This window comes from Dysgonomonas massiliensis, from assembly GCF_900240225.1.
Classification (GTDB): Bacteria; Bacteroidota; Bacteroidia; order Bacteroidales; family Dysgonomonadaceae; genus Dysgonomonas; species Dysgonomonas massiliensis.
On sequence record NZ_OEPV01000015.1, the window covers coordinates 1 to 57,671 of the forward strand.

The 57,671-nt window shown below is 37.8% G+C and carries 46 protein-coding genes and 1 tRNA gene (1 of these 47 running past the window's edge); 30 read left to right on the forward strand and 17 right to left on the reverse strand.

What is annotated here, in order from left to right:
• Positions 1 to 51: 51 nt before the first annotated feature.
• From C1A06_RS14035 to carB, 4 genes are all read left to right on the forward strand, one after another.
• A tRNA-Ile gene (locus tag C1A06_RS14035) sits at positions 52 to 125 on the forward strand.
• Between the two features lie 152 nt (positions 126 to 277).
• Entirely contained in the window at positions 278 to 916 is a 639-nt protein-coding gene (locus C1A06_RS14040; RefSeq protein ID WP_101690776.1) for a hypothetical protein, read from the forward strand.
• A 247-nt stretch (positions 917 to 1,163) separates the two neighbouring features.
• On the forward strand, positions 1,164 to 2,234 hold the full coding sequence (gene carA, locus C1A06_RS14045) for a glutamine-hydrolyzing carbamoyl-phosphate synthase small subunit (RefSeq protein ID WP_101690777.1): 1,071 nt from the start codon (positions 1,164 to 1,166) through the stop codon (positions 2,232 to 2,234).
• Positions 2,235 to 2,259: 25 nt separating this feature from the next.
• Complete coding sequence (gene carB / locus C1A06_RS14050; RefSeq protein WP_101690778.1) at positions 2,260 to 5,478, forward strand: carbamoyl-phosphate synthase (glutamine-hydrolyzing) large subunit; 3,219 nt, start codon at positions 2,260 to 2,262, stop codon at positions 5,476 to 5,478.
• A 74-nt stretch (positions 5,479 to 5,552) separates the two neighbouring features.
• Here the strand turns inward: carB and C1A06_RS14055 are convergent, their stop codons facing one another.
• The 5 genes from C1A06_RS14055 to C1A06_RS14075 all read right to left on the reverse strand — a co-directional run bounded on the left by C1A06_RS14055 (position 5,553) and on the right by C1A06_RS14075 (position 13,041).
• Complete coding sequence (locus C1A06_RS14055; protein WP_101690779.1) at positions 5,553 to 8,114, reverse strand: S9 family peptidase; 2,562 nt, start codon at positions 8,112 to 8,114, stop codon at positions 5,553 to 5,555.
• 95 nt (positions 8,115 to 8,209) lie between these two features.
• Positions 8,210 to 9,550, reverse strand: a complete 1,341-nt coding sequence (gene creD, locus C1A06_RS14060) for a cell envelope integrity protein CreD (RefSeq protein ID WP_101690780.1) — start codon at positions 9,548 to 9,550, stop codon at positions 8,210 to 8,212.
• Between the two features lie 60 nt (positions 9,551 to 9,610).
• The gene (locus C1A06_RS14065; protein ID WP_101690781.1) at positions 9,611 to 9,907 is read right to left on the reverse strand and encodes a winged helix-turn-helix domain-containing protein; all 297 of its coding nucleotides are present in this window, start codon (positions 9,905 to 9,907) and stop codon (positions 9,611 to 9,613) included.
• A 2-nt stretch (positions 9,908 to 9,909) separates the two neighbouring features.
• On the reverse strand, positions 9,910 to 10,518 hold the full coding sequence (locus C1A06_RS14070) for a hypothetical protein (RefSeq protein ID WP_101690782.1): 609 nt from the start codon (positions 10,516 to 10,518) through the stop codon (positions 9,910 to 9,912).
• A gap of 75 nt (positions 10,519 to 10,593) precedes the next feature.
• Positions 10,594 to 13,041, reverse strand: a complete 2,448-nt coding sequence (locus C1A06_RS14075) for an endonuclease MutS2 (RefSeq protein ID WP_101690783.1) — start codon at positions 13,039 to 13,041, stop codon at positions 10,594 to 10,596.
• A gap of 164 nt (positions 13,042 to 13,205) precedes the next feature.
• Here C1A06_RS14075 and C1A06_RS14080 point away from each other — a divergent pair, with 164 nt between their 5' ends.
• Positions 13,206 to 15,503, forward strand: coding sequence for a TonB-dependent receptor (locus C1A06_RS14080; protein ID WP_101690784.1), 2,298 nt, complete (start codon positions 13,206 to 13,208; stop codon positions 15,501 to 15,503).
• A 29-nt stretch (positions 15,504 to 15,532) separates the two neighbouring features.
• On the forward strand, positions 15,533 to 15,892 hold the full coding sequence (crcB, locus tag C1A06_RS14085) for a fluoride efflux transporter CrcB (RefSeq protein WP_101690785.1): 360 nt from the start codon (positions 15,533 to 15,535) through the stop codon (positions 15,890 to 15,892).
• Between the two features lie 89 nt (positions 15,893 to 15,981).
• Here the strand turns inward: crcB and ppdK are convergent, their stop codons facing one another.
• The gene (gene ppdK / locus C1A06_RS14090; protein ID WP_101690786.1) at positions 15,982 to 18,723 is read right to left on the reverse strand and encodes a pyruvate, phosphate dikinase; all 2,742 of its coding nucleotides are present in this window, start codon (positions 18,721 to 18,723) and stop codon (positions 15,982 to 15,984) included.
• 289 nt (positions 18,724 to 19,012) lie between these two features.
• Between ppdK and C1A06_RS14095 the strand changes: the two genes are divergently transcribed.
• The 10 genes from C1A06_RS14095 to serB all read left to right on the forward strand — a co-directional run bounded on the left by C1A06_RS14095 (position 19,013) and on the right by serB (position 32,824).
• Positions 19,013 to 19,795, forward strand: a complete 783-nt coding sequence (locus C1A06_RS14095; protein ID WP_101690787.1) for a HipA family kinase — start codon at positions 19,013 to 19,015, stop codon at positions 19,793 to 19,795.
• A complete protein-coding gene (locus tag C1A06_RS14100) occupies positions 19,773 to 20,156 on the forward strand; it encodes a DUF3037 domain-containing protein (RefSeq protein ID WP_101690788.1) in 384 nt (127 codons plus the stop codon). Before C1A06_RS14095 ends, C1A06_RS14100 begins: the two co-directional genes overlap by 23 nt.
• Before the next feature lie 109 nt (positions 20,157 to 20,265).
• Positions 20,266 to 20,805, forward strand: coding sequence for a DUF4251 domain-containing protein (locus C1A06_RS14105; protein WP_101690789.1), 540 nt, complete (start codon positions 20,266 to 20,268; stop codon positions 20,803 to 20,805).
• A gap of 303 nt (positions 20,806 to 21,108) precedes the next feature.
• On the forward strand, positions 21,109 to 23,598 hold the full coding sequence (gene feoB, locus C1A06_RS14110) for a ferrous iron transport protein B (protein WP_101690790.1): 2,490 nt from the start codon (positions 21,109 to 21,111) through the stop codon (positions 23,596 to 23,598).
• Between the two features lie 412 nt (positions 23,599 to 24,010).
• Positions 24,011 to 27,079, forward strand: coding sequence for a SusC/RagA family TonB-linked outer membrane protein (locus tag C1A06_RS14115; protein ID WP_185116850.1), 3,069 nt, complete (start codon positions 24,011 to 24,013; stop codon positions 27,077 to 27,079).
• Positions 27,080 to 27,090: 11 nt separating this feature from the next.
• The gene (locus tag C1A06_RS14120) at positions 27,091 to 28,515 is read left to right on the forward strand and encodes a RagB/SusD family nutrient uptake outer membrane protein (protein WP_101690791.1); all 1,425 of its coding nucleotides are present in this window, start codon (positions 27,091 to 27,093) and stop codon (positions 28,513 to 28,515) included.
• Positions 28,516 to 29,140: 625 nt separating this feature from the next.
• Positions 29,141 to 29,773 (forward strand): orotate phosphoribosyltransferase, encoded by a 633-nt coding sequence (pyrE, locus tag C1A06_RS14125; RefSeq protein WP_101690792.1) that lies wholly within the window; start codon positions 29,141 to 29,143, stop codon positions 29,771 to 29,773.
• 14 nt (positions 29,774 to 29,787) lie between these two features.
• A complete protein-coding gene (locus C1A06_RS14130) occupies positions 29,788 to 30,228 on the forward strand; it encodes a polyketide cyclase (protein WP_101690793.1) in 441 nt (146 codons plus the stop codon).
• A 4-nt stretch (positions 30,229 to 30,232) separates the two neighbouring features.
• On the forward strand, positions 30,233 to 31,573 hold the full coding sequence (gene argH / locus C1A06_RS14135; RefSeq protein WP_101690794.1) for an argininosuccinate lyase: 1,341 nt from the start codon (positions 30,233 to 30,235) through the stop codon (positions 31,571 to 31,573).
• A gap of 27 nt (positions 31,574 to 31,600) precedes the next feature.
• Positions 31,601 to 32,824, forward strand: coding sequence for a phosphoserine phosphatase SerB (gene serB / locus C1A06_RS14140; RefSeq protein ID WP_101690795.1), 1,224 nt, complete (start codon positions 31,601 to 31,603; stop codon positions 32,822 to 32,824).
• Between the two features lie 74 nt (positions 32,825 to 32,898).
• Here the strand turns inward: serB and C1A06_RS14145 are convergent, their stop codons facing one another.
• Genes C1A06_RS14145 through C1A06_RS14155 form a run of 3 tightly spaced genes read right to left on the reverse strand, consistent with a single transcriptional unit; the run spans position 32,899 to position 37,511 of the window.
• Positions 32,899 to 34,302 carry a glycoside hydrolase family 57 protein gene (locus C1A06_RS14145; protein ID WP_101690796.1) on the reverse strand — a complete coding sequence of 468 codons (1,404 nt, stop codon included), beginning with the start codon at positions 34,300 to 34,302 and terminating at the stop codon, positions 32,899 to 32,901.
• Between the two features lie 9 nt (positions 34,303 to 34,311).
• Entirely contained in the window at positions 34,312 to 35,571 is a 1,260-nt protein-coding gene (locus C1A06_RS14150) for a glycosyltransferase (protein ID WP_101690797.1), read from the reverse strand.
• Entirely contained in the window at positions 35,568 to 37,511 is a 1,944-nt protein-coding gene (locus tag C1A06_RS14155) for a glycogen debranching enzyme N-terminal domain-containing protein (RefSeq protein WP_101690798.1), read from the reverse strand. The genes C1A06_RS14150 and C1A06_RS14155 overlap by 4 nt, the downstream gene beginning before the upstream one ends.
• A gap of 386 nt (positions 37,512 to 37,897) precedes the next feature.
• On the opposite strand from C1A06_RS14155, the gene lgt reads away from it, so the two are divergent.
• The 8 genes from lgt (at position 37,898) to C1A06_RS14195 (ending at position 45,624) form a co-directional block, all read left to right on the forward strand.
• Positions 37,898 to 38,749, forward strand: a complete 852-nt coding sequence (gene lgt / locus C1A06_RS14160) for a prolipoprotein diacylglyceryl transferase (RefSeq protein WP_101690799.1) — start codon at positions 37,898 to 37,900, stop codon at positions 38,747 to 38,749.
• Positions 38,750 to 38,783: 34 nt separating this feature from the next.
• Positions 38,784 to 39,989, forward strand: coding sequence for an FprA family A-type flavoprotein (locus C1A06_RS14165; RefSeq protein ID WP_101690800.1), 1,206 nt, complete (start codon positions 38,784 to 38,786; stop codon positions 39,987 to 39,989).
• A gap of 151 nt (positions 39,990 to 40,140) precedes the next feature.
• Positions 40,141 to 41,346, forward strand: coding sequence for a pyridoxal phosphate-dependent aminotransferase (locus C1A06_RS14170; RefSeq protein ID WP_101690801.1), 1,206 nt, complete (start codon positions 40,141 to 40,143; stop codon positions 41,344 to 41,346).
• Positions 41,343 to 41,924: a non-canonical purine NTP diphosphatase gene (locus tag C1A06_RS14175; RefSeq protein ID WP_101690802.1), complete on the forward strand. Its 582-nt coding sequence runs from the start codon at positions 41,343 to 41,345 to the stop codon at positions 41,922 to 41,924. Before C1A06_RS14170 ends, C1A06_RS14175 begins: the two co-directional genes overlap by 4 nt.
• A gap of 64 nt (positions 41,925 to 41,988) precedes the next feature.
• Positions 41,989 to 42,504, forward strand: coding sequence for a DUF4251 domain-containing protein (locus C1A06_RS14180; RefSeq protein WP_101690803.1), 516 nt, complete (start codon positions 41,989 to 41,991; stop codon positions 42,502 to 42,504).
• A 144-nt stretch (positions 42,505 to 42,648) separates the two neighbouring features.
• Positions 42,649 to 44,145, forward strand: a complete 1,497-nt coding sequence (locus C1A06_RS14185) for a butyryl-CoA:acetate CoA transferase (protein WP_101690804.1) — start codon at positions 42,649 to 42,651, stop codon at positions 44,143 to 44,145.
• A gap of 86 nt (positions 44,146 to 44,231) precedes the next feature.
• Positions 44,232 to 44,867, forward strand: coding sequence for a pyridoxamine 5'-phosphate oxidase (pdxH, locus tag C1A06_RS14190; protein WP_101690805.1), 636 nt, complete (start codon positions 44,232 to 44,234; stop codon positions 44,865 to 44,867).
• A gap of 76 nt (positions 44,868 to 44,943) precedes the next feature.
• Complete coding sequence (locus C1A06_RS14195) at positions 44,944 to 45,624, forward strand: RluA family pseudouridine synthase (RefSeq protein ID WP_101690806.1); 681 nt, start codon at positions 44,944 to 44,946, stop codon at positions 45,622 to 45,624.
• Here C1A06_RS14195 and C1A06_RS14200 read toward each other — a convergent pair whose 3' ends face one another.
• The 8 genes from C1A06_RS14200 to C1A06_RS14235 form a co-directional block, all read right to left on the reverse strand.
• Positions 45,625 to 46,791 (reverse strand): tetratricopeptide repeat protein, encoded by a 1,167-nt coding sequence (locus C1A06_RS14200; protein WP_101690807.1) that lies wholly within the window; start codon positions 46,789 to 46,791, stop codon positions 45,625 to 45,627. It abuts the gene before it with no gap.
• 121 nt (positions 46,792 to 46,912) lie between these two features.
• Positions 46,913 to 47,512: a manganese efflux pump MntP gene (locus C1A06_RS14205; RefSeq protein WP_101690808.1), complete on the reverse strand. Its 600-nt coding sequence runs from the start codon at positions 47,510 to 47,512 to the stop codon at positions 46,913 to 46,915.
• Positions 47,503 to 48,015 carry a nitroreductase family protein gene (locus tag C1A06_RS14210; RefSeq protein ID WP_101690809.1) on the reverse strand — a complete coding sequence of 171 codons (513 nt, stop codon included), beginning with the start codon at positions 48,013 to 48,015 and terminating at the stop codon, positions 47,503 to 47,505. Before C1A06_RS14210 ends, C1A06_RS14205 begins: the two co-directional genes overlap by 10 nt.
• A gap of 62 nt (positions 48,016 to 48,077) precedes the next feature.
• Complete coding sequence (locus tag C1A06_RS14215; RefSeq protein ID WP_101690810.1) at positions 48,078 to 49,028, reverse strand: glycosyltransferase family 2 protein; 951 nt, start codon at positions 49,026 to 49,028, stop codon at positions 48,078 to 48,080.
• 11 nt (positions 49,029 to 49,039) lie between these two features.
• On the reverse strand, positions 49,040 to 49,576 hold the full coding sequence (locus C1A06_RS14220; RefSeq protein WP_101690811.1) for a DUF4199 domain-containing protein: 537 nt from the start codon (positions 49,574 to 49,576) through the stop codon (positions 49,040 to 49,042).
• A 130-nt stretch (positions 49,577 to 49,706) separates the two neighbouring features.
• Positions 49,707 to 49,973: a 50S ribosomal protein L27 gene (gene rpmA / locus C1A06_RS14225; RefSeq protein WP_101690812.1), complete on the reverse strand. Its 267-nt coding sequence runs from the start codon at positions 49,971 to 49,973 to the stop codon at positions 49,707 to 49,709.
• Positions 49,974 to 49,994: 21 nt separating this feature from the next.
• Positions 49,995 to 50,306, reverse strand: a complete 312-nt coding sequence (rplU, locus tag C1A06_RS14230; RefSeq protein ID WP_101690813.1) for a 50S ribosomal protein L21 — start codon at positions 50,304 to 50,306, stop codon at positions 49,995 to 49,997.
• A gap of 116 nt (positions 50,307 to 50,422) precedes the next feature.
• Complete coding sequence (locus C1A06_RS14235; protein ID WP_101690814.1) at positions 50,423 to 50,980, reverse strand: hypothetical protein; 558 nt, start codon at positions 50,978 to 50,980, stop codon at positions 50,423 to 50,425.
• 137 nt (positions 50,981 to 51,117) lie between these two features.
• Between C1A06_RS14235 and C1A06_RS14240 the strand changes: the two genes are divergently transcribed.
• The 6 genes from C1A06_RS14240 to C1A06_RS14265 all read left to right on the forward strand — a co-directional run.
• The gene (locus C1A06_RS14240) at positions 51,118 to 52,071 is read left to right on the forward strand and encodes a M949_RS01915 family surface polysaccharide biosynthesis protein (protein WP_159461427.1); all 954 of its coding nucleotides are present in this window, start codon (positions 51,118 to 51,120) and stop codon (positions 52,069 to 52,071) included.
• A gap of 380 nt (positions 52,072 to 52,451) precedes the next feature.
• Complete coding sequence (locus C1A06_RS14245; RefSeq protein WP_101690816.1) at positions 52,452 to 54,629, forward strand: glutamine synthetase III family protein; 2,178 nt, start codon at positions 52,452 to 52,454, stop codon at positions 54,627 to 54,629.
• 84 nt (positions 54,630 to 54,713) lie between these two features.
• Positions 54,714 to 55,250, forward strand: a complete 537-nt coding sequence (locus C1A06_RS14250; protein WP_101690817.1) for a C40 family peptidase — start codon at positions 54,714 to 54,716, stop codon at positions 55,248 to 55,250.
• A gap of 135 nt (positions 55,251 to 55,385) precedes the next feature.
• A complete protein-coding gene (locus tag C1A06_RS14255) occupies positions 55,386 to 56,090 on the forward strand; it encodes a C40 family peptidase (RefSeq protein ID WP_101690818.1) in 705 nt (234 codons plus the stop codon).
• Positions 56,091 to 56,217: 127 nt separating this feature from the next.
• Positions 56,218 to 56,694: a methylglyoxal synthase gene (locus tag C1A06_RS14260; RefSeq protein WP_101690819.1), complete on the forward strand. Its 477-nt coding sequence runs from the start codon at positions 56,218 to 56,220 to the stop codon at positions 56,692 to 56,694.
• A 165-nt stretch (positions 56,695 to 56,859) separates the two neighbouring features.
• Positions 56,860 to 57,671 carry the 5' portion of an EamA family transporter gene (locus tag C1A06_RS14265; RefSeq protein WP_101690837.1) on the forward strand. It continues 88 nt past the right edge of the window, so 812 of the gene's 900 nt are visible here — the first part of the coding sequence; it begins with the start codon at positions 56,860 to 56,862; its stop codon lies off the right edge, out of view.

The following is a 57,671-nucleotide window of genomic DNA, read 5'->3' on the forward strand; positions in this document are numbered from 1 at the left end:
TTGAAGCTGTAGTAACTAACAGTAAAGATTTGAATAGAAAGATGTAATGCCAGTCCTATAGCTCAGTTGGTTAGAGCGCTACACTGATAATGTAGAGGTCGGCAGTTCAAATCTGCCTGGGACTACAACACAAATAGAAAGATGAAATGAATAAGATAAGAGCTGTAAATCGAAAGGTTTATAGCTCTTGTTGCATTTATACATTTGATATACTAAATCAAAATAATTTAGTATATTCGTAAAGAACATTGTAATATCAATTTAACACAACTCAATCATGAACAAGAATCTCTTATATCTATTTTCTGGAATTATTTCGGCAACGTTCCTGCTCTTCACTTCTTGTAAAGGATGCGTTAAAGACACAAGCAAAAAAATTACTGAGGTAACAATGAGTGCAGCGGAAGGCGTAGCTGAAGCAATTGATGAAAATGGTGCATCATTAGCAGAAAAGACTGCTAATGCAGCAAATAGCATCGCGTTAGGCTTAGGACGCAGTTTAGATAAACAGCTTGATCAACATGCAGAGAAGGTCGCATCTATAGGCGGACGTACATTAGTACAAACTGTCGATGGTTTATTGAATGGGCTTGATAGCGAACTAAAAGAACACTATAGCACTATCTCCTACTCAGAGAATTTAGTTGAAGGTATCAAATTGGATTATATCGCTAAATATAAAAACGCTTCGTCGTTCGATGCTTATTTTATAATAAATCAAGAAGGCACTTATACTTGTACATTCGAATTCTGTGATACTGACAATAATGTTTTCCTAAAGAAAGAAGGCATAGCCACTAAAACAGAAGACAACGATTACAAATATACACTTATAAGCTTTGCTTTGACAAAAGAAGAAATACAGAACTATGAAAAAAATTTCAAAGAGATAAAAGTATCAGCAACCAAGCAGTAAAATTATTTGCAAATAATGTAATATATAATTGCACACATATCTAATATTTTGTACTTTTGTGCCTCAGATATTCAATTCACATATATAAATGAATATTTGAAACAATGCAAAAATTGAAAGAAAAATTATATTTAAAAAACGATAAAATCTAAAGGAACAGATATAACAAATATCTCGTTCCTTTTTTATTTTAATACTTTTGTAAGATCAATTAAATAACTCATTAATAATATATAGATAATCAAAGATGCAACAAGACAAATCGATCAAACTTATTCTTGACGACGGAACTGTATTCGAAGGAAAATCTTTCGGAGCAGAAAAGCCTAACTCGGGCGAAGTTGTATTTAGTACAGCAATGGTAGGCTACCCAGAAAGCCTTACAGATCCTTCATACATGGGACAGTTACTAGTAGTAACTTTTCCTCTTGTCGGGAATTATGGTGTTCCAGCTAATACCACAACAGATGGTATTTCAACATTCTTCGAATCTGAAAAGATCCATGTAAATGGATTGATCATATCGGACTATTCACACGAATACTCTCACTGGAATGCAAAAAAGAGTTTGGGCGAATGGCTTAAAGAGAATGATATACCTGGAATATATGACATCGATACACGTGAACTAACTAAAATGATCCGCGAAAAAGGATCAATGAAAGGCAAGATCGTATTTGAAAATGAAAATGAAGTAGATTTCTACGATCCTAATTCGGAGAATCTAGTAGCTGCAGCATCTTGTAAAGAAGTTATCACATACGGAAACGGATCTAAGAAAGTAGTACTAGTAGATTGTGGAATCAAACACAACATCATCAGATGCCTTCTTAAATACGATGTAACACTGATTCGTGTGCCATGGGACTACGACTTCAATGAAATGGAATGGGATGGTTTGTTCATCTCTAACGGACCAGGCAATCCTGACTATTGCGATATAACAGTTGCCAACATCAGAAAAGCAATGGAACGCAACAAACCTATTTGCGGTATTTGCATGGGGAACCAACTACTAGCTAAAGCTGGAGGTGCAAGTACATACAAATTGAAATACGGACACCGTAGTCACAATCAACCAGTAAGAATGGTAGGCTCGGAAAGATGCTTCATTACATCTCAGAATCACGGATATGCAGTATCAAACTCATCTCTAGGTCAAGATTGGGAACCACTATTCGTGAATCTGAATGACGGAACCAACGAAGGAATTCAGCACAAGACCAAACCTTTCTTCTCGGCACAATTCCACCCCGAAGCGGCAAGTGGTCCTACTGATACAGATTTCATTTTCAAAATGTTTATAGATAAATTATAATCCACCATATAAATCAGAAAGTATAATGGATATAGATGTAAAAAAAGTATTAGTCCTTGGTTCAGGAGCTCTTAAGATCGGTGAAGCAGGCGAATTCGACTACTCGGGATCGCAAGCTTTGAAGGCTTTGAAAGAGGAAGGAATCGAAACAGTACTTATCAACCCAAACATTGCCACAGTACAAACTTCGGAAGGCAGTGCTGACAAGATTTATTTCTTGCCTATCACTCCGTACTTTGTAGAAAAAGTTATACAAAAAGAGAAACCTCAAGGTATCTTACTAGCTTTTGGTGGACAAACAGCATTGAACTGTGGGGTTCAGTTATTCGAAACTGGAATCCTTGAAAAATATAACCTGCGCGTACTAGGTACTCCAATCCAAGCGATCATGGATACTGAAGACCGTGACTTGTTCGTTAAGAAACTTGACGAAATTGATGTTAAAACTATCAAAAGTCACGCTGTAGGGACAATCGAAGATGCAGTAAAAGCAGCAGAAGAACTTGGATATCCGATTATCATCCGTGCAGCATACGCACTTGGTGGACTAGGATCAGGCTTCTGTGACAATGAGCAAGAACTTCGTGCATTGGCTGAAAAAGCACTTGCATATTCTTCTCAACTCTTAGTTGAAAAATCGCTAAAAGGGTGGAAAGAAATCGAGTACGAAGTTGTTCGCGACAAATACAACAACTGTATGACAGTTTGTAACATGGAAAACTTCGACCCACTTGGAATCCACACCGGAGAGAGTATCGTTGTTGCTCCATCGCAAACACTAACAAACTCGGAAGTACATAAACTTCGTGAACTTGCTATCCGCATCGTTCGCCACATCGGAATCGTTGGGGAATGTAACGTACAATATGCATTCGACCCTGAATCGGAAGATTACCGCGTGATCGAAGTAAATGCACGTCTTAGCCGCTCATCAGCTTTAGCGTCTAAAGCGACTGGATATCCATTGGCTTTCGTTGCAGCTAAACTTGGACTAGGATATGGTTTATACGAGTTGAAAAACTCTGTTACTAAATCTACATCTGCATTCTTCGAACCAGCACTTGACTACATCGTAGTAAAAATACCTCGTTGGGATTTAGGTAAATTCCACGGAGTATCGAAAGAAATCGGTTCGAGCATGAAATCGGTTGGTGAAATCATGGCAATCGGCCGTACATTCGAAGAAGCTATACAAAAAGGTCTTCGTATGATCAACATCGGAATGCACGGATTTGCGGCCAACAAAGATCTTGAAGTAGATGACTTAGACTCAGCTCTTAAAAATCCTACCGACAAGCGTATCTTCGTTATCGAGAAAGCATTCAAACTAGGATATACAGTTGATCAGATTCACGATCTAACTAAAATCGACCGCTGGTTCTTACAGAAATTGAACTATATTTTCAGATGCTCGAAAGAAATAGAAAGATACGACGATATCAAGTCGCTTCCTGTTGATCTGCTCCGTTCGGCTAAGAAAATGGGATTCTCTGACTTCCAGATTGCAAAATTGATCTGTAAAGATTCGAACGCTGCAGAAGAAGCTTCTCTTGAAGTACGTCGCCAACGTAAAGCATACGGAATCGTACCTTGTGTAAAACAAATCGATACGCTTGCAGCAGAATATCCAGCTCAAACAAATTATCTATATATCACATACAATGGATCGGCTAACGATGTTAAATATCTGGGCGATCGTAAATCGATTATCGTTCTTGGTTCGGGTGCATACCGTATCGGATCATCGGTTGAGTTTGACTGGTGTTCGGTAAATGCTCTTCAGGCTGTACGTAAAGAAGGTTACCGCTCGGTAATGATCAACTATAATCCTGAGACAGTATCGACTGACTACGATATGTGTGATCGCTTGTACTTCGACGAATTGACATTCGAACGTGTAATGGACATCATCGAGTTGGAAAACCCTCACGGAGTTATCCTTTCGATGGGTGGACAGATTCCTAATAACCTTGCTCTTCGCCTCGATCATCAGAAAGTAAATATTCTAGGTACTTCTGCCAAGAATATTGACAATGCGGAAGATCGTCACAAATTCTCGAGCATGCTTGATAGAATCGGAGTAGACCAACCTCGTTGGAAAGAACTTACTTCGCTAGGCGATATCAAAGATTTCGTAAAAGAAGTTGGATACCCGGTATTGATTCGTCCTTCATACGTACTTTCGGGTGCTGCGATGAATGTTTGCTCGAATGACCAAGAACTTGAAAACTTCTTAAGCCTTGCTGCAGAAGTATCTCAAAAACATCCGGTTGTTGTAAGTGACTTTATAGAGAATGCTAAAGAGGTAGAATTCGATGCAGTTGCAAACAATGGCGAAATATTGATGTACGCTATATCTGAACACGTTGAATTTGCCGGAGTTCACTCGGGCGATGCAACAATCCAGTTCCCTGCTCAACGCTTGTACGTAGAAACTGTACGTCAAATAAAGAAAGTAGCTCACAAGATTGCAAAAGAATTGCAAATCACTGGTCCTTTCAACATGCAGTTCCTTGCGAAGAACAACGGTGTGCGAGTAATTGAGTGTAACCTTCGTGCTTCACGTTCATTCCCATTTGTATCGAAAGTACTTAAGATAAACTTCATCGAACTGGCAACTAAAGTGATGATGGGTCTACCAGTTGAGAAACCGACAAAAGACATGTTCGATCTTGACTATGTTGGAATCAAAGCTTCACAATTCTCATTCTCTCGCCTGCAAAAAGCTGACCCTGTATTAGGAGTGGATATGGCTTCGACCGGAGAGGTAGGTTGTATCGGTGATGACTTCTACGATGCAATGTTGAAATCAATGCTTTCGGTTGGATACCGTGTTCCGAAGAAATCGGTTCTATTCTCAACAGGTCCTGCTAAATCGAAAGTTGATCTTTTGGAATCAGCTCGCCTACTCGCTCAGAAAGGATATGATATATATGCAACTAGCGGATCGCAAAAATTCCTAGTAGAAAATGGAATCGATGCAAAACTAGTATACTGGCCATCGGATGATATGCAGCCAAATGCATTGGAAATGATTCAGAACAAAGAAATTGATATGGTAGTGAATATCCCTAAAAACTTCACTTCGGTAGAGTTAAGTAATGGATATAAGATTCGCCGTGCTTCGATTGACTATAACGTTCCATTGCTAACAAACTCACGTCTGGCGGCTGCATTTATTCAATCGTTCTGCAAATTGAATGTTGATGAGCTTGAAATTAAAGCTTGGGACGAATACGAATAGTAGATCGCCTACCCTATAACACGAAAAGCTTCGAGAAAATTCTCGAAGCTTTTTTATTTGACATTGCGATTGATTTACTTTTTCACGGCTTTAGCAGTATCGCTTTCGGGATACAATGAACACCACCAACCGGTTTCACCTTTCAACCAATAGTCGAACCAAGCCATTACAGAATTCATCCAATCGATACGATGCTGATATTTAGCAATCACATGATTTTCTCCTTTCACTCGGATATGTTCAACAGGTTTACCCAATATTTTCAAAGCAGTGTACATTTGAAGACTTTCGCCCGGAGGAACATTCGTATCATCAGTACCATGCATTAATAGAATAGGAGTCTTAACCTTATCGGCACTGAATAACGGACTTTGCTTAACATATAAATCCGTATTATTCCAAGGGTAACTGTGAGCACTTGCTCCCGAACTATATGTATATCCCCAATAACCTTCTCCCCAATAGCTTGTTATATCGCTGATTCCTGCATGAGACATTGCTGCAGCAAAGATATCAGTACGAGTCTGAAGATACATCGTCATAAATCCGCCATAAGAAGCACCTAGACAGCCAACTTTGCTTGCTTCAACAAATGGATGTTCTTGTATAAATTTCTTCGTTCCTTCAATTATATCCTCCGCTGTACGTTTTCCCCAAGCATTGACATGCATTGCCGAGAATTTCTGTCCATAACCTATCGCTCCACTCGGATTAACTACATATACAACGTACCCCATTGCTGCATACAGATGTGGAGGATAGTTATGCTCATAAGAACGCGCCGTAGGGGTTGTTCCTCCGTAATAATAAACTAACATCGGATATTTCTTCGACGATTTAAAATTAGGAGGCAAGTAATAACGTCCTTCGATAGTTACCCCTGCCGAACTTTTAAAATTCCAATCACCATATTTACCAAATTCAATTTCCGATAATTGTTTTGCAAATGGATCACTGATTAGTTTTGATTCTTTTCCATCCAAGTCATATGCATAGGCACGAGTGGTATTAGCTATGCTCGTACCGAAATAGATTGCACTTGAAGACTTTTTAGCAGGATAGAACGCTCTGATAATCTCTTCGTTCAGATCTAACTTTGTATATTCTTTTGATGAAGTATCGTATTTATAAACATTGACACAATCACGATCGGTAGTAGTGAAATAAATCAGTCCATCATACTCATTCCATGAAGCATTATTTATACTCGGATCAAAATTCTTAGTTATAGCCTCAACCTGCTTAGTTGACAAATCCATAATAAAGGCTTGCGCATCATAACTATTTGCAATCTGCTTCTTGTCGATGTTCAACCCTACTCCACCAAACGCTTCTGGACCTCCGGTAATCAGTAGCTTCTTATTATCAGGAGAGAAAGACACTCCACCGATAAACGTTTCGTCAGTCCATAGAGTATCCAATCTCATTGTTTCAAGATTCAAATTATACAATGATGACACATAGAACGGACGAGCTGTTATTTTTCTTTTCGAAACAGATAAAAGCATATTCTTAGAATCGGAGCTAATATCACGTATTCCTGCACTATTATTCCCAAATGTCAGCAATTGCGATAGTCCAGTTTCCAAATCATGACGATAAATAAAATAACGATCTCTAAATCCGGCTTGCTGATCCTCAGGAGCTAAAAGAAGTTTAAGATCATTTTTAGGCTGTTCTCCTTTTTCTTCTTTCATATAGTATAGCGTTTTCTCATCGGGAGAAAACATGAACTGTTCATTTGGCACATTCTCAGCCAGCACTTTTTCTGATAATGTAGCCGGATCAATTTCTACCAATTTACAGACTTCGCCTTCTTTAGGCACATAATACATTTTATTTGTTGTAGGCATCCACGATAACATTCTCTTCGAACCATTAAACGCAATCTGAGTTTTGACTCCGCTTTTCAAATTATACAGATAAGTATATCTATCTGCTTTTTCGCCATAATTATGTACCTCTGTCAACAAACAATAATCTCCTTCAGGCGATATCTGCATTGAAGACACACGACGACCAGTGAGTACATCATTAAATTCGAACGGACGAGATGAGCTTTTCTTCGTCAAGATTTGAATTTCTTCATCTTTATCTTCTTTTTCAATAGTCGCCTTGAAAGCGGGATAAGAACTTTCGCGAGCTGTAGATAATAGTTTTACAACAATACGTTTATTATTTGGATAGGCAACTAAAGATGTCGTAACTGATTTCGCCGCTTTCAAGCTATCCTCTTGAGTAACTTTTGTTGCAACTAACTTGCCATCGACATAAACCTGCAGCATATTCGGAGAAGTTACCCTCAAAGTAGTTTTAGCATATGACGGTGAAGAGGCATAAAACGACAACAGATTAAGAGTTCCATTCTCAGCAGGTCTATGCAACTTAAAATAGCCGGCAGTATCTGCTTTTATTATTCGAGTAAACTTGTCATGATCAGGAACTGATAAGGGCATCTTCAGAAGATTGGCACTCGTAAATTTTTCACCTTTCATATCAACCGAATCTATCATTATCGGATTCAGCACTGTTACCGGATTCAGACCGTATATCTCAGTTATATTTTGCGACTTCTGCGCCAATGCACTAAGTGAGAAAAGTACTAGAAATGCAATTAATAGTGATTTTAAATTCATCAAAAAAGTTTTTTATATAATAAGCGGTATTGATTCTTTATGACAAATATAGGAATATTTATCTATCAATACCGCTTCAATATAAATCAGACTAACTATTCATCTGCATTCTGATTATCATCATCACGATCTTTTGTTCCACTCAAATTGTACCAATCAATTTTACGAGAGACAAACATCACTATTGCCAAAGCAAAGAAAAGGCCAATTGATCCAAAGAGTAGCGCTAAATCTTCGAGCTGCAAAATGACATACAAATAAAGATAAAGCATTACCAAAAAACTACCCATCATTAAAGTTTGCTTACGATTTGAGAATATTGATAATGTATATGCTGATATTAAAGATATTATAGCAATGGATGATATAAGATATGCCCAATCAAATCCGACATGCTCGGATAATGCAAGTAATAATGTATAAAATAAGATTAATCCACAGCTGACCAATATATATTGCATTGGATGTATTCGTTTCCGACTAATCAACTCAACCAAGAAAAACACAAGAAATGTCAACGCTATGAACATGACAGCATATTTCACGGCACGCATATTCATCTGATAATCATTTACTGGATAACGAAGGTCTATTTCCACAAGTTCGTTATTAACATCAATATGCGAATTCAAGTCTCCAAAATTTTCTGTGTATATATCCCATTGTGCACTAAAACCATTCTCGAAATGACGTTCTGTAGGCAAAATAGTACCACCAAAAGATACTGTTGCCCAATTTGATTTCATATCTATATGTGTATTCTTTGCATAATTATTGAATATCAAGTTCTGAGTTCCATTGACAACTAAATCAAATTCAAAATTAACGTCTTGAGCTGGATCGACATCTTGATTAAAGACTCCAGAAATAACCAGTCCATTCAAAATCATTGAATTATCTTTTCTTTGGTTTTTTGCTTGAATTTTTCTACCATTTATATCTGCTATAACTTCATTCTTCAACCCACGCATACTAGTCATTGAGACTATAATATATGCTTCATCATATAGAATCTGCTTAGCTGAAATCATTTTCTTCTGCTCATCAGTAAACTTAAATGAGCCTTTCAGATTCATTTTACTTTGATAGACTAGTGTTTTAAACATGGTCCTGGCACGTTCCTCGGCAGAGATGTCACCTACAATACTGATTTCATCAGCTGCAAAATACAGATTTTTCTGAATTACTTTCTTGTCTTTTTCTTGTCCTTTAACACCATCCATCACCCATTCTTCTTCGACATAAGGCAATACCAAAATAGGGCCTTTAATCTCTTGACGCCCTCCTCCCCATTTTTCACCAATTTCTTTTTCTACTTCTGTTTGTGCAGCACTTCGCTCTCCAATAAGCGATTTAACAAGCTCAATAGGCAATAATAATACGACTACCATTGCTGTTACAACCAAAGCTTTAATTGTAATGTTGTTTGTATCCATAACAAATATATTTAATAAATTAAAAGAACTTTGAATTTCAAAGTATATAAATAAAAAAAATTATAACGGATTAATTAATTTTTCAAGTGCATCGATATGTTCTTTAAATAGTTTTGCTCCCAGTGCTGTTATCTCATAAGAAGTGTTAGGCTTCCTGCCAATAAATTGCTTCTTGACTAAAATAACTTGCTCTTTCTCTAAAGCCTTAAGGTGACTTGCTAAATTTCCATCCGTAATATTCAATAATTCCTTCATAGTATTGAAATCAACACTATCATTGACAGCCAAAACAGACATAATGCCCAATCGGACTCGGCTATCGAAGATCTTATTCAATCCGGATATAATATCTTTCATACTCAAGCTATTTTATCCGTTCCAGATTTGTCATATCTATAATACATTACAATACCATAAACAATATGTAACAAACCAAAACCAATAGTCCAAAAAAGTAATCCATTATAAATGAATATACCAGCAAGAAAACCTAATATAATCTCGGAGAAACCTAAGACTCGTATATCTTTATATGTACGAGAACTTGCATTGATCAGTGCTAACCCATAAAAAATCAACATAGCTGAAGCGACCATATGCGTAGCATGATTATAAATTAATAAGATGCTAAATATTCCTCCCGTAACCATTGGAATAGCAAAGTCGGCTACAATTTGACGAGTCACTGGCATCCAAAATTTAGAATTCATTTTTTTTGCCTTACGAAGAGAAAAGTAATAACCAACAGAAGCGGCAAGTATAATCACAATCGAAGCAATGAAAGTAAGATCAAAGAGATAATTACCCAAAATGGACAATTTATCATTCAAGATAAGTTTAGCGCACAGCGCACCCAATATTGCAACCAAACCAGCACCAATACCAGAAAATCCGCTTAATGAAAGGAACTTGGTTGACCGTTCCATCATCAAACGTATATGCTTTAAATCATCTTTATTTGCTTTCATATCCTTCACTTTGAAATGCAAAGTAAATTATTATATTGGAAACATAGATACAATTACAGAAAATTAACACAAAGATTATAAATCAACTACCGTAATACCAGCACCACCAAACTGAACATGCTCGTCAGCAAAATGTGAAACACCCGGAACTGTACGGAGATAATCGCGAATAATCTGACGAAGGGCTCCGGTACCCGTTCCATGAAGAATACGAACACGCGATACTCCGACCAAGATTGCATCGTCGATAAAATACATCACAGCCTGCAAAGCCTCATCGCCACGCATTCCACGAACATCAATATCCTGCTTGAAGTTTAGTTTCTTTGCACGCATATCATCACTGACGGCTGCCGAAACTGTAGTAATCTTCATTTCGCGTTTAGTCTGAGTCTTACTCACATATTCTAAAGAATTGAGTTTCGTCGTAGTCTTTATCATACCAAAAGCAACAATAACAGTATTCTTACTAATCTCCATCACCTCGCCTATCGATGTCTGTCCTTTGATACGAACAAAATCACCTACTACGATCTCACGCTCTTTTATTTCTTTCTGAACAGGTTTGTTTTTTTGTTTATTCTTTAAACGATTGAGCTTATTAGCCAACTTCGTTGGTAGTTCGCTTTGTTTATCATCAAGCTCAGATTTAAATTCGTTCAGAGCAGTACGAGCAATTTTCGTTTTTTCTTTATCAGCCTGAGCTTCTTTTATCGTACGAATCGTATTTTCTATCTTAGCATTTGTTTCAGCCAACAACCTTTCAGCTTCAGCCTTAGCCTGACGAATGATTTCTTTGCGCTGCTTTTCGACATCTTGCAAATCGCTTTCGTAAGTGGCAGTAATCTCTTCGAGATGTTTTTCTTTATGACGAATACTCTGACGCTTGGTCTCCCAATAACGCTTATCACGCACAATATCCTGAAGATATTTATCCATATTGATATAATCGCTACCAACAATTTCAGAAGCATCAGCAATTACATCTTCGGGCAAACCAATTTTTCGAGCAATCTCTACGGCAAACGAGCTTCCTGGGTTTCCAATTGAAAGCGTAAATAATGGCTGCATCAAATGACGATCGTAAAGCATTGCACCATTAACCACACCTTTATGCTCGTTTGCAAAATGCTTCAAGTTCTGATAGTGCGTAGTTATCACACCAAATGCACCACGATCATTAAATCGTTTCAATAACGACTCAGCAATAGCGCCACCTATCTGAGGTTCTGTCCCACCACCAAATTCATCGATCAGAAGAATAGTCTTTTTATCACAATTTTTGACAAAGAATTTCATATTCGTCAAATGTGAACTGTAAGTACTCAAATCGTTTTCTATAGACTGCTCGTCACCTATATCAATGAATATATGATCAAATATTCCCACTACCGAACGTTCATCCAAAGGAATCAGCATCCCGCATTGAATCATATATTGAAGTAATCCTACAGTCTTAAGACAAACTGATTTTCCTCCGGCATTCGGACCAGATATGATCAACAAACGCTTGTCATCTTCTAATTCAATATCGAGAGGTACAATTTCGCGATTTTGCTTACGATGCGATAAGTATAGCAATGGATGCTTTGCCCTATACCAACGAACAATAGTCTTGTCTTCCATCGTTGGTTTAATCGCATCTATATCCAGAGCAAACATGGCTTTAGCCCTGATAAAATCTATCTGAGCCAAAAACTCATAAGAATATAAAATATCTTCGATCAGCGGGCGCAGTTCATTCGTAAAACCTACTAATATGCGGATGATCTCGCGACGTTCTTCACTTTCCAACTCACGAATCCGATTATTAGCCTCAACAACCTCTGCCGGCTCTACAAAAACAGTCTTTCCTGTTGCCGATTCGCCATGTACAATACCTTTAACCCGACGTTTAAATCCCGGTGCGATAGGAATAACCAAACGACCGTCACGCATCATTGGCGAAACATCTTTATCTACCAATCCCTCATTCTGAGCTGCGCGAAGTATAGCATTCAAACTTTTAGATACACCGCTTGATATGCTCAATATCTCGCGTCGAATACGTAATAACTCGGATGAAGCCGAGTCTTTTATTTTACCGAATTTATCGAGAATAATATCTATTTGTTTTAGCAATTGAGGAAATATTGCAACTTCTCCGGCTAAAGCACTTAGATGTGGATAAGGAGTATTATCATCCTCATCTTTCGCAAAAAAAGTAACAATATCTCTGATAGTCTGTAACGATCGGCGAAGATCAAACAAGCCACTCTCGTCAATCCAAGTTCCTTCAACATGCAAGCCCCGCAATGCCGGACGCACATCTATAAAATAATTGGACGGAAAATCGTCCTCTTCTTGAATAATACGTATAAACTCCTCTGTTTCGCTAAGTAAAGTATTGATAGTCGAAAAATCAGATAAAAAATTCATTTCGTCTATTTTTTCACTACCCAAACTGCTTAAACATTTGGCTGCTAACAATTGGCGTACTTTATCGAAGCCTATCTTGATCTCAAAATTATCGGGATAAATCACTGTTGTTCAGTTAAAATTTTCAGAATGCAAAGATACAACAAATCAAAGTTATTCGACAAATGATACCTAATAATAGTGACATCGGGTATTATTTATAACAAGGTATTGTGATTGATACAAATTCCATTTTAACATAATTTTGTGAATTCCAAAAACAATACCTAATGATCCAAAAATTACTTATCCTATTATTTGTGCTGGCATCAAGCACAAGTGCTTTCTGCCAAAAATCCCATTTGAGGGGACATGTTACTGACACCGAAACCGGAGAAGGTTTTCCCTACACCACAATTGTCGTAAAAGGTACAAATATTGCTACGTCAACAGATTCTGATGGGAATTACTCGTTGAACAATCTTCCCAAAGGCCTCACGACATTGATTGCACACATTTCGGGCTATAACAAAGAAGAGCAAAGTATAGAGCTGAATGAAGGCGAGAACATTCTGAACTTCACAATAAAACCATCAAAAGTGGCTCTTGATGAAATCGTCGTAACGGCAAATCGCAATGCAACAAAACGCAAAGAAGCTTCTGTCATTGTAGGAATTCTTGACGAAAAACTCTTCGAAACAACCAGCTCTTGCAATCTGGCTGAAGGCTTGAATTTCCAGACCGGATTACGTGTCGAAAATAACTGCCAGAATTGTGGCTTTCAACAAGTCAGAATCAACGGACTTGAAGGTCCTTATTCGCAAATACTAATCGACAGTAAAGCAATATTTAGCTCGTTGGCAGGTGTATATGGCATCGAACATATTCCTAGTAATATGATCGACCGTGTAGAAATTGTTCGTGGCGGAGGCTCCGCCCTATTCGGGTCGAATGCCATAGGAGGTACAATTAATATCATCACTAAAGAGCCATTGAGCAATGGTTTCTCGGTAAGCGAAACGATATCTCTCATAGATGGTAATTCTCCAGACAATGCAGTTAACATAAACGGAAGTCTAATAACAAAAGATCGTAAAGCAGGAATTTATTTATTCTCAATGTTCAGAAACCGAAAAGCTTGGGATGCTGATGATGACGAATTTTCAGAGCTAGGAAAACTGGATTCAAATAGTGGAGGATTTCGCTCTTTCTACAAACCTACACATTTCAGTAAACTGACACTTGAGTATCACCGCATCAAAGAAGATCGTCGCGGAGGAGATCATTTGCATCTGCAACCTCATCAAACCCAAATCACCGAGATGGCTAATCACAGCATACATGGTGGAGGAATCAATTATCAGTTGTATAGCCCAGATTATAAGCACAGTTTCAATATATATACCTCTTTGCAAGACGTAAAACGTGATACTTATTATGGAGCCGATTATGACGAAGATGCTTATGGCAATACTTCAGACATCACAGTTGCTTCTGGTGCGCAATATGCTTACAGCTTCGACAAGCTATGGTTCATGCCTTCGCAGCTAACTGCTGGATTTGAATACCACTACGATAATCTTCACGATGAAATGATTGGTTATAAACGTGATATCAAACAGATCACTCGTATTTATGGTGGATATTTCCAAAATGAATGGAAGGACGAACGATGGACGCTATTATTAGGAGCAAGACTTGACAAACACAATCTAATTGATAATGCAATTTTCAGTCCACGAGTAAATATCAGATACACACCTATCAAGCCGTTAATTTTCAGAGCAAGCTATGCTGCCGGATATCGCGCACCTCAGACATTCGACGAAGATTTGCATGTCACTGCCGTTGGAGGAGCCGTAACACTGATAAGCAATTCAAAGGATCTGAAACCTGAATATTCGCATAGTATCAGCGGTAGTCTCGATTATACTTTCGAGATTGGCTCATGCGATTTCAATATTGTAATTGACGGCTTCTACACCAAGCTTGATGATGTTTTTTACCTTGCCAAAATAAATAAAGACGCACAAGGAAATACCTTGAAAGAGCGCAGAAATGGAAGTGGTGCAACTATTAAAGGCATCAACCTTGAGATGCAAGCAAGACCAACCAATTGGATCGAGCTTCAAGGAGGATTCACTTTCCAACAAAGCAAATATAAAAAGGCTATTGCTTGGAATGTCGACATCGAAGAAGACGGTATAGAATCTGCTCTTTTTACGAAAAAGCTAACCAGAACGCCTGATTATTATGGATTCTTAGCTGCCAATATCAATCCTACTAAACAGTTCATGATTTCGCTCTCGGGCAATTATACGGGTAGTATGTATGTACCTCATCTTGCAGGATACATAGAAGATGACATACTGAAACACACCAAAGATTTTTTCGATTTAGGGATACGTCTTGCTTACGACTTCAAGCTGACAAAAGAACTAACCATACAAGTCAATGGCGGTGTAAAAAATGCATTCAACAGTTTCCAAAAAGACTTTGACAAAGGCATGCTTCGCGATGCAGGATATATGTATGGCCCCGGATTACCCAGAACATTTTATCTTGGAATAAAAATGGGTATTTTTTAATGTAAATATTTTATATTTGCATCCGAAATATGATTAAGCAAATCGTTTTTGTCGGATTGGGAGGAGCCACCGGAAGTATATTCAGATTTCTGATGTCGGCGTACATAAGCAAATTCAGCTTTATGGGATTCCCCTTGGCTACATTCCTCATCAACATCATCGGATGTTTTTGCATCGGATTATTCAGCAGCTATTTCCCTTCGAATGACAATTTACGCTTTTTACTTATTGTCGGATTCTGCGGCGGATATACAACATTTTCAACTTTTGCCTTCGAGAATCTGAATCTTATACAGAACAATCAAATTGCAATTGCAATAATATACACTTTGCTTAGTGTTTTACTTGGACTATTGGCCGTATGGCTCGGGGTTCAGGTCAGCAAATGATCTTAACATTGGATAATGTTGGACATACAACAAAACGAGGATAAGGGCGGTTCACCCATATCCTCGTTTCTTTTTCAAACTTAATATATTTAGAAATCAAATATATCCTGACGATTTTCGATCACAGCCTGAGCTGACGATACCCATGCAATAGGAACCCGCATTGGCGAACAAGAAACATAATTGAGTCCGATACGATGACAGAACTTAACCGAAGATGGTTCACCGCCATGTTCTCCACAAATTCCGATCTGATATTTCGGATTATTCTTCCTTGCATTCCTTACAGCATGATCCATTAGCATACCAACTCCCTTTTGATCAAGAATCTGGAATGGATCTTGTAATAAGATATTCTTTTCTAGATAGATTGGCAAGAACGAGAAGAAGTCGTCACGAGAGAAGCCAAAAGTCATCTGCGTTAAGTCATTCGTTCCGAACGACATAAATTGCGATTCGGTAGCAATGCCATCAGCAGTAATTGCCGCACGCGGTGTTTCAACCATTGTTCCGACCATAAATTCTACACGATCACCTTCTTCTTCGAATAGTTTTTCGGCAGTTGCAAGCACTATTTCTTTTTGAATCTTAAATTCTTTCAACGACGATGTCATCGGAATCATAATTTCCGGAACTGCACGTATTCCCTCTTTCTTCAGATCCAAAGCTGCTTTCAGAATCGAATGAGTCTGCATCTCAGTAATTTCGGGATAAGTATTACCCAAACGGCAACCACGATTACCAAGCATTGGATTGTGCTCTTGCAACATTTCGATACGACGCTGAACAGTTTCCAACGGAATACCCATAACCTGCGCCATTTCTACCTGACCTGCTACATCGTGCGGTACAAATTCATGCAAAGGTGGATCAAGTAAGCGAACTGTAACAGGTTTATCGTGCATCACACGGAAGATACCTTTAAAGTCTTCTTGCTGATATGGAGCCATCTTAGCTAATGCCATCTTACGATATTCTGTATTTTTAGCCAGAATCATTTCGCGCATAGCTTTTATACGCTCTCCTTCGAAGAACATATGCTCGGTACGGCACAAGCCAATACCTCTTGCTCCGAAACTCAATGCTTTTTCGGCTTCGGCCGGAGTATCAGCATTTGCCCATACTTCCATCCGTGAGTATTTCATAGCAAGTTCCATCAGTGTCTTAAACTCAGGTGTAAGCTCTGCAGCCTCTGTAGGAATTTGTCCTTGATAAACTTCTCCCGTATATCCATTGATTGAAATATAATCCCCTTCTTTCAAAACTAGGTTTCCGATACGTACGATTCGCGATTTATAATCTACCTGCAAATCTCCGGCTCCCGACACACAACATTTACCCATACCACGTGCCACAACTGCAGCATGAGATGTCATACCTCCGCGAGCTGTCAATATACCTTGAACTACAGCCATACCTGCCAAGTCTTCAGGCGAAGTTTCTACACGTACCAATATTGTCTTACGTCCCGTTTCATTCCATCTGGCAGCATCTTCCGAGAAGAATACAATCTTACCCGAAGCTGCACCCGGTGATGCAGGTAACCCTTTTGCAATTGATTTAACTTTAGCCAATGCTTCGCGATCGAAAACTGGGTGAAGTAATTCATCTAGCTTATTAGGTGAAATTCTAGTGATTGCTTCTTTCTCGTTTAGCTTTCCTTCTTTCAACAAGTCGATTGCAATTTTAACCATTGCAAAGCCTGTACGCTTACCATTACGTGTCTGAAGCATCCATAGTTTACCTTCTTGAACCGTAAACTCCATATCCTGCATATCTTTGTAATGATCTTCCAATTTCTGCTGATACGAATTCAGTTCTGCATAGATTTCAGGCATAGCTTCTTCCATAGATAGAAATTCTGCCTGACGTTTTTCTTCGCTGATTCCCATCAGCTGTGTCCACTTGAAAGATGCTGCTTTTGTAATCTGATTCGGTGTACGAATTCCTGCTACAACATCTTCTCCTTGTGCGTTGATCAGATATTCTCCGTTGAATACATCTTCACCGGTAGCCGCATCACGAGAAAAACATACTCCACTGGCCGAATTATTACCCATATTCCCGTAAACCATAGCTTGTACGTTCACAGCAGTACCCCACTCGGCTGGAATACCTTCAAGTTTGCGATAAAGAATGGCTCGTCCGTTCATCCACGAATCGAAAACAGAACAGATTGCACCCCATAGCTGCTCGTAAACATCATTAGGAAAATCTTTTCCAGTACGTTCTTTAACAATCGCTTTAAATTTTTGAACGAGTAGTTTAAGATCTTCAGTCTCTAACTCACTATCAAGCTTGACGCCTTTTTTCTCCTTTACCTCATCTATTATTTCTTCGAAAGGATCGACATCGTCTTTATTTTCAGGTTTCAACCCTAGAACCGTATCGCCGTACATCTGAACGAAACGACGATATGAATCCCAAGCAAACCAAGGATTGTTAGTTTTCTTAGATAAGCCTTCTACTATTTCGTCATTCAGACCTAAATCGAGAATTGTATCCATCATACCCGGCATCGAAGCACGAGCACCCGAACGTACCGAAACCAACAAAGGATTTGTAGCATCGCCAAATCCGGATTTCATTACCGATTCCAGATATTTGATAGATTCTACAACATCTGGTTTCAACATTTCTACGATTCTGTCTTTACCGATTTCATAGTATTCATTACATACTTCAGTGGTTATAGTGAATCCCGGAGGAACCGGTATCCCTATCAAGTTCATTTCTGCCAAATTAGCGCCTTTGCCTCCAAGCAGGTTTTTCATGTCAGCACGTCCGTCTGCTTGTCCGTTCCCAAATCTGTAAACTCTCTTTTTTTCCATACTTAATATGTGTTTGATTAAAGGCTTTGATAATTGCAACAAGTACGTCACGCGAACTCGTTTAGTTATCGTTATATATTAGTGTTTTTCTTATCATATGGGGTCATTTCAAATTATTTGCACGCTGGGTTGTCCTCTAAAATTAATAAAAATTGTATAATAACATGCACACAAAACCAACTATTTAATTTCAAAACTGCGAAGAAGTTGCATTATTGGCAGAAAACTAGATTTTAGAAAAGTTATTTGTATTTTTACAAAGCAATTTTACCTACTAGAAAAAACGATAATGGATCTACGAACTGTAAATGTTACCAGATATATTCTTCCTCTGCGAGAAGGGGGATCACTGCCGGCACTAGCCGACGCTGATGACGGATATAAGTATGTTGTCAAATTCCGAGGATCGGGACATGGGACAAAAGTGCTTGTATCGGAACTTTTGGGCGGACTTATAGCTAAGCGTCTGGGATTAAAACTACCCGAATTGGTTTTTATTAATCTCGACGAAGCTTTTGGGCGTACCGAAGGTGACGAAGAAATTCAAGATCTACTGAAAGGTAGCAGGGGTTTGAATCTTGGACTGCATTTTCTATCGCCTACATTTACATTCGATCCCGTCGCTATGGAAGTTGATGCATTGACTGCTTCGCAAATAGTATGGTTAGATGCATTCATCACCAATATAGATCGGACAATCAAGAACACGAATATGCTGATTTTCCACCGTGAATTGTGGTTGATAGATCATGGAGCATCATTCTATTTCCATCACACATGGGACAATTGGGAAAAAGCTGCACTGAGCACCTTTCCATACGTAAAGGATCATGTATTGATAAAATATGCCGATAAGCTGCCTGAGGTAGATATTCAATTCAAAGAGTTACTGGACGATAACGTTATTGATCGGATAGTAGATACAATTCCATCCGATTGGCTCAACTGGAACAACGAGACCGAATCGGTAGAAGATATCCGAAATGTGTACAAGCAATTTATGAAAATAAGAAGAGACAACTCACATTTATTTATAAACGAAGCTCAGAATGTCAGGAAAGCACTTGTATGAATATTCCGTAATTCGTGTTCTTCCGAAAGTTGAGCGCGAAGAATTTATTAATATTGGTATTATCCTCTTTTGCAAAAAGGAGAAATACCTGCGAGTTCTTTATTCTATCAACGAAGAGAGACTAGCTGCTTTTCCGAATGAGGTGGATATTGAGTTCCTTGAGAAAAACCTACAATCATTTCAGAAAGTTTGCCAAGGGAATAAAACTGCAGATGGCATAGCCAGTTACGACACACCGGAACGCTTTCGTTGGTTGACAGCCGTAAGAAGCACAAATTTGCAAACATCTAGACCGCACACCGGATTTTCGGACGATCTAGATGCTACACTCGACAGCTTGTTCAAAGAATTGGTGCTATAAGCGATGTAATCCGAGGATCAATTTATATTTTTTAATACTACGAGCCTATTTACTGCTATAATATGTTTCATACTTTTTCCCATTTTCTGTAATTTTAAAATAAAAAGTCATGAAAAAAGTAAGTACATTATTAATTGCTGCAATGTTATTGCTGTTTCAAGGCTGTCAGTCACAAAAAGACCCGGCTCAGATTGCTGCAGAAAAAGCCTATGAAGCCTATTTATCCGAAAATGCAGTTTCATCATTAGAAAAAAACGAGTTTGTTATTGAAGCCAATCGTATTCTTTTCAAGTATGGTAACTATGCAAATGTTAGCTCGAATACGAATTTCATCAAACTGAAAGACAATCAAGCTACGATACAGCTAGCTTTCAACTCGCCATACGCCGGTCCTAATGGCATAGGAGGTATTACATTGGATGGAATTGCATCCAATATCAAATACAAGAAAAGTAAAAAGGGTGTAATTGACTTCAGCATGAATGTACAAGGCACAGCCCTATCAGCTACAGTTATGGTAACAATGGTAGAGGGTAGTAATTATTGCACGGCTGTTGTTTTACCTACATTCAGCGGAAATAGGATAACCTTTACCGGTTATTTATACTCTACCGACGACTCGAATATATATAAAGGTCGTGCTTTATAAAAGCAGTCTCTGTGAAATTATCATATAGCTGGATCAGTCTGATTCAGCTATATTTTTTTTGTGTGCTCAAATTCATAAAACTTTATCTATATGTAAAAAAATAGAATGTCATTTCCCTTGAAATAAAGATTTTAAGATAACACGAAACATTTGTCACTTTTGTTACTTTTTCTTTTCATCAAGTAGATAAGAACATGGCAGAATTGATCTTTATAACGATTCTAAATAATATATCAAATCTTAAGATTATTAGACAAAAAAGATGCATCTTTGTAACTCACTAAAAAAATTTCAAGTAACGTTATGCTTTTATCTGAGCTCAAAACCGGAGAGAAAGGTATTATAGTAAAAGTAAATGGAAGTGGAGCTTTTCGCAAGCGTATCCTCGAAATGGGATTTGTAAAAGGAAAAACTGTAAAAGTTATCCTGAATGCTCCGTTGAAAGATCCAATCAAATATAAAATCATGGATTATGAAGTTTCGCTACGTCGTAGTGAAGCACAACTGATAGAAGTTGCCAGTCCAGATCAAATACAAAGTGCATCTGATTCATCTGTAAAGAGTGAACAATTACTTTTCGAAACGAATGTAGAAAACATTCATAATTCTGATTTTTCTTCAAATCAAACAAATAAAAAGCCGACAATCACTGTCGCACTAGTAGGTAACCCAAATGCAGGGAAAACTTCTCTTTTCAATATTTCATCTGGCTCACACGAACATGTGGGTAATTACGGAGGAGTAACCGTAGACTCGAAAGAAGGTAAATTCAAATATAAAGGATATACATTCCGAATAGTCGATCTTCCAGGAACATATTCAATATCAGCCTACACTCCAGAAGAATTGTATGTCCGTCGTCATTTAGTCGAAAATAAACCAGATGTAATAATCAATGTTGTTGCAGCTTCTAACCTAGAGCGCAATTTATACCTTACAACAGAGTTGATCGATCTGGAAGCAAAGACGATAATAGCATTGAATATGTATGACGAACTTAAAGCAAGCGGTGCAGAGTTCAACTACGAAATGCTATCCAAGATGATCGGCATGCCGATGATCCCTACTGTAGGTAAAACCGGAGAAGGAATTGAGGAACTTTTTGATGCAGCTATTCGCGTTTACGAAAATAACGAGCCAACAGTCAGACGCGCTCACGTATACTATGGAAATGTTGTCGAGAACTCTATCAGCCGTTTAAATATCTTCCAGGAAAAGAACGTGAAGGAGCCTTTGGTTTTCACACGTCGCTATATTTCGATCAAACTATTGGAAAAAGACAGCGATATAGAATTATACATCAAAGAAAACTTCGATAATGCCAAAGAAATCCTAGAGTATCGAGATTCGCAAATCAAAGAAGTAGAAGATCGATTGAATGAAGATACCGAATCGATCCTAACCAATGCTCGCTATGGTTTTATTGCAGGTGCTTTGAAAGAAACATTCAAGCAAAAGACACATCAATCGGAAAGTACACGAATCATCGATGCCGTAATAACTAACAAATATCTGGGATTCCCAATATTTTTCCTTTTCATGTGGATCATGTTCGAATGCACATTCCGATTAGGCGCATATCCAATGGAATGGATCGAAAATGGTGTCGGATTATTAGGCGATTACGTCAGAAGCGTGATGAGCGATGGTATGCTCAAAGATCTCATAGTCGATGGTATTATTGGAGGAGTTGGAGGAGTTATTGTCTTCTTACCTAATATACTTATATTATATGCATTTATATCCTTCATGGAAGATTCGGGCTATATGGCTCGAGCCGCCTTCATTATGGATAAAGTGATGCATAAAATGGGATTACATGGCAAATCATTCATTCCACTAGTAATGGGATTCGGCTGTAACGTTCCTTCAATATTAGCAACGCGCACTATCGAAAGCCGTAATAGTCGCATGATAACCATGCTTATCAATCCATTTATGTCGTGTAGCGCACGTCTACCTGTATACCTGTTGTTTGTCGGAATTTTCTTCCCCGATCATGCCGGAACAGCATTATTTAGCCTATACCTAATAGGAATCCTTCTAGCGGTATTCTCTGCACGTTTATTCCGCAAAACCATGTTTAAAGGAGAAGACACCCCATTTGTTATGGAACTTCCGCCATACCGTATGCCAACTTTCAAGGCTGTGATAATTCACATGTGGGATAAATCGGCACAATACCTTCGTAAAATGGGAGGCGTTATTCTTATTGCTTCTATCATCATCTGGTTTTTAGGCTATTTTCCACTCAATAAAGAAAGTGATCAAGCTCTGGAAAACAAAATAGCACAGATCGAGCAAGCTTTCGAAAACAAATTGATAGATGAATCGACCAAACTAGATCAAATAGATGAAGCAGAAAAGGCACACAACACCGAATTGCAAGAAGACTCTTACATTGGCCGAATCGGCAAGACCATAGAACCGATTATGCGTCCTCTTGGCTTCGATTGGAAAATAAGCGTCAGCCTTTTATCAGGAATGGCTGCCAAAGAGATTGTCGTTAGCACACTCGGTGTACTCTATACTGGCGATGCTGAGAATCAGGAGTCACTACAGACACGCATCAAGGAAGATAAGCAGCCTGATGGTTCTTCAACATTCACTCCATTAACAGTTATAAGCTTATTATTATTCGTGCTAATTTACTTCCCTTGTGTTGCTACAATCGCCGCTATAAAAGAAGAATCAGGTTCGTGGAAATGGGGGGCGTTCAGTATTATTTATACTACAAGTCTAGCTTGGATTATTTCTTTTGCTACATATCAAATTGGAAGTTTACTCTTGTAGAAAAACGCATAATATAGACATGAATAAAGATGCATAAAAATTAATTTTATGCATCTTTTATGTTTTAAACCACAGATTCTTTGAGAAGTAAGCTTCAATTTTAACATACGCTGCTTGTTTTTGTGATTTTTTTAACCGATTTTTGGATTATAGTTTACAATTACACGTCGAAGTTACTTACATTAAGAAAGGTATAGCTATAAAAAAAGACTATTCCATGTAAAAACAACAACAATATACGCCTAAAATAAATCAATTTGTCATTTTCTTCATTTATATAGTATATTTATGTTATTTTTATAAAAAAAAAGTATCTTTGCACATTGAAAAAAAGAAGCTAGAGTGCAAATCCTGTAACTAAACCTAGCTATAGTATTTGAATTGTTTATTTTAATTATAAAGTAGTGTTTGTATGAAAAAAAGAGTAATGTTAATCCTTTCATGCTTATTTCTAAGCATCGGATTTATTTTGGCTCAAACGACAAAGATCTCAGGAACAGTAGTCGACAAAAACGGTGAAGCTGTAATTGGAGCATCTGTTGTCGTTAAGGGCACAACGATTGGAGTTTCAACTGGGCTTGATGGTGATTTCTCCATCGAAGTTCCAGATGGTAAAACAACATTAGTATTCTCTCTCGTAGGAATGAATACTATTGAGAAAACAGCTACACCTAATATGAGTGTAGTAATGGAAGATAAAACTACAATCTTAGATGACGTAGTTGTTGTTGCGTACGGTACGGCAACAAAGGCTAGTTTAACAGGTTCTGCCGCGCAAGTAAAATCAGAACAGCTAGCAAATGCAAGTAAAGAAGCTCTAGATAAAGCCTTGATAGGTAAAACTGCTGGAGTCAGAGTTAGTTCAAACACTGGTGACCCAGGTGCTGCTGGAGAAATATCAATCCGTGGACTTGCCACAGTTAACGGTTCATCCACCCCACTTTACGTTATTGACGGGATTCCGGTAGAAGCAGGTGATGAAGCAAGTGCTGGACTAAAAAGTACAACATTATTATCATCTTTCAATCCGGATGAAATTGAAACTGTTACAGTATTGAAAGATGCTGCTGCAGCTGCAATTTACGGTTCGAGAGCTACTAATGGGGTAATTCTAATCACAACAAAGAAAGGAAAAGCGGGCAAAACAACTATCGGTTACAATGCTCAATTTGGATGGACAAGCATGGCTGTCAAACAGTTCGAAATGGCAAGTGCTAAAGAAACTGTTGATTATTACCACGAAGGTATTGCCAACTACTACATGCGCCAAAAACCTGGCTTAAGTAAAGATGCTGCACTTGCACTAGTTTTGAGCGAAGGTGACCTAGAATATTTCTTTGCAGATCCATTTGGAAACACCAATACCAACTGGAGAAAACAAGTATATGGAACAGGATTTTCTCAAGACCACCAAGTATCACTTAGTGGAGGAAACGACAAGACAAAAGTATTTGCTAGCCTAGGGCTAAATGATACAGAAGGATATGTATATGGTAACGAATTTAAAAGATATTCAGGACGTTTAAATATTGATCACGAAATAAACAATAAATTTTCGATAGCTTTCAAACAGTCTATATCTTATCGTAAAGAGTTAGGTGGGCGTGACCAACATGACCAAGGACAAGGTCTAAGTACAACTAGTCCACTATCTATAATGTTATCAATGGACCCTACGGCAAAAGTTCACAATGAGGATGGTAGCATCAACGCTAGTGCTTCGATGGTTGGTTCTAAAACATCTAACCCTCTACTTATGCTAGGTAGCGATCAAGAGTTTGTTCGCCTTACAACATTCCGAAGCTTATCTAATGGTGATATTACTTACAAAATCACCCCTGAGCTAACATTGAAAACAGCTGCTGGCTTTGATTATATTAACTCTAAAACTTTTGAATTTTGGGGTCCACAAAGCGTTAATGGAGAAAGCTTAGGAGGATTAGGCTATAGATATGATTTCTCTAAATACACGCTAACATCATCTACAACATTAAGATATGCCAATACATTTGGTCTACATAATATAGATGTACTAGGAGGTTTTGAATTAATGAACGCTAAGGTTGAGACAATCAGTGCATCTTCGAAGAGCTATGTCTCTGGAAAATATCCTGAACTTTCGAATGGACAACCATATAAGACAGGAAGTGCTGCATATGGATCAGCATTAATATCATACCTAGCAACAGCAAATTACAATTACGATCAGAGATATTATCTTAGTGCTTCTGTAAGAACTGACGGATCTTCATTTTTAGGTACAGATAACAGATGGGCAACATTCCCTTCGGCATCAGTCGCATGGCGTATAAGCAAAGAATCTTTCATGCCGGAGAGTGACTATATCAGAGACCTTAAGCTAAGAGCCTCAATTGGAGTTACGGGTAACCTTCCAAACTCATACTTTGCAGACAGAAGACTTTATTCACTATCTGGAGGATATGGAGCTGATGGAGCTGTATACATGACTCAAGCTGGTAATGAGAAGTTAGGATGGGAAAAAACAACATCATACAATATTGGACTAGATTGGAACATGTGGGATAGATTAAACTTCTCAGTTGAATATTACAATCGTGATACGAAAGACCTATTATTTTCTCGTCCTCTATCATATATAACTGGATATGCAAGCAGACTTACCAACATTGGCAAACTTAATAATAAGGGAATTGAAATAGATATTAATAGCCGCAATATCAAGACTAAAAACTTCTCTTGGAATACAAATTTCAACCTCGCTTGGCAAAAAGGCGAAATCGTAAAATTAGCTGAAGGCGAAGATGTTCCTTGGGGAGATGGAGAAATGTACAGACTTTCAGAGGGACAGCATCACAATGCATTCTATCTGCCAACTTGGGCTGGTGTAGATCCAGATACAGGAAATGGTACATTCTGGATTGACCCTAAAGATCATTCTAAAGGAACAACAGAGAACTACTCTTCTGCCGGTTCTTCTTTTGTAGGGAAACCTTCTCCTGATATTTTAGGAGGGATGACAAATACACTTACATTTAAAGATTTTGATTTTTCATTCTTAATCACGTACCAATTTGGTGGTGATCTTTTCGACTACCCTGCATATTTTATTGAAAATGATGGAGTAAGAATGGGACAGTTTGCCGTAAGTAAAGATCTTGCAAAAAGTTATTGGAAAGAAGCAGGGGACAAAGTTGTTAATCCTAAACCGATTTACGGAGGGACATCTAATAGATCTGACCGTTGGTCAACTCGCCACATCAAGTCTACAGATCACATTCGTGTTAGAGAAATTGCTCTAGGCTATAATATTCCAACAAGAAAACTTGGAAATATAAGTAAAGTTGTTAGCGCTGCTAGACTATTCGTTTCAGCCAACAATCCATTTATGATATGGTCTAAAGAAGACAATATAGATCCGGACGTTTCACTAAATGGATACCGTCAAGTTGACACACCTGTTGGTAAAACATTCTTATTTGGTTTCAATCTTCAATTTTAATAATAGATAAAATGAAATATATATATTTAATAATAATAATCAGTTTAGGATTGAGCTTCAACGCTTGTAACGACATGCTTGACAAAAATCCAACAACACAAGCTGAGAGCGGCACAATAATAACAAACATGCTAGATCTTCAGAATGCGGTAAATGGGGTTTACTTCATCCAGACTTCTCATCAAAGTGCATCACTAGGATTACAAGGAACATATGCAGGAGACTTCACCATTCATGCAGATTTATTAGGTAGCGACTTCGAGTCAAAGGGTAGTAACAGCCAAATATCACCAGTAGGCAAATATTCAGTTGATACTAAACATACTATAACTCTACATTATTATGCTAAATTCTATCTAGCTATTGCACAAATCAATGATATTCTGAGCAAGCTTGATATGGTACAATTCACATCAGGTGAAGAAGAAGTTGAAAAGGCAAAGTTGAAAGAATACCAAGGACAACTTTATGCATTAAGAGGGTTATTCCACTTTGATCTAGCTCGCCTATACGCTAAACTTCCAAGTACAGTATCTGATCTCACAAAAGAAAACTCAGGGATTCCTATTTCAGATCAGGTGTTCCCTATGCTGTACAAACCTAAGAGAGCCACACTTAAGGAAACATACGATTTCATCATCAATGATCTAGAAACGGCATTAGATTTTCTAGATCCTTCCAAAACAAAAACAGTTGGATACATCAACTATTGGGCTACAAAAGGTATCTTGGCTAGAGCATACCTGTATCTAGAGCAAAATGATAAAGCTCTAGCAATTGCAAAAGAGATTATATCCCAAGATGCTTATACACTGTATACTACAAAAGACTATCTTTCGGTTTGGAAAGCTGAAGGAACTAGCGAGTCAATCTTTGAGCTTAAAACTACTGCTGTTTATAACGCGCAAAGAAATTCCTTAGGATACTACACAAATATGTCTAACGGATATGGAGAATGTGGACTAACAGAAGAATTTAAATCATTCTTAGATAAACAAGAAGGAGATATTCGTAAAGAATTACAATTCTTAGATAAAGATCAGTATTATCCAGCAAAATATCCAGGAAGAGATGGCATCTATGTAAACAACCCCAAAATAATACGTCTATCTGAAGTATATCTTATTGCTACGGAAGCAGCGTTTAAATTGAACGGAGGCAGCGACACAGATGCCTTGAAATATTACAATGATCTACGTAGAAATAGAATTGAAAAATATACAGACGTAACATCTATCACTTTAGAGGACATCCTAAACGAAAGACGCCTCGAATTATTTGCAGAAGGTCATGGAGCGTGGGATTTCTGGAGAAACAAACTTTCAATCAAGAATACAACTGTTGGAGACGTTAATTACGACAACAACAAAACTATTCTACCTTTCCCTAATAGAGAAATCGCACAAAATCCTGATTTAATTCAAAACCCTCAATAAAATCTAAATAAAAAACCTGAGAACCATCTCAGGTTTTTTTATTTATTAACTTCATCTATCCATCATTTAGCTATATATTTGTAATAAATAAAAAACGAAGCTAGATGCAAGAAATAATAGTATATGCAATAGGAATCATAGTATTAGGTATTGTTTGCTACAAATTATATCAGTTTTTTTTTAGTAAAAAAGAAAAATCCGGAAATTGTGGTTGCTCATCATGCAGCTGCTCTACAAAACCTAAGAACTTATAATATCCTATTTATATTTTGAAATATCATTTTTTTTTACAATCTTTGATATAAGAAATAAGAGAAAATTTGTCGTATTGGTCGATTGGGAAACTCATCAGTAAATAAATTACCGAGACAAGCGTTTGATTCCAATGGCGGGCCACATCTCTTCGGAGAATGCACAGCACGGTGGATTACAAAGGGGTCGAAGCACTCAAATCCTGTTTTTTGGGGTTTCGTCTACATCTCTCCAATACGACATTACATAGAAGAGGCTTCTTTAACAAGAAGCCTCTTTTTTTGACATATCTTTAGCACAAAACCTATATACCAATAATATTATTATTCGTATATTTGTAAATCATTTTATGCACATATTTAGACAATCTGCAATGAAAACTCTAGAAAAACTTACAGCTGAAAGACTTTTAGCAATCAGGGCTATCAAATTACAACCATCCAACCCATTTACATGGGCATCTGGTTGGAAGTCGCCAATCTATTGCGACAATAGGAAATTGAATTCATATCCTAGAATACGTACATTCATCAAGATAGAACTTAGTCGTCTTATCTTAGAAAACTTCCCTGAAGTAGAAGCAATAGCAGGAGTGGCAACAGGAGCTATTGCTCCCGGTGCAATCGTTGCCGATGCGCTAGGCCTCCCATTCGTATATATCAGATCGACTCCTAAAGATCATGGACTTGAGAACCTAATTGAAGGAGAATTAAAACCTAACAGTAAAGTTGTTGTTGTTGAAGACTTAATATCAACCGGCAGCAGCAGCCTTAAAGCTGTTGAAGCTGTTCGCCGTGACGGCTCGGATGTTATCGGAATGGTAGCTAATTTTACATACGGATTCCCTGTAGCAACAGAGAATTTTAAAAAAGCTAATGTAGAGCTACTTACCCTAACCAATTATGATGCGGTTTTAGAACAAGCTCTAAAGATAAACTATATTGCTGAAAGCGATCTTGAAACTTTACAAGATTGGAGAAAAGCTCCGGATAAGTGGTGTAAATAACCAACAATATATTTATGACAGAATTTACTAGCGAAATAAAAATACTTCCGTATAACGATACGGAAGTATTTTCTGTACTATCAGACCTCAGTAATCTAGAATTTGTCAAGGATAAAATCCCACAAGACAAAATAAAAGATTTCTCTTTCGATAAAGACTCATGTACCATATCTGTAGATCCAGTTGGTAAGATAAGATTTAATATTGTAGAAAGAGTAGCAAATAACTTTGTTAAATTCCAAGCAGAACAAGTTCCTTTTGGACTAGATTTAATTGTAGAACTTAACAATAACGAAGAGAATAAAACAGAACTTAAACTAACTGTTAATGCCAATCTGAACCCATTTATTAAACCGATGGTTTCAAAACCTCTTCAACAAGGTTTAGAAAAAATGGCTGAAACTTTAGCCATGATTCCATACGGAGAGATTGCAAAAATGGGTACTCAAGAATAAGAAGATGAAACTCTGGGAAAAAAACGTCCAAGTAAATAAAAACGTAGAAGTATACACTGTTGGCCGCGATCGCGAACTAGATATTTATCTGGCTCCATACGATGTGTTAGGATCAATGGCACATATAACAATGCTCGAATCGATAGGTCTGATTGAAAAAGAAGAATTACCTATTTTGCTGAAAGAGCTAAAAAACATCTACGAGATTGCGCTAAAGGGTGAATTCGTTATCGAAGAAGGGATCGAGGATGTACACTCACAAGTAGAACTTATGTTAACACGTAAGTTAGGTGATGTAGGTAAAAAGATACATAGCGGACGTTCTCGAAATGATCAAGTACTAGTTGACTTAAAACTATTTACACGCGATCAAATTCAGCATCTGGTTGAAACAGTATCTAAATTGATTGATGTTTTAATAGATCAAAGCAATAAATACAAGGATGTATTGATGCCTGGCTATACGCATCTACAAATCGCAATGCCTTCATCGTTTGGACTATGGTTTGGTGCATATGCCGAAAGTCTTACGGACGATCTGCAAGTAGTGCAAGCCGCTTACAGGATCTGCAATCGCAACCCATTAGGATCTGCAGCAGGATATGGTTCGTCATTCCCTCTGAACAGACAAATGACAACAGACTTATTAGGATTCGACTCAATGAATTACAATGTTGTTTATGCTCAGATGGGACGTGGCAAAACTGAAAGAATAGTAGCGAATGCTATTGCTGGAATTGCAGCAACAGTATCAAAACTGGCTTTCGATGCATGCATGTTCAACAGTCAGAACTTTGGATTCATCAAGCTTCCTGACGAGTATACAACCGGATCGAGCATTATGCCTCACAAGAAAAATCCAGATGTATTTGAACTTACGCGTGCAAAATGCAATAAGCTTCAAAGTCTTCCTATCGAAATCACTCTGATATCGAACAATCTTCCGACTGGATATTTCCGTGATTTGCAGCTTATAAAGGAATCATTTATTCCTGCATTCGAAGAAATCAATGATTGTCTTTCGATGACTACTCGGATGATGAGCGAAATCAAAGTCAACGAGCATATCCTTGATGATGATAAATATCTCTACATATTCAGTGTAGAAGAGGTTAATCGTCGTGTACTAGAAGGAACTCCATTCCGAGATGCCTACAAGCAAGTAGGTTTAGATATCGAAGCTGGACAATTTACGCATGACAAAAAAGTTCAACACACACACGAGGGTAGTATAGGTAACCTATGCAATGATCGTATTATGGCGTTGAAACAACAAATCATTGACGGATTCAATTTCGACAAAACAATAAAAGCTGAGCAAGATCTATTGAACTCAGCTAATTAATTACATATCAAAGAGCAGCAATCAGCTATGAAGGATACTTCTGAAATCATATTAGTCAACATTACCGGCGAAGACAAACCTGGTGTCACAGCCGATCTTACAGCCGTACTGGCAAAGCACGAAGTTAACATTCTGGATATAGGACAATCGAATATCCATCATTCACTTTCGTTAGCTATTATGTTCGAGGCTGTAAATGCCGGAGATGTGATAAAAGATCTACTCTTCAAAGCAACAGAAATAGGCGTTATGGTAAGGTTCTCCCCTGTAAGCAAGGAACGTTATCACAGATGGGTAACATTGCAGGGTAAAAAGAATCGCTACATAGTAACTCTACTTGGACGTGATTTAAAACCGGCTCAAATATCTGCAGCTGCCAGAATCACACAAAAATACAAATTGAATATCGAGAAGATTTCTCGTATTACAAGACGTAAGCCTATTGATTCATGTGTTCTTCCCAACAGATCATGCCTTGAACTTTCTATCAGAGGCACCGTAGAAGATGAAGCTGAATTGAAGGCTGAATTCATGCGCTTATCAGGTGAGCATCATATCGATATCGCTTTTCAAGAAGAAAGTATCTATCGTCGTATGCGCCGATTAATCTGCTTCGACATGGACTCTACATTGATCCAAACAGAAGTTATCGATGAACTGGCTGATCGTGCAGGTGTAGGTGCTGAAGTTAGAGCTATCACAGAAGCGGCTATGCGTGGTGAACTAGATTTCTCTGAAAGTTTTAAAAAACGCATTAGTCTGCTTAAAGGTTTGGATGAATCAGTAATGAAAGAAATTGCCGATAATCTTCCTATAACAGAAGGCATGACACGTTTAATCCGTATTCTAAAGAAAAGTGGCTGCAAACTAGCTATTCTTTCGGGGGGATTCACATATTTCGGAAATTATCTGAAAGAAAAATATGGCTTCGATTACGTATATGCTAACGAGCTGGAAATAGTAAACGGAAAGCTAACAGGCAGACATATCGGCGACATTGTTGATGGCAAACGCAAAGCTGAATTATTGCGTCTATTGGCTCAGGTTGAGAAAGTTGACATTCGTCAAACTGCAGCTGTTGGAGATGGTGCGAATGATTTGCCTATGCTAGAAGCTGCCGGATTAGGTATAGCATTTCATGCGAAGCCAAAAGTCAAAGCCAATGCAAAACAATCATTATCTACTGTCGGCCTAGATGGAGTATTATATTTCCTTGGTTACCGCGACTCAATGTTAATTGGCGAAGAATAAACCGAATTAGCAATACAAGAAATAGAAAAAGGCTAAACTTCAAAAAGTTTAGCCTTTTTCTATTCTTTTGATTCTTATTTTTTCGTTTTACTTGCAGCCTTTGGCTTTGCCTCTGCTTTAGCCTTAGTTGCTTTCGACTTTTTCTCAGCCGGTTTAGCAGGCTTTTCTTCTTCCACTTTCTTTGGTTTAGCCACCGATTTTACTATTTTCTTAGTACTTAAAGCATCTACTTCTGCAGTAAGTTTTTCAATCTCCAAAGCCTGATTATGGATAGTTTGCAGCAAAGAGTGTAATTCTTCGTTATCAATTGATTTAGGATATTCTGCATAAACTCTTTCTTCAAAATCACTCAACACATTCATATATGTATTAAACGCCTCGTAAGGAGAAGCATATGGACTAAATGGCAGCGCTGTTTTAGTTCCCATATAGTAGAAATGATCACTTGATTGCAGATACCACCAATCTTGTTTCAGTGCACGCGATCGGCTCATTCTGACTCTTTCCCCTATTCCATACAGCTTGTTAGCTGCTTCTTGCTGAAGAATATTACCCATCCATACCGATGTATCTTTTTCTTCGCCAATCCACGAAATAGGTTCTGGCGTATAGATATGATCCACCACCTTCTGATTCTCCATCACTTCGGATGGTGTAGAGAATGTAATCTTACGATCTTTAGCCATACGAGGCAAAGCTTCCATAAACTGGAATATACCTGAGCTGGCTTTATGGAAATTACCTAATACCTCGTAATTCATAAACAGGTTAACAACTTTCTCATCCTTCGGAGTAGCTTCTACCCAACCCAAAAGTTTTTCAGCTGTTAGTGGATATTCATTCCAATTGTAATCTGAGAAATGAGTAGAAATTGCTTCACTCAAACCTTCATTACGTAATAAAAGTTTCAGATTAGGCTCTGCACCTGCATACAGATAGTTAGGGCTTTTCCATCCCAAAACATGTTTAGCTCCGGTAGTCAACATTCCCGAGAATCCCATTTCATGAACCATAGATCCAATCTCATCAGAATAAATTAGTTCCGAATTGCGGAATACCTTAGGCTTCTGCCCAAATAAGCTTTCTATACGATTTGCATGTGCTTTGACTTGTTCCTGAAATTCAACCTGATCAGTCAAAGATGCTAGAGAGTGTGCATAAGTCTCAGCCAAGAATTCAACACAGCCTGTATCGGCAAGACGTCTCAATCCGTCAATAACTTCGGGAGCAAACATTTCGAGCTGATCCAATGCTGTACCCGACACAGATATTGCAAACTTGAACTTTCCTTTGTGTTCTTTCACCATATCCAGCAACACGCGGTTTGCCGGATTGAATGAGCTGTTAGCAATATTCTGGATTAAATCTTCATTGGCAAAGTCATCATAATAATAATGATCCGAGCCAATATTGAAGAATCTATATCTTTTTAACCTATAAGGTTGATGTATCTGAAAATAAAAGCAAATTGTTTTCATAGTAGCGTTCTATTTACATAGTTGATTATATATATTTCTTACTTTCTGTCCGGCGTATTCCCATTTGATTTCATCGACTTCTTTCTTTCCTTCTACTTTCAGGAACTCAGCCATTGCCGGATAATGACAGATCGAATAAATGATATCGGACATGAGATCTACATCCCAATAATCGCATTTTACAGCTTTTGACAAAATCTCAGCGCATCCCGATTGCTTTGAAATAACAGAAGGAACACCGCACTGCATTGCTTCGAGAGGTGAAATACCAAATGGTTCAGAAACGGAAGGCATGACATATACATCACTGCTCTTCAACATCTCATACACTTGTTTTCCTTTTAGGAATCCCGTAAAATGAAAATGATCAGAGATACCTTTTTCTGCAGCTAGATAGATCATTTTCTCCATCATATCGCCACTACCAGCCATAACAAAACGTACATTGTCCGTTCTTTGAAGGACACGATCGGCAGCCTCAACAAAATACTCAGGCCCTTTCTGCATCGTGATACGTCCAAGGAAAGTTACAACTTTCTCTTTCATACCTCTAACTGGCTCTAGGGCTTCAATATCTGCGGGAAGTGGTTCAACAGCGTTATGAACTGTAGTTACCTTAGCCGGATTCTGATTGTATTTTTCAATAACAGTATTACGAGTTAGGTCACTCACACAAATAATATGATCAGCCTGATCCATACCATCTTTTTCGATACGATAAACATCAGGATTTACATTTCCACGACTTCGATCAAAATCCGTTGCATGAACATGTATCACCATCGGAACACCAAGTATTTTCTTAGCATGAATTCCCGCCGGATATGTCAACCAGTCGTGCGAATGTATTATATCAAATTTATCCGAACGGGCAATAACTCCTGCCACAATCGAATAATTATTTATTTCTTGCAAAAGATTATCAGGATATCTACCCGAAAAATCAATACAGCCCAAATCGTTTAATCCTATATAATTGAAATCGCCGTAAATATGCTCGCGAAGATCAAAATACAATTGAGGATCAACATGTTTAGGTAGTCTTTCAGATACATAATCCCAATTCACATCGCGCCAAGCGACAGGTGTACTTGAAGCTCCGATGATCCGCAAAAAGCTCTGATCTTCATCGCCCCAAGGTTTTGGCATAACAAATGTTATATGCATATCTTCTTGCATTGCCATGCCTTTGGTTAATCCATAACTAGCAGTTCCGAGCCCGCCCAGTATATGGGGAGGGAATTCCCATCCAAACATTAATGCTTTCATATATTATCAGGTTCAGATTCTACATTCATTTTCTTCAATTCATCCAAAGCGCTCAACACTCCCGCGACATTCTTTGCGTCAGATATCGCCCCGTGACCGCAATATGGTAAACTTCCATCGTACATTTCGGATAAAGAGCCAATACAGCTATTCGACATTTCATCCTCTACTCCTATAAGCAAACGATCGAGGAAACTATATCCACTGCGTTGGAATATACGCTTGTACGCGATCAGGTAAGTAACCAATAATGATGGGTATGCAGCTCCATTTCCTTTAAAGAAAGCTTTATCATTAATATCTCCCTCATAACGAGCCCTGAAGTTAGCACTCTTCGGACTTAGCGAACGGATACCCTTAGGTGTAAGCAACTCTTTTGTTACGATATCAAGAATCGACTTCCCTAACCTACGATCAATCAAGCCATATCGAGAAGATACAGCAAACAACATATTGTGACGCACTTCCAGATCCGAATAGTTTCCATCTACATAATCGTACAGATAGCCATAATCGTTCACAAAAGTCAGAAGGAAAGCACCTTTTATTTTGCGTGCTTCGGTTTCCAGCTTAGCAGCAACTTTATCTTTAGTCAGACTTTGAGCTATCTCGCTACCAAACATCAAACTATTATACCACAGTACATTCATCTCGACAAGGCAGCCTCTTCTGTCTGAAACAGGATAAATACGACTATCTAGTTTTTCATCCACATACAATAAGCCGTCTTTTTGTAAATGAATTTTAGGGTGTTTATCGTTTAATAAGAATTGAATTATATCAAGTACTAACTGACTGTATTTTTCTTTAAATATTTCAGGCTCAACGTCTGCAAATTTATTTAATGAATGGACTAAGCAGAGCAGAGCATCCGGTGCATCCATATCCTCTATGTAACCGGTAACCGGTTGATTTTTCAACAACTGATATACTGCAGGAATTGCTGTATCTACAACTTCTTCGAATGCTTTCGGACGTCCACATCCTATAGTTAAGCCCGTCGAAGCCAGAAACTGAGCGCGTGCATCTATTCGCCCCCATGGATAACCATTAAGAAAATACAATTCATTTTCATTGGGACGATAGTAGAACTGATGGGCCGAGTTCTTCAAGCAATTATAAAAAGAAGATCTCGGAGTGCGTTTTTTCACTCCTTCTTCAAAGCTTTCTACTAAGGTTTTAGGATCAATCTCTGTATCGCCTGCAACGAAAATTATAGATTCGCCTTTTTTTATTGGCAATTCGAAATAACCCGGCACATAAAGATCTTCTTTATATGGGAACCCTTCCTGCTGATCTTGAATATACTCGATTCCTTTATTCCAATTTGGTTCGAATACAAATTTTGCATTCTTATTGAATTGCATAAATAGTCGAGGGTAGCCTGCATACATGCACATGCTTATCCCGTTATTCTCTTCTTTATAACCATGATTAGCTATCGAGTTTTCTTGAGTCAGCTGATTAATCTCGCGAAAAGCCAGAAATGGTCTGAATCTAATCGTTGTTGGCGAATGTGCATCCAGCAATGTATAACGAATCAATATTTGGTTGTTGCTCAACGAGAACATTTTCTCCTTCGACAAAACAACCCCACCAACGCGATATACAGTTTTGGGCAATGAGTCGCATGAAAACTCACGGATATACTTATGCCCCATAGGGCTATAATGATTCCCGTCATATTTATGAATTCCGAGATTAAATTCAGCTCCATGCTGAATTACAGTCTCATCTAAAGAGGATAGCAATACATGATTGCTATTATCCAAAGCAGGTACTGGCATAACCAAAAGTCCATGTTGCTTTCGTGTATTGCACTCAACCAGGGTTGTGCTGTGATATGCTCCTCGCCTATTAGTTCTCAAGATTTCTCTTTCGAGCGAATATTCGAGATTCACCATCCTGCTTTTATCAAACTTCAAGTAATTATTAATCATTTCTTATTCCAGTTTTGACAGTGTTATGTATTTTTCATATTGAAATATTCAAAATATATGATTTAGGTTATATATTATGCTATTCCCTGATTACTCCTAGTAAAAATAATAAAAAAAACATAATAGTCCTTCTTTTATGTCAAGAATAAACAGCTTGTCGAGCCGATACATTCTTTTATTCGTGTTTTTGTCTAAAATGCATAGATATGTCTTCGAAATCCTTTAGGCAATTTAATTTATAAATAAACGGCATTTATATCTTATTTAAAATCATTATTAATATTGGAAACAAATAAACTTAAAAGCTAGACTAGTTAAGCTAGGATTTTTATATCTTTGTTTCCCATATAATTTACAGTCGCACATAAACTTTTAAATATAGTTTAATGTTATTATCAATCACATGGGACGTAAGTCCTGCTATATTCGAAATTTTCGGACGCGAAATCCGTTGGTATGGTCTACTATGGGCTTCAGCTCTATTCTTGACAGCCTTTATCGTCCAGAAGATGTACAAGCATGAGAATCTTCCCGAAAAATGGTTTGATTCATTGTTCATATATGTTGCCACAGGCCTTATTATTGGGGCACGACTAGGACATTGCCTTTTCTACGATCCGGTTCACTATCTGAGCGCGCCTTGGGAGATGCTGAAAATCTGGGAAGGCGGACTTTCCAGTCATGGTGGAGCAATAGGTATGCTAATCGGAATTACTTTATATTCGAAGAAAGTTACCAAACGAAGTATCATTTGGGCATTAGACCGTTTAATAGTCGGGGTTGGCTTAGGTGCAACTTCAATTCGTTTAGGAAACTTATTCAATCACGAAATATATGGTGGCCCAACGGATATGCCATGGGGATTCCGTTTCGTTGAAAATATACACAGCTGGATGCAGGGTGCCGAACCGATCTATACTGTACCAAGCCATCCAACTCAGATATACGAAGCACTTATCTATTTTCTGACATTCCTACTTGGCATGTATATGTATTGGGTTAAAGACTTAGGAAAAAAACAAGGACTAATTTTAGGTGTATCTCTTATATGTATTTTCTTCTCGAGATTTATGATCGAATTTATAAAAAACCTTCAAGAAGATTTCGAGGTGAGTATGGTTGCCGATTATGGCATCAATATGGGGCAATTACTAAGTATCCCATTTATCATATGGGGAGTATGGTTAGTATGGAATGCCCTAAAAAAAGGCAATACAACTTTATCGACAAAGAAATAAATAAAAAAGAACAAGTTAATATATTTACAAAATCATGTTTAAACCGATCGAAATAACAGAAGACCTATTTTATATAGGTGTTAACGACCGAACCAAAGAATTATTTGAGCATCTATGGCCTCTTCCGAAAGGCGTATCATATAATTCTTATTTGATAGTTGATGATAAAACAGCATTGTTTGACACTGTAGATATTTGCTATTCAGATCTGTTCTTCCAAAAACTGGAAATTGCACTGAACGGGAAACAGCTGAATTATATTGTCATTAATCATATGGAGCCTGATCACTCTGGCTCGCTAAGACTTTTGCGCGACCGCTATCCCGAAGTAGAGATAGTAGGAAATAAGAGAACAGCCGATATGATTAAAGGTTATTACGGAATCACCGATAACGTAAAAATCATAGAAGACTTTGAAGAACTTTCGTTGGGAAAACACTGTCTGAAATTCTTCCTGACACCGATGGTTCACTGGCCTGAGACAATGATGACCTACGAAACAACTAAGAAAATAGTTTTCTCGGGAGACGCATTCGGAACATTCGGAACTCTTGATGGAGGAATTACTGACACTCAGTTACACCCAGAACGTTATTACGATGAAATGGTTCGCTATTATTCGAACGTTGTAGGTAAATTTGGTTCTCCTGTACAAAAAGCATTGGAAAAATTAGCTGATGTTGAGATCAAATATATTTGTTCAACTCATGGCCCGGTTTGGACTAGAGAAGATCAGATCAATAAAGTCGTTTCGATCTATGACAAACTAAGCCGTTATGAAGGTGACGAAGGTGTAGTCATTGCTTATGGTAGTATGTATGGTCATACTGAACAAATGGCTGAAACGATTGCCTACGAATTAGCCCAACATGGTATCAAGGAAGTTATTCTGCATAACGTATCAAAACGTCATCACTCATATATCATCCGCGATATTTTCAAATACAAAGGATTAATCATCGGATCGCCGACTTACAACAATAAACTTTATCCGGAAGTTGAATATCTGGTATCAAAGATTGAAAGTCGCGATATGAAAAATCGTTATTTCGGATACTTCGGATCATTCACTTGGGCTGGAGCGGCAGTACGCAACCTTTCGAAATTTGCTGAAGCTTCGAATTTCGAAGTTGTCGGTTCGCCTATCGAAACAAAACAATCCATGACAGCCAACGACTATGACGCCTGCATAGCCTTGGGTAAAGCCATGGCCGACCGCTTGATTTTGGACAGAAAATAACAATTTTAGAATACATTTCTCAGAAGCAGTGTCTAAATAGTTATTTAGACACTGCTTCTTTATTTATGCAATCCATATAGTTATAAAAAATGCTTTTTTACTATATTTGTGCTACAATCTATTTAATTAAAAAGACTACAATATTACAAAGATGAATACACTTAAGATATCAGACAGAGGTTTAGAAATGCCCAACTCGCCGATCAGAAAACTAGCACCATTATCTGATGCAGCAAAGGCCAAGGGATTGAAAGTGTACCATCTAAACATTGGACAACCCGATTTGCCTACTCCACAAATTGGACTTGATGCTCTAAAGAATATTGACCGTAAAGTGCTGGAATACAGCCCTAGCGATGGCATCAAATCTTTTCGTGAAAAGCTTGTAAACTATTACGCTAAATATAAAATTAGTCTGACAGCCGAAGATATTATTATCACAACCGGCGGTTCAGAAGCAGTACTTTTTGCTTTTCTGGCTTGCCTAAATCCCGGAGATGAGATTATCGTACCTGAACCGGCTTACGCAAATTATATGGCGTTCGCCGTATCGGCAGGAGCAATAATTCGCACGATCCCCTCAACAATAGAAGAAGGCTTTGCACTGCCTCCAGTCGAGAAGTTTGAAGCTTTAATAAACGAACGCACCAAAGGCATCATGATTTGCAACCCTAACAACCCGACCGGATATCTATATACGCGCTCGGAGATGGAACAAATCAAAAATCTAGTTCAGAAATATAATCTATATTTATTTTCGGACGAAGTATACCGCGAATTTATTTATACCGGATCGCCATACATATCAGCTTTCCATCTGGAAGGAATTGAAGACAACATTGTATTAATTGACTCTGTTTCGAAGCGCTACAGCGAATGTGGAATTCGAATTGGAGCATTGATTACAAAAAATAAAGAAGTACGCAAGGCTGTCATGAAATTCTGTCAAGCACGTCTAAGTCCTCCTCTAATTGGCCAAATCATTGCAGAAGCTTCGCTGGATGCAAACGAAGAATACCTGAGAGAGATGTACGACGAGTATGTAGAACGCCGTAAATTCATGATTGATCGCCTCAACAGGATTCCCGGAGTTTATTCTCCAATTCCTATGGGAGCATTCTATACCGTCGTAAAGCTACCAGTAGAAGATGCTGATGAATTCTGCGCATGGTGTCTATCTGATTTTGAATATGAAGGACAGACAATCTTCATGGCTCCAGCATCGGGTTTTTACATGACTCCCGGACTTGGCAAAAACGAAGTGCGTATAGCATATGTATTAAACAAAGAAGATCTAAGCAAAGCTTTGACAGTACTGGAAAAAGCTTTAGAAAAATATAATAACATCAATAAATGAAAATTCAGTTAGTATTTGCAACCAACAATGCACATAAGTTGGAAGAAGTAAGAGCTATAGTCGGAAACAGAGTCGATCTGCTAAGCCTAAACGACATTAATTGCCACGAAGATATAGACGAGACCGGCTTGACTCTCGAAGAAAACGCTCTTATTAAATCAAAATACATTAAGGAAAAATATAATTTCAATTGCTTTGGTGACGATACTGGCCTTGAAGTTGAAGCACTGAATGGCGCTCCCGGAGTATTCTCTGCCCGATATGCAGGAGATGCACACAACTCTGAAGCCAACATGCTGAAGCTATTGAAAGAAATGGAGGGTAAAGAGAATCGTAACGCACAATTCAGAACAGTAATTTCTCTTATATTGGACAACAAGGAATACTTGTTCGAAGGTGTTATAAAAGGACGTATTGCAACAGAGAAGAAGGGTGAAAATGGATTTGGATATGATCCGATATTTATTCCAGATGGCTATGATAAGACATTTGCTGAATTAGGAAACGACATAAAAAATGAAATCAGCCATAGAGCAATAGCGACTCAGCGTCTTTGCACTTTTTTAAATAATTTATAAGACATTACATATCAATAGTATAAGTTTTTAATTATATTTATCATACGATTAAAAACTTATACTTATGAAACAGACAAAATATATTTTAGCTATTGTTACAGCAGCTCTTTTTTCTCTAATGAGTTGCAACACCTTAAAACAAGATAGATCTGAAGACTATCTCGACACTGCGAAACTACAACAACTTATCGAACAAAAAAGCTTTATTTTCGACGCTCAGCATGTTCGCCCGATGCAAGGGCCCAGCCGTGCACTTACATCGAATTATACGCTTCGCCTATCTGGTGACACAATCGAAGCATATCTACCATATTTCGGGCGTGCATACTCGGCTCCCAGCAATACGCAAGAAGGTGGCATAAAATTTAAATCAACAGACTTCGACTACAAAGTAGACCAACGAAAAAATAAATCATTCGATATTACGATAAAACCGAACGCAATAGGGAACCGCGATTTGGAAGGAATTATTCTGTATCTCAATATCTTCGAAGGAGGTTCGACAACACTTAATATTAATATGACAAATCGACAACCGATTAGTTTTTCAGGCACAATATCACCTGATAAAAAACCATAATCTAGTATCCATCAGCCAGATAGTCACAAATCTAAAAAAGTCCTCATATTTAGTCATATAGTCTCAATAATTTTGTAAATTTGTAGTGATCTAAACCAAAATTCTGAGTTAAATTATATTACTAAATAAATATTCGTTTATAAGATGGCTTTAAAATTTATGTCTGCCGCTGAGGCTGCAGCACTAGTCAAACACGGTGACCATGTTGGCTTTAGTGGATTTACTCATGCTGGTTGTCCAAAAGTTGTACCGGTTGAAATTGCAAATATTGCAAGAAAAGAACACGAAAAAGGAAATCCTTTCCAGATTTCAGTATTCACCGGAGCATCGACAGGCGATAAAATCGATGGCGAATTAGCGAGAGCTAAAGCTATTAAATTCCGCACACCTTACCAAACATGCAAAGATTCGAGAAATGGTATCAACAATGGCGAAATCGAATATTGTGACTTACACCTGTCAACAATGTCACAAGACATTCGCTACGGATACTATGGCAACATTGATGTTGCAATTATCGAAGCTTGTGATGTTACAGAAGACGGAGAAATTGTACCTACAGTAGCAGTTGGTATTTCACCAACAGTAGCACGCCTTGCTAAGATTGTTATCGTAGAATTAAACAGACACGTACCTAAAGGCTTGAGAGGTATGCACGATTTAGCAGAACCGCTAGATCCTCCTCATCGCAAAGCCCTTGACATCTACAATGTAAAAGACAGAGTAGGAACTGAATATATAAAAGTAGATCCAGCTAAGATCATCGTAGTAGAAACAGACGAAATTGGAGAAGGTGGTAAATTTGCTCCAGTGGATGAAATCACGGCTAAGATTGGACAAAATGTTGCAGACTTCTTCGTAAACGAAATGAAAGAAGGTCGTATGCCTAAAACATTCCTTCCTGTACAATCAGGTGTAGGAAATATTGCGAATGCAGTATTAGCTGCGATGGGCGACAGCAAAGACATTCCAGATTTTGAGGTATATACTGAAGTTATCCAAGACGCAGTAATCGACTTAATGAGAAGCGGACGTGTTAAGTTTGCCAGCGGATGTTCGTTAACTGTAAGTAACGAATGCATGGAAGAAGTTTACAAGGACCTTGATTTCTTCAAAGACAAAGTAGTTCTTCGTCCTGCTGAATACTCAAATAACCCTGAAATTGTACGCCGTTTAGGTATTATTGCTATCAATACAGCTATCGAAGCAGACATCTTCGGAAACATCAACTCAACTCACATATCAGGAACAAAAATGATGAATGGTATTGGCGGTTCGGGTGACTTTACTCGTTCGGCATACGTATCTATCTTTGTTACTCCTTCGGTTGCAAAAGATGGTAAGATCAGCGCAATCGTTCCGATGGTATCGCACGAAGATCACAGCGAGCACTCTGTTAAGATCATTATCTCTGAATATGGTGTAGCTGACCTTCGCGGAAAATGTCCGAAAGAACGTGCTCTTGAAATCATCAACAAGTGTGCACACCCTGAGTATCGCCCAATATTATTGAAATATTTGGAAAATGCTGAGAAAAATTTCCCTGGACAAACTCCATTCGATATGTACAATGCTTTCTCTTTCCACAAAGCTCTTCGCGAAACTGGCGATATGAGAAATGCTAAAATCGAAGAAATTTAAACTATTTACAGTTATATCTGTTTAATATATGAAAGACCTTTCCGTCAAACAGAAAGGTCTTTTTTATTACCAAAATTACATAACATATGGACCTATATAGTATCAGACGCGACTTTAGCCTCAAAACACTTGACGAGAGTGATGCTCTGGACAACCCAATAGAGATGCTGCAACTATGGATTGACAATGCTATTGAAGTGAAAGCATTGGAACCTACAGCAATAACGGTATCAACAGTATCTGCTAACGGCCGCCCTTCGTCAAGAGTAGTATTACTAAAACATCTGACCAATGATGGACTAGAGTTTTTTACAAATTATGAAAGTAAAAAGGGAATCGAAATAGCAGAAAACAGCTATGTAGCCATTAATTTTATTTGGCACGAACTTGAACGTCAAGTACGAGTAGAAGGCATTGCTTCAAAATTGAGTGAAGAACAATCAATAGCATATTACAACATGCGTCCACGATCAACACGTATAGGTGCATGGGCCTCTCCTCAATCTCGAGTTATTACAGACAGAGCATACTTGGATAATCAAGTAGAAAAATACACAAAAGAGTTCGAAGGCAAGGAGATACCTAAGCCTATTCATTGGGGAGGTTATATAGTTAAGCCCGATCTATTCGAGTTCTGGCAAGGTAGGAGCAGCAGACTTCATGATAGAATTCAATATACGAAAGAGCATGATGTTTGGAAAATAGAAAGATTAGCTCCATAAAACAAGATTAAGCTAATTCGATATTGAAGGATAAAGATATTACCTTTGTAAGAAATTTCAATCAGACAATCAGATAATGACAGTTCTATACGAAGACAACCACATAATCGTAGTTAATAAGACAAGTTCGGAAATTGTACAAGGAGATAAGACCGGCGATAAACCTCTATCGGAAATCGTCAAAGAATATCTTAAGGAAAAGTACAACAAACCCGGCAATGTCTTTTGCGGTGTTACTCATCGTCTTGACAGACCTACGAGTGGAATCGTTGTTTTCGCTAAAACTAGTAAAGCATTGAGCAGACTGAACGAAATGTTCAAGACGAAAGATGTAAGAAAAACTTATTGGGCTATTGTTAAAAATCCGCCAAAGCACCCAATTGGAACATTGAAGCATTATCTGGTAAGAAATGAGAAGCAGAATAAATCGTACGCTTACGATAGCGAAAAGCCAAATTCTAAGCTTGCCATTCTCCATTACAAGACCATAGCTAGATCTGACAATTATACTTTGCTGGAAATTGACCTGGAAACAGGTAGACATCATCAAATACGTTGTCAACTTTCGAAAATAGGTTGTCCTATAAAAGGAGATTTGAAATATGGGGCAGATCGTTCGAATCCGGATGGCAGTATTTCTCTGCATGCCCGCAAGATTTCATTTATACATCCAGTGTCTAAGTTAGAAATAGCAATAGAAGCCCCTACTCCGCAAGATAACTTATGGAGAGCAATGGAAGCAAGTATCAAAAAATAATTAATTCTGATTTAGTCCGACACGAAAGGTATAGCTATTCGCAACTCCTTCTTTGATTATATCTTTCAATTTAGGATAGTCGTAATATTCCTTCACGACTGTTCTTATACGTTTCTTATTACCAGGATTGAAACTTTCCAACACATAGGCCGACTTTGATCCACCCTGAGATTTGTATTGAATTTCAGCTTCTACTAATCCTAGAGTATTCACTACATAAAAGACAAATATCGGAGAATCTATTTCCTTTACAACATCATTCACCGAATGAAAATACTCATAAGCAGAGATAATCTTATCTCCTACTTTGAAAATATCGACACAAAACTTTTCAGCAAATTCGCCATCTGTCAATAAACCGTTTTCATATGCCTCATACAATACAGATTTATATGTATCTCCTATCTCATAATCGCCTAAAGCATAACAACATTGCACGAGTCTGGAATATGTCATATAATCATCCGGAAAATACTCTGCCAGTTCATTATAAGCAACTATTGCCTGCGAGAAATTACCTCTATCCATCTCCATCGTACCTATATTATACAGGACGGTTGCATATAATTCCTGATCTTTACGAATATTCTTTTTAGCATCGTAGAAAGTTTCCAGTGATTGCTTATGATTACCTTGATAATCATAAATATCAGCCAACATAAAATATGCCTGTTCGCTTGGTTTCTGTGCAGAAATACCTTTTTTGTAATACTCGATTGCCTTCGAAAGATCTTCTTTATCGCGGTATGCATTTGCTGCATCCGTATAATATTTTCCTTGAGAAGGATCCAGTTCTATAGCTTTTAGAAACGAAGGCAATGCCTCTTCCGATTTTCCTTCTGTCACAAGAACTAATCCTTTCAACTGATGTGCAGATGAGTTTTTAGATTGACGAGCGAGTAATTTTGATACAAAGCTATCTGCTTTGCTCAACTCATTAAGCATATAGTACGACCAACCGACATAAAGAAGTTCTTCATCAGTCATCTTCTTTACATCTTTTGTTTTATACTGATTTATTATATCGTAATATTGTTCTTCTGCATACAATGTTTTAATATCTTTCGGCTTCTGTTGTTCGATATTATTAGCATTCGGAATATTGGTAGCTGACGCAACTATACTAAAGCAAAAGGCGAGTAAGGCTATCGTGATATATTTTTTCATAGGAATATCCTTTTAATATTATAGATCAAATATACGAATATTTATAGTTCTAATCATTATGATACATAAATCTTAGAAATACGATTTCAATTTTTTCCGAAAAGGATATATGATTTTCCTACTATAGAATAGCGAGAATAGAGTCTTCTGATGCAAACACTGTATGATCGAGCAGAATGGTTATTCCGATAGCAATAAGTATTAATCCTCCAATTATATTGATGCTCAACTTATAACGTCTACTAGCTTTGCTACCGAACACAACCCCTAATATACCTACACAAAATGTAACAATACCAACTACCAATGCTGGAACAGTAATTTGAATACCTACCAGCGAAATAGACAAACCAACTGCCATAGCATCTATACTGGTAGCTACCGAAAGGGTAAACATAGTTTTAATATTAAGAGGATTGAACGGACGAACTTCGATATCTTCATCTTTATTCCTCAACTCATCGCGAATAACTCTTATACCAAGAAAGACCAAAATAGAAAAAGCAATCCAATGATCATATTGATCAATATAATCTACGAAAGAACGGCCTACCAACCAGCCGATAATAGTAAGCACCATCTGTACAAAAGCCAACATACCTGCTATCTTCAGTACATTAATCAGCCTATGATTCTTTATAATAGCTCCGCTGGTCAAAGCAATAGCCAAACTATCCATTGACAGACCTATAGCAAGAACAATTATCGTAATTATATCCATCGGGTAATCTCGTCTAAAGTTTTTCGCTTTTTAGCCGGTTTTACATTTTTATCTTCTGCTTCATAACCAATAGGAAAAAGAGCAATAGCTTCCTCCTCAGAAGGTATATTTAATGCTTTCGTCAATATTCCCAGATCGAAGTTGCATACCCAACAAGTACCTAACCCACAATCTGCTGCAGCCAAACAAATATGTTCGGCAACTATTGCGGCATCTATATCTCCCGAGTCTTTTCCATCTTTACGCTTCCAAGATTCTTCTGAATTTTTAGTCACGACAATATAAACCGGAGCATCATACATCCATGTTCTGTCATAACTTCTAAGAACTTCTGACTTAACATTCGGGTCTTGTATAATATAAAATCGCCAAGGCTGAAAATTGCATGCCGATGGGGCCAATCGCGCACATTCAAGAATATATTCCAGTTTCTCTGTTTCGACTTCTTTTGTCGAATAATTTCTTACCGAATAGCGTTCTTGAATCAATTTGAGTAAACTCATTTTGTCAAATACTTTAAAAAATCTTATAATCAAAATGCCACTCAGTAAGGGTGGCATTTTCTCTATATTTCTTCGTCTATCTTGTAATTATTTCGTTCTACGGCATTTCGGGAGATCAGTTCACCCAAGAAACCTGCAAGAAATAACTGAGTCCCTAGTATCATTACCGTCAGTCCAATGTAAAAATATGGAGAGTTGGTAACTAGAGGATGTGCTACACCCTGACTCATAGCGTGTAATTTTGCTGCACCCAATATAACTACAGCAATCAAGCCTAAGAAGAACATTGCTGTTCCCAGCAAGCCGAAAAAATGCATCGGTTTACGTCCAAACTTAGACAGAAACCAAAGCGTCAGCAAATCTAAATAGCCATTAAAGAAACGACTAATTCCAAACTTTGTCTTGCCATACTTACGTGCTTGATGATGCACCTCTTTCTCCCCTATTTTTTTGAAACCTGCGTTTTTAGCCAGATATGGGATATAGCGATGCATATCGTTGTACACCTCAATATTCTTAACTACAGCATTACGATAAGACTTCAATCCACAATTGAAATCATGAAGCTTTATACCCGACACAGCTCGTGCTGTCGCATTAAATAACTTCGTCGGAATTGTCTTTGTAAGAGGATCGTAGCGTTTTTTCTTCCAGCCCGAAATCAGATCGTATTTCTCTTCTTTAATCAGTCTATATAATTCAGGAATTTCATCCGGACTATCCTGCAAATCGGCATCCATTGTTATAACAACATCTCCCTGAGCCTTAGCAAAAGCACAATGCAAAGCTGGAGATTTTCCGTAATTGCGACGAAAACGGATAGCATGTATTACATCCGGATTACTCGCTTTCAAATTATTTATCACATTCCACGAGTCATCGGTACTACCATCGTCTACAAAAACAACCTCATACGAAAAGTTATTTTCTGTCATCACTCGTTTGATCCAAGCAAAAAGCTCGGGAAGTGATTCGTCCTCATTATAGAGTGGTATAACTACTGATATATCCATATCTTATCAATTTATTGAACCTTGCGTTTATCACCTAATAATCCTATTACCAATCCGACAAACGTAAGGGTCATTATATTACTCATAAATTGCGAGGCAATGTATATAAATTTGCTATGCGCAAGGGTATACATTTCTTGTTTCACTTCGTCAAAATTAGGAAAATTCCATACATTCTCCATATTATTGGTAGCCTCAACAAATTTGCCGGCAACTTTCAGATCAAAAAATTCGGGATGGATTACTTCGTAATGCATATACATGATGGCACCTTCGAAGATAGAGGCAAAAAAAGCCATCGCTGCAACAAATAGTATACACTTGATTATACCCTTCGGTTTATCCGGGTCACTATTTCTATATTTGAAATAGAAAACATAAACCAACAAGAATGTACCAACACTCAACAACGACGAAAGATAAATAAACACATCTCCAGCAAAGCCACCGATGATAATGAAAAGGTACTTTACGATCCAAAAAAGACCTAAAATCGCACCATAATGCATTGCATATTTCAACATCGGAACTCTCTCTTGTTCTATCATTTTTTATCCTTAATTTTTGGAGCTACAAAGGTAATAAATTTGTTGCAAACCAACAGAATAATACATCAAAGTAAAGCATAAAAAAAGGATGTCAAAAATGACATCCTTTTTATTCTTATAGGCTTATATATTAAGCTTCTGCGCCGCTAGGAATTACAGATACAAATGATCTGTTGTCTTTCTTCTTACGGAATACAACTACACCATCTACTAGAGCAAAAATAGTATGATCTTTTCCAAGACCTACGTTTTCACCTGGATGATGAGCAGTACCTCTTTGACGAATAATAATATTTCCCGCTTTTACAGTTTCACCACCAAATTTTTTAACGCCTAATCGTTTACTTTCCGATTCGCGTCCGTTCTTTGAACTACCTACACCTTTCTTGTGTGCCATTTTCTATTCGATTTTAACTGATTAAGCAATAATTTCTTTAACTGTAACTTCAGTAAATTGTTGACGGTGACCGTTCAATTTACGATGTCCTTTTCTTCTTTTCTTGTGGAAAACAAGAACTTTGTCGCCTTTCACTGGTGATCCTACTTCAAGTACAACTTTTGCACCTTCTACTGTAGGAGCTCCAACAGTTACTGCTCCGTCTTTATCTACTAATAATACTTTGTCGAATTCTACTGTAGCTCCTTGCTCAGCGTTAATTCTGTGAACGAACAATTTTTGACCTTGCTCGACTTTCATTTGTTGACCTTGAATGTCTACGATAACGTACATCTGTCTATAATTTTACAGGTTTTGCGTCTGAGGCGAACCGCATTCGTCGCGATTTCTTTTTGGCCTATTGACAATCGGGTTGCAAAGTTAATATATCTGCTTGAAAAAGACAAATTTTACTCAGAAATTTTCTTTCCTCGGATTTGATATATAATTTCTTTAACATGCGCATCGTTCAGATTAGGATCAATAGACGAGTCCATCAGAATAGCAGTCAGCTTACTACTAGTAATATTCACTCTTATCGTCAATATATTTCCAGCAACCAATGCTACACCTTTTTCATCTTCAGTTGTGAAACCATCATTCTGCGTTATTGAATCGTTAGCAAGGGTATATGAATACATCTCATAAGCTATATCTTCACCATTTACCGAGTACGTGACTTCATAACTATACTTATCGAATGTTTGTATAGCTGTTTCGATTTTTAAACGATCGGCAAAAAACTTATTAATTGTACCTGTAGTAGTTTTATAATCGCTAGGAGCATCATCTGTTGGTACTATCTTAACCCCTTGCTCAATTAGTTGCCACGAAGTTCCTTCAAGCGATATCGCTGGTTTTCCATCTCCGCCTTCATATTCTTCGTAATCAGCATCGTTGCACGAAGCCAAAGAGACAGATATAGTAAGAAGAAACAGGGTGATCAATTGTAAAGTCCACTTTTTCATAAGTTGAATATAATGTGTTATTTAATCTCGGCAAAGGTAAAGCAAATTAGACAACCTTCAAACGAGTAAATCTTAAAACTATTGTATGTGTATCATTTTTTATGTTATTTTGCTTAACATACTTAGTTTCAAACTTTATGAAAAAATTTAAACTTCTGGTTTTACTTATCACCTTCATTCCTCTCAGCGTACATTCTCAAGAAGGACGTATTAATTCTATACGCATCGGAAATAATGATATAAGCAAAATGTCTATACCTGAGCTACATCTTGCAAAAGAGACTATCTACGCAAAACATAATTATACATTTACAAGCGATAGCAGCAATATATATTTCTCTCAATTTGACTGGTATACCCCCATGCATCGCAATTCATTAATCGTCTTATCTGAAGCCGAAGAAACTGCCATATCTATGATTAACGATCGGATAGAAAATCTTCTTTCCGAGAAATCACATCTTTCTGAAGGATTGGCTGCAAAAAGCAAAATCGAGAAATACAAAAACCTTACACCTAAAGAAAAAGGACATATCGGTTTATTTACATATTCTATCTCTGATGCCTTCGAATATAAAGACAGAGCAGGTCAACACGCTATTTTTCTAGGAGTTACCCCCCACAACCCATTCAGCAAGAAACAAGACAGAGCTGTATTTAACAATGTGATAAAAGCAGTTTACTGCACTATAGAAGATGGATATCTGACAAAGCAAATTGAAATAGAAGATTTGATTAATCCGCACAGTTCTCTTTTCGACATCCGATTTATGCCTCAGTATATATCCTTCGACGACATTGATCAAGACGGTCTTATCGATCCCATAATAACATACACGACAATGGGGAAAGATGGTTACCGAAATGGCAGAACAAAAATAAATCTTCTTTATAAGAAAACCATCATATCTATTGATATCCAAAGCTCCACAAAAGAGGAATATCTACTTATAAATACCAATACCAGATTTCATTTTCTCCCTGAACAAATCAAACAAAAGCTTATCAATCTTGTAGCGCAAATGAAAAATGATGGAGTATGTACGCTTGACAACAACTGGCAGACACATTTCAAGAATCCATTTCGATAATTACAAATTGAAAAGACAAGCATCTACTCACAAAACTATCTTTATGCGCATATTACATACCTATTTTTGACAAAAGAGAAAACAATATATAAAAACTCAAAAATAGCCACCTATTTTTTTGCAAATTCCGATCTTTTAGATGAAATTTGCAGTCGGATAAATTATCCAAAGAATATTGACTTAAAGATGTTTAAAACATTGTTTCTGTGACAACAGCACCAAACATAACGATAAAACCGAGACGTGCATCAAGACTCAGTATCTACGCTGCAATCAGTATGACAGCTACGGATAATTACGCATACAAAAGAGAACTTTTACGGGGTTCTCTTTTTTGATTCGATAAAGGTAAAGTGTTATATATAAAACTTATGTAATTTATGTCTAAGCTACGATTTAAAGCAGTTGAAGAGGCCCTCAAGAGACAGCCTCTGGAAGTGGAGAAACCACACAAAAAAACTTCGGAGTACTTCGGTGAAAAAGTTTTTAGCAGAAAAGCTATGGCCCAGTTTCTATCGAAAGAAACGTACAAAAAAATCATCGAGGCTATAGACAATGGCTTACCAGTAAACAGAGATATTGCCGAACATGTTGCTGCAGGAATGCGCACTTGGGCACTTGAGAATGGTGCAACACACTACACTCACTGGTTTCATCCGTTGACTGATGGTACAGCCGAAAAGCACGATGCTTTTGTTGAGCACGACGATCAGGGTGGTATGATTGAAGAATTTAGCGGCAAGCTTCTTGCACAACAAGAGCCAGATGCCTCAAGCTTTCCTTCGGGAGGTCTTCGTAATACCTTCGAAGCTCGCGGATACTCGGCATGGGATCCCTCATCTCCAGCTTTCATAGTTGGCAATACATTATGTATCCCTACTATTTTCATCTCATACACTGGCGAATCCTTAGACTACAAAACTCCACTATTAAAATCACTAGCAGCTGTCGACAAAGCTGCAACCGATGTTTGCAACTACTTTAGTAAAGACGTTAAGAAAGTTACAGCGCATCTTGGTTGGGAACAAGAATATTTTTTAGTTGACGAAGCTCTTTACTCTGCTCGCCCCGACTTAGCTCTTACAGGCAGAACACTTATGAGCCACGAAAGCGCGAAGAACCAACAGTTGGAAGACCATTACTTTGCAGCTATACCTGACCGTGTTATTAAGTTCATGGAAGAGTTGGAGTATGAATCTTACGCCTTAGGTATTCCGGTTAAGACTCGTCACAACGAAGTTGCACCTAACCAATTCGAGCTAGCACCGATATACGAAGAATGTAATCTGGCTGTAGATCACAACCTTTTGGTTATGTCGATAATGGATAAAGTTGCACGTAAGCACTCTTTCAAAATCCTTTATCACGAAAAACCATTCAAAGGAATCAACGGTTCGGGTAAACACAACAACTGGTCTTTGATTACCAACAATGGAATCAATCTATTCTCGCCAGGAAAAACAAAGATGGACAATCTACGCTTTATCACATTTGTTGTTAATGTTTTGGCTGCTGTTCACAAAAATAACGGCTTGATCAAAGCATCGATCTCTTCGGCAACAAACATACACCGTTTGGGTGCTAACGAAGCCCCTCCTGCAATCATCTCGGTATTCCTTGGATCTCAGGTGAGCGATGTACTTGACAAATTCGAGAAAAGCAGCGTAGAAGATGCAATCATAGTAGACAGCAAAAAGCAATACAACTTGGGTGTAGGCCGTATCCCTGAAATCTTATTAGACAATACAGATCGTAATCGTACTTCTCCATTTGCGTTTACAGGAAACCGCTTCGAATTCCGCGCTGTAGGATCGTCAGCAAACTGTGCATCATCAATGACAGCACTGAATGCATCACTAGCCGAACAACTTCGCGAATTCAAAGCCGAAGTAGATGCTCTGGTTAGCAAAGGAAAAACTAAAGAAGAAGCTTTGTATGATGTTTTGAAAAAATACATCAAATCATCGCGTCCAATTCGTTTCAATGGCAACGGATATAGTGATGAATGGAAGGCTGAAGCACAAAAACGCAAGCTAGATTGCGAAACCAGTGTTCCACTTATCTATGACAGCTATACCTCGAAACAAAGTTTGAAAACTTTTGAAGGAATTATGACCGAAGTTGAGCTTCATGCACGCAATGAGGTGAAATGGGAAATCTTTACGAAAAAGATCCAAATTGAATCGCGAGTTCTTGGAGATTTGGCCTTGAATCATATTATTCCGGTAGCTATCAGTTATCAGTCAATACTCATAACCAACGTTGCTAAACTGAAAGAAATCAGCGAAGATTACAAGACATTGGGAGCTGAACAACTACGATTGATCGAGAAAATATCATCGCATGTAAATTCTATCAATGCTATGGTACATCAAATGATAGATGCCCGTAAAATAGCAAATGCAATTGAAAGCGAACGATTGAAAGCATTATCGTATTACGACAACGTATTCCCGTTCTTCGATCAAATCCGTTATCACGTAGACAAGCTAGAACTTATTGTTGACAATGAAATGTGGCCACTACCAAAATACCGAGAGTTACTTTTCATACACTAAAAGAAAACAATATAAATTCGACAATATGAAAGCAGCCTTTTTCAGGCTGCTTTTTTTATCTATCTTTATAAAAAAAGTAGATTAATGAATAAAAACAGATATACGTATTTAGCCCTCATCTTTTTTCTGGCGGTTATATTTTCTTCGTGCTCTGTATCGCAGAAACAAAAACAGCTATACGATCCGCGCGAAGTAGCTGAATTATCAGATAAATTAGGTATTAGACTAAGTAATACAGACAAAGAAGATGATCGCAACATGGCACTTTATGCACAATCATCTTTATGGCTTGGCGTCAAGTACCGCTATGCCGGACTCACCAAACGAGGTGTAGATTGTTCCGGATTAGTTCATAATATATACAAAGAAGCTTACGGCAGAAAAGTACCAAGTTCAACAGCTGATCTAATCAAAAAATCGAAAAAGATCCACAACAAAGATCTCCGTCCCGGCGATCTACTTTTCTTTGCTACAACAAACAAGAAGAAGAAAATTAGCCACGTTGGCATCTATCTCAAAGATGGTTATTTCATACATGCCTCAACATCCCGAGGAGTTATGGTCAACCACATTTCGGAGAAGTATTATAAAAAAAGCTGGGTTAGAAATGGGAGACTTTGACTATAAAACAATTTTCACAATCTTTTAGAAATTCCACATTATTTGTTAAATAGATATATTTCAACACTTTAGTTTTCTACAAAAAGAACAAGTATTATCCTTTTTTTTTATTTTTGTCAGTTATCAAAATAGAAAATGAAAAAACTAGCGAAATATATACTTTGTTTTACAATCATTTTGTGCGGTTGTTCTACTCTTTCGGCAGCCGACAAAGAAAAGTCGCCATCGCCTTATATCGAGCTTGTTCCATCATCTGAACTGATTCGCATTAAAATTCCAAAAGGGAAATCGCTTTATCTCCCACTATACAAAAAAACAATTTCGCCACATAAACTTAGCGTTTATGGCCTAACATTTGACAGTTTCCATTCAGATATAAGTCTAACTGCAGATTCACTATCCAAAGAGATTGCGATCAGAAAGGAAATACAAGAACTATCTCAGAAATTAGGAATTGAAATAAAGGATAGAGACAAACTAGATCTATTCAGAACTGCTGCCGATTGGTTAGGAACCAGATACAGAAGAGGCAGTATGAGTCGCAAAGGTGTAGACTGCTCAGGATTTACAAACATAGTATACAACACTGTATTCGAGAAAAAAATTCCACGAAGCAGCTATGATATAGCAAGTAATCTTTCGGAAGAATTATCTATAGACGATCTTGCTCCAGGCGATCTGGTATTCTTCTCGACACTAGGCAGGAAACGAATCAATCATGTAGGCGTTTATTTAGGCGATGGAAGCTTTGTACATGCGTCGATAAAACAAGGGGTAATTGTCAGCACTCTGAACGAAGGTTATTATCAAAGAACTTTCAAAAAAGCAGGAAAAATATAAAAAGCCAAATTTTTCAATAAATATAGCAGAGTGTTACATGTTTGTTACACTCTGTTCTTTTTATGAGGAATATTTATGAAATTTGCTCTTTTATATGTATTTTTGATCAATAAGAAATTAAATATAGATGAGAAGAAAATTAACCATAGCATTAGTAGCTCACGACCATCGCAAGGCCGATATGGTAGAATGGGCTTTATATAATTCCGATTTTTTAGCTGAGCACCACCTTGTATGTACCGGCACAACAGGTTCGCTGATACATGAAGCATTCGCGAATAAAGGTATAGAAGCTGAGATAACGCGTATGAATTCGGGGCCAATGGGAGGTGATGCAGAAATAGCAGCAATGGTTGTTCGCCACGAAGTAGATCTGGCTGTTTTCCTAATAGACGACTTGAATGCACAGCCACACGAAGCCGATATTATGATGTTACTCCGACAGTGCAGAGTTCACAATGTACCTATTGCTTGCAACCGCTATAGCGCAGATCTGATGCTTACAAGCACGTTGTGGGACGATCCGAATTATATACCAAGCAAACCGCGTTACATAGAATTCGACCGCGCAATGTTTGAAGAAATGAAAGACAATAATAAATAAGATCATTCCCAGATATAAAGTCCTATAGCAGCATACGTTATAGGACTTTTTTGTTTCAGCACATAATACTTCAAAATATATTTTAGTTAAAACATTTTAATGGATGGTTATCTATCAATACCTTTGCAGTCCATTACTAGATAAAGAAAGGCCCAAATGAGCAACATTAAAAGTTTAAAAGGAATAGTTTATGCCATAGTTTCTTCCGGAACATTTGGCCTGATTCCATTATTTTCAATTCCATTGATGCAAGGAGGAATGAGCGAACCTTCTGTATTGTTTTTTCGCTTTCTATTTTCGGCACTTATGATGCTGGCAATATGTCTTATCAGAAGAGAGAATCTTAAAATAACACTGAAGCAAGCATATTCAATTGGTATGTTAGGCCTTCTGTATGCAGCAACTGCATTGTTTCTTATCTACTCATATCGGTACATTCCCAGCGGTATAGCTACGACTATACACTTTATGTATCCGATAGCAGTGAGCTTTATCATGATGATGTTTTTCAAAGAAAAGCGATCCGTCATCTTACTGTTGGCTGCTGCATTATCAGTCATAGGTGTTGTATTTATGTGCTGGACCGGAGGCGAGAATATTCAATTCATAGGATTGCTTGTAGCCGGAACTACAATAATTACCTACTCATTCTATATCGTAGGTGTCAATCAATCGAAAGTCGGTCGACTTTCGGCCGAAGTACTTACATTCTATATTGTACTAGCCGGAGCAATAATATTTTTCTTATTCGCTCTATTCAATGGAGGCCTTGGTACAATACCCGACCTTCCATCATTGGGCCGACTATTACTACTAGCCTTTTTATGCACAGTAGTTTCAGACTTCACCCTGGTGCTAGCTATCAAGTTGGTAGGGTCAACTATATCCTCAATCCTAGGATCGATGGAACCCGTAGTTGCAGTTTTGGTTGGAGTTCTTTACTTCTCTGAGAGCTTTAGTATATTCAGTTTTATCGG

Bases quoted from the DNA above. Each gene is read 5' to 3' on its own strand.
- C1A06_RS14040 (WP_101690776.1), top strand. From the start codon at position 278: ATGAACAAGAATCTCTTATATCTATTTTCTGGAATTATTTCGGCAACG.
- carA (WP_101690777.1), top strand. From the start codon at position 1,164: ATGCAACAAGACAAATCGATCAAACTTATTCTTGACGACGGAACTGTA.
- carB (WP_101690778.1), top strand. From the start codon at position 2,260: ATGGATATAGATGTAAAAAAAGTATTAGTCCTTGGTTCAGGAGCTCTT.
- C1A06_RS14055 (WP_101690779.1), bottom strand. From the start codon at position 8,114: ATGAATTTAAAATCACTATTAATTGCATTTCTAGTACTTTTCTCACTT.
- creD (WP_101690780.1), bottom strand. From the start codon at position 9,550: ATGGATACAAACAACATTACAATTAAAGCTTTGGTTGTAACAGCAATG.
- C1A06_RS14065 (WP_101690781.1), bottom strand. From the start codon at position 9,907: ATGAAAGATATTATATCCGGATTGAATAAGATCTTCGATAGCCGAGTC.
- C1A06_RS14070 (WP_101690782.1), bottom strand. From the start codon at position 10,518: ATGAAAGCAAATAAAGATGATTTAAAGCATATACGTTTGATGATGGAA.
- C1A06_RS14080 (WP_101690784.1), top strand. From the start codon at position 13,206: ATGATCCAAAAATTACTTATCCTATTATTTGTGCTGGCATCAAGCACA.
- crcB (WP_101690785.1), top strand. From the start codon at position 15,533: ATGATTAAGCAAATCGTTTTTGTCGGATTGGGAGGAGCCACCGGAAGT.
- ppdK (WP_101690786.1), bottom strand. From the start codon at position 18,723: ATGGAAAAAAAGAGAGTTTACAGATTTGGGAACGGACAAGCAGACGGA.
- C1A06_RS14095 (WP_101690787.1), top strand. From the start codon at position 19,013: ATGGATCTACGAACTGTAAATGTTACCAGATATATTCTTCCTCTGCGA.
- C1A06_RS14100 (WP_101690788.1), top strand. From the start codon at position 19,773: ATGTCAGGAAAGCACTTGTATGAATATTCCGTAATTCGTGTTCTTCCG.
- C1A06_RS14105 (WP_101690789.1), top strand. From the start codon at position 20,266: ATGAAAAAAGTAAGTACATTATTAATTGCTGCAATGTTATTGCTGTTT.
- feoB (WP_101690790.1), top strand. From the start codon at position 21,109: ATGCTTTTATCTGAGCTCAAAACCGGAGAGAAAGGTATTATAGTAAAA.
- C1A06_RS14115 (WP_185116850.1), top strand. From the start codon at position 24,011: ATGAAAAAAAGAGTAATGTTAATCCTTTCATGCTTATTTCTAAGCATC.
- C1A06_RS14120 (WP_101690791.1), top strand. From the start codon at position 27,091: ATGAAATATATATATTTAATAATAATAATCAGTTTAGGATTGAGCTTC.
- pyrE (WP_101690792.1), top strand. From the start codon at position 29,141: ATGAAAACTCTAGAAAAACTTACAGCTGAAAGACTTTTAGCAATCAGG.
- C1A06_RS14130 (WP_101690793.1), top strand. From the start codon at position 29,788: ATGACAGAATTTACTAGCGAAATAAAAATACTTCCGTATAACGATACG.
- argH (WP_101690794.1), top strand. From the start codon at position 30,233: ATGAAACTCTGGGAAAAAAACGTCCAAGTAAATAAAAACGTAGAAGTA.
- serB (WP_101690795.1), top strand. From the start codon at position 31,601: ATGAAGGATACTTCTGAAATCATATTAGTCAACATTACCGGCGAAGAC.
- C1A06_RS14145 (WP_101690796.1), bottom strand. From the start codon at position 34,302: ATGAAAACAATTTGCTTTTATTTTCAGATACATCAACCTTATAGGTTA.
- C1A06_RS14150 (WP_101690797.1), bottom strand. From the start codon at position 35,571: ATGAAAGCATTAATGTTTGGATGGGAATTCCCTCCCCATATACTGGGC.
- C1A06_RS14155 (WP_101690798.1), bottom strand. From the start codon at position 37,511: ATGATTAATAATTACTTGAAGTTTGATAAAAGCAGGATGGTGAATCTC.
- lgt (WP_101690799.1), top strand. From the start codon at position 37,898: ATGTTATTATCAATCACATGGGACGTAAGTCCTGCTATATTCGAAATT.
- C1A06_RS14165 (WP_101690800.1), top strand. From the start codon at position 38,784: ATGTTTAAACCGATCGAAATAACAGAAGACCTATTTTATATAGGTGTT.
- C1A06_RS14170 (WP_101690801.1), top strand. From the start codon at position 40,141: ATGAATACACTTAAGATATCAGACAGAGGTTTAGAAATGCCCAACTCG.
- C1A06_RS14175 (WP_101690802.1), top strand. From the start codon at position 41,343: ATGAAAATTCAGTTAGTATTTGCAACCAACAATGCACATAAGTTGGAA.
- C1A06_RS14180 (WP_101690803.1), top strand. From the start codon at position 41,989: ATGAAACAGACAAAATATATTTTAGCTATTGTTACAGCAGCTCTTTTT.
- C1A06_RS14185 (WP_101690804.1), top strand. From the start codon at position 42,649: ATGGCTTTAAAATTTATGTCTGCCGCTGAGGCTGCAGCACTAGTCAAA.
- pdxH (WP_101690805.1), top strand. From the start codon at position 44,232: ATGGACCTATATAGTATCAGACGCGACTTTAGCCTCAAAACACTTGAC.
- C1A06_RS14195 (WP_101690806.1), top strand. From the start codon at position 44,944: ATGACAGTTCTATACGAAGACAACCACATAATCGTAGTTAATAAGACA.
- C1A06_RS14200 (WP_101690807.1), bottom strand. From the start codon at position 46,791: ATGAAAAAATATATCACGATAGCCTTACTCGCCTTTTGCTTTAGTATA.
- C1A06_RS14205 (WP_101690808.1), bottom strand. From the start codon at position 47,512: ATGGATATAATTACGATAATTGTTCTTGCTATAGGTCTGTCAATGGAT.
- C1A06_RS14210 (WP_101690809.1), bottom strand. From the start codon at position 48,015: ATGAGTTTACTCAAATTGATTCAAGAACGCTATTCGGTAAGAAATTAT.
- C1A06_RS14215 (WP_101690810.1), bottom strand. From the start codon at position 49,028: ATGGATATATCAGTAGTTATACCACTCTATAATGAGGACGAATCACTT.
- C1A06_RS14220 (WP_101690811.1), bottom strand. From the start codon at position 49,576: ATGATAGAACAAGAGAGAGTTCCGATGTTGAAATATGCAATGCATTAT.
- rpmA (WP_101690812.1), bottom strand. From the start codon at position 49,973: ATGGCACACAAGAAAGGTGTAGGTAGTTCAAAGAACGGACGCGAATCG.
- rplU (WP_101690813.1), bottom strand. From the start codon at position 50,306: ATGTACGTTATCGTAGACATTCAAGGTCAACAAATGAAAGTCGAGCAA.
- C1A06_RS14235 (WP_101690814.1), bottom strand. From the start codon at position 50,980: ATGAAAAAGTGGACTTTACAATTGATCACCCTGTTTCTTCTTACTATA.
- C1A06_RS14240 (WP_159461427.1), top strand. From the start codon at position 51,118: ATGAAAAAATTTAAACTTCTGGTTTTACTTATCACCTTCATTCCTCTC.
- C1A06_RS14245 (WP_101690816.1), top strand. From the start codon at position 52,452: ATGTCTAAGCTACGATTTAAAGCAGTTGAAGAGGCCCTCAAGAGACAG.
- C1A06_RS14250 (WP_101690817.1), top strand. From the start codon at position 54,714: ATGAATAAAAACAGATATACGTATTTAGCCCTCATCTTTTTTCTGGCG.
- C1A06_RS14255 (WP_101690818.1), top strand. From the start codon at position 55,386: ATGAAAAAACTAGCGAAATATATACTTTGTTTTACAATCATTTTGTGC.
- C1A06_RS14260 (WP_101690819.1), top strand. From the start codon at position 56,218: ATGAGAAGAAAATTAACCATAGCATTAGTAGCTCACGACCATCGCAAG.